General features: G+C 40.6%; 54 protein-coding genes (2 of these 54 cut by a window edge). 24 read left to right on the forward strand and 30 right to left on the reverse strand.

Annotation, left to right across the window (positions count from 1 at the left end):
• The 9 genes from L1266_RS00290 to ccoN all read right to left on the reverse strand — a co-directional run.
• Positions 1-228, reverse strand: the 5' end (the start) of a protein-coding gene (locus tag L1266_RS00290) for an FNR family transcription factor (protein WP_054553050.1). The gene continues 507 nt to the left of window position 1, outside the view; only the first 228 of its 735 coding nucleotides appear in the window; the start codon lies at positions 226-228; its stop codon lies beyond the left edge, outside the window.
• Between the two features lie 36 nt (positions 229-264).
• Positions 265-936 (reverse strand): sulfite exporter TauE/SafE family protein, encoded by a 672-nt coding sequence (locus L1266_RS00295; RefSeq protein WP_138600032.1) that lies wholly within the window; start codon positions 934-936, stop codon positions 265-267.
• Positions 929-1,096 carry a cbb3-type cytochrome oxidase assembly protein CcoS gene (ccoS, locus tag L1266_RS00300; RefSeq protein ID WP_054553052.1) on the reverse strand — a complete coding sequence of 56 codons (168 nt, stop codon included), beginning with the start codon at positions 1,094-1,096 and terminating at the stop codon, positions 929-931. Before ccoS ends, L1266_RS00295 begins: the two co-directional genes overlap by 8 nt.
• Positions 1,093-3,468 carry a heavy metal translocating P-type ATPase gene (locus L1266_RS00305; protein WP_235376543.1) on the reverse strand — a complete coding sequence of 792 codons (2,376 nt, stop codon included), beginning with the start codon at positions 3,466-3,468 and terminating at the stop codon, positions 1,093-1,095. The genes ccoS and L1266_RS00305 overlap by 4 nt, the downstream gene beginning before the upstream one ends.
• Before the next feature lie 9 nt (positions 3,469-3,477).
• Complete coding sequence (locus L1266_RS00310; protein WP_054553054.1) at positions 3,478-3,969, reverse strand: FixH family protein; 492 nt, start codon at positions 3,967-3,969, stop codon at positions 3,478-3,480.
• A 149-nt stretch (positions 3,970-4,118) separates the two neighbouring features.
• A complete protein-coding gene (ccoP, locus tag L1266_RS00315; protein ID WP_054553055.1) occupies positions 4,119-5,084 on the reverse strand; it encodes a cytochrome-c oxidase, cbb3-type subunit III in 966 nt (321 codons plus the stop codon).
• Positions 5,081-5,266, reverse strand: a complete 186-nt coding sequence (locus tag L1266_RS00320; RefSeq protein WP_010373992.1) for a cbb3-type cytochrome oxidase subunit 3 — start codon at positions 5,264-5,266, stop codon at positions 5,081-5,083. The genes ccoP and L1266_RS00320 overlap by 4 nt, the downstream gene beginning before the upstream one ends.
• A 5-nt stretch (positions 5,267-5,271) precedes the next feature.
• On the reverse strand, positions 5,272-5,946 hold the full coding sequence (gene ccoO / locus L1266_RS00325; RefSeq protein WP_235376544.1) for a cytochrome-c oxidase, cbb3-type subunit II: 675 nt from the start codon (positions 5,944-5,946) through the stop codon (positions 5,272-5,274).
• Positions 5,947-5,958: 12 nt separating this feature from the next.
• Positions 5,959-7,392, reverse strand: coding sequence for a cytochrome-c oxidase, cbb3-type subunit I (gene ccoN / locus L1266_RS00330; protein WP_036967883.1), 1,434 nt, complete (start codon positions 7,390-7,392; stop codon positions 5,959-5,961).
• 366 nt (positions 7,393-7,758) lie between these two features.
• On the opposite strand from ccoN, the gene L1266_RS00335 reads away from it, so the two are divergent.
• The 3 genes from L1266_RS00335 to L1266_RS00345 all read left to right on the forward strand — a co-directional run bounded on the left by L1266_RS00335 (position 7,759) and on the right by L1266_RS00345 (position 12,977).
• Complete coding sequence (locus tag L1266_RS00335) at positions 7,759-8,157, forward strand: hypothetical protein (RefSeq protein ID WP_235376545.1); 399 nt, start codon at positions 7,759-7,761, stop codon at positions 8,155-8,157.
• A 590-nt stretch (positions 8,158-8,747) separates the two neighbouring features.
• Positions 8,748-11,492, forward strand: a complete 2,745-nt coding sequence (locus L1266_RS00340; protein WP_235376546.1) for a TonB-dependent receptor plug domain-containing protein — start codon at positions 8,748-8,750, stop codon at positions 11,490-11,492.
• A gap of 108 nt (positions 11,493-11,600) precedes the next feature.
• Complete coding sequence (locus L1266_RS00345; RefSeq protein WP_235376547.1) at positions 11,601-12,977, forward strand: hypothetical protein; 1,377 nt, start codon at positions 11,601-11,603, stop codon at positions 12,975-12,977.
• A 70-nt stretch (positions 12,978-13,047) separates the two neighbouring features.
• Here the strand turns inward: L1266_RS00345 and L1266_RS00350 are convergent, their stop codons facing one another.
• The 10 genes from L1266_RS00350 to L1266_RS00395 form a co-directional block, all read right to left on the reverse strand.
• Complete coding sequence (locus tag L1266_RS00350) at positions 13,048-13,311, reverse strand: hypothetical protein (protein ID WP_054553091.1); 264 nt, start codon at positions 13,309-13,311, stop codon at positions 13,048-13,050.
• 11 nt (positions 13,312-13,322) lie between these two features.
• A complete protein-coding gene (locus L1266_RS00355; RefSeq protein ID WP_235376548.1) occupies positions 13,323-14,156 on the reverse strand; it encodes a peptidoglycan binding protein CsiV in 834 nt (277 codons plus the stop codon).
• On the reverse strand, positions 14,156-17,629 hold the full coding sequence (mfd, locus tag L1266_RS00360) for a transcription-repair coupling factor (protein WP_235376549.1): 3,474 nt from the start codon (positions 17,627-17,629) through the stop codon (positions 14,156-14,158). Before mfd ends, L1266_RS00355 begins: the two co-directional genes overlap by 1 nt.
• A 29-nt stretch (positions 17,630-17,658) precedes the next feature.
• Positions 17,659-18,552, reverse strand: coding sequence for a carbon-nitrogen hydrolase (locus L1266_RS00365; protein ID WP_235376550.1), 894 nt, complete (start codon positions 18,550-18,552; stop codon positions 17,659-17,661).
• Positions 18,545-19,603 (reverse strand): agmatine deiminase family protein, encoded by a 1,059-nt coding sequence (locus L1266_RS00370; RefSeq protein WP_235376551.1) that lies wholly within the window; start codon positions 19,601-19,603, stop codon positions 18,545-18,547. Before L1266_RS00370 ends, L1266_RS00365 begins: the two co-directional genes overlap by 8 nt.
• Before the next feature lie 84 nt (positions 19,604-19,687).
• Positions 19,688-20,281, reverse strand: a complete 594-nt coding sequence (locus L1266_RS00375) for a PilZ domain-containing protein (protein WP_058584935.1) — start codon at positions 20,279-20,281, stop codon at positions 19,688-19,690.
• A 104-nt stretch (positions 20,282-20,385) separates the two neighbouring features.
• Positions 20,386-23,559 carry an efflux RND transporter permease subunit gene (locus L1266_RS00380; protein WP_235376552.1) on the reverse strand — a complete coding sequence of 1,058 codons (3,174 nt, stop codon included), beginning with the start codon at positions 23,557-23,559 and terminating at the stop codon, positions 20,386-20,388.
• A 14-nt stretch (positions 23,560-23,573) separates the two neighbouring features.
• Positions 23,574-24,779, reverse strand: coding sequence for an efflux RND transporter periplasmic adaptor subunit (locus L1266_RS00385; RefSeq protein WP_166339337.1), 1,206 nt, complete (start codon positions 24,777-24,779; stop codon positions 23,574-23,576).
• Between the two features lie 202 nt (positions 24,780-24,981).
• Positions 24,982-25,674 (reverse strand): haloacid dehalogenase type II, encoded by a 693-nt coding sequence (locus tag L1266_RS00390; RefSeq protein ID WP_235376553.1) that lies wholly within the window; start codon positions 25,672-25,674, stop codon positions 24,982-24,984.
• A 55-nt stretch (positions 25,675-25,729) separates the two neighbouring features.
• Positions 25,730-26,383 carry a peroxiredoxin-like family protein gene (locus tag L1266_RS00395; protein WP_235376554.1) on the reverse strand — a complete coding sequence of 218 codons (654 nt, stop codon included), beginning with the start codon at positions 26,381-26,383 and terminating at the stop codon, positions 25,730-25,732.
• A 106-nt stretch (positions 26,384-26,489) separates the two neighbouring features.
• Between L1266_RS00395 and L1266_RS00400 the strand changes: the two genes are divergently transcribed.
• The 4 genes from L1266_RS00400 to L1266_RS00415 all read left to right on the forward strand — a co-directional run bounded on the left by L1266_RS00400 (position 26,490) and on the right by L1266_RS00415 (position 32,110).
• Positions 26,490-27,365, forward strand: a complete 876-nt coding sequence (locus L1266_RS00400; protein WP_187490448.1) for a LysR family transcriptional regulator — start codon at positions 26,490-26,492, stop codon at positions 27,363-27,365.
• Positions 27,366-27,450: 85 nt separating this feature from the next.
• Positions 27,451-28,011, forward strand: coding sequence for an RNA polymerase sigma factor (locus L1266_RS00405; protein WP_138618220.1), 561 nt, complete (start codon positions 27,451-27,453; stop codon positions 28,009-28,011).
• The gene (locus L1266_RS00410) at positions 28,008-29,078 is read left to right on the forward strand and encodes a FecR family protein (RefSeq protein ID WP_235376555.1); all 1,071 of its coding nucleotides are present in this window, start codon (positions 28,008-28,010) and stop codon (positions 29,076-29,078) included. Before L1266_RS00405 ends, L1266_RS00410 begins: the two co-directional genes overlap by 4 nt.
• Before the next feature lie 215 nt (positions 29,079-29,293).
• Positions 29,294-32,110 (forward strand): TonB-dependent receptor plug domain-containing protein, encoded by a 2,817-nt coding sequence (locus L1266_RS00415; RefSeq protein ID WP_442960591.1) that lies wholly within the window; start codon positions 29,294-29,296, stop codon positions 32,108-32,110.
• A 58-nt stretch (positions 32,111-32,168) separates the two neighbouring features.
• Here L1266_RS00415 and L1266_RS00420 read toward each other — a convergent pair whose 3' ends face one another.
• The gene (locus L1266_RS00420; protein WP_235373585.1) at positions 32,169-32,567 is read right to left on the reverse strand and encodes an ExbD/TolR family protein; all 399 of its coding nucleotides are present in this window, start codon (positions 32,565-32,567) and stop codon (positions 32,169-32,171) included.
• Positions 32,568-32,856: 289 nt separating this feature from the next.
• On the opposite strand from L1266_RS00420, the gene L1266_RS00425 reads away from it, so the two are divergent.
• Both L1266_RS00425 and L1266_RS00430 read left to right on the forward strand, forming a co-directional pair.
• Positions 32,857-33,834 (forward strand): catalase family peroxidase, encoded by a 978-nt coding sequence (locus tag L1266_RS00425; RefSeq protein WP_235376557.1) that lies wholly within the window; start codon positions 32,857-32,859, stop codon positions 33,832-33,834.
• A 186-nt stretch (positions 33,835-34,020) separates the two neighbouring features.
• Positions 34,021-34,470 (forward strand): GNAT family N-acetyltransferase, encoded by a 450-nt coding sequence (locus L1266_RS00430; protein ID WP_235376558.1) that lies wholly within the window; start codon positions 34,021-34,023, stop codon positions 34,468-34,470.
• Positions 34,471-34,719: 249 nt separating this feature from the next.
• Here L1266_RS00430 and L1266_RS00435 read toward each other — a convergent pair whose 3' ends face one another.
• Complete coding sequence (locus tag L1266_RS00435) at positions 34,720-35,691, reverse strand: hypothetical protein (protein WP_235376559.1); 972 nt, start codon at positions 35,689-35,691, stop codon at positions 34,720-34,722.
• Between the two features lie 238 nt (positions 35,692-35,929).
• Here L1266_RS00435 and L1266_RS00440 point away from each other — a divergent pair, with 238 nt between their 5' ends.
• The 4 genes from L1266_RS00440 (at position 35,930) to L1266_RS00455 (ending at position 38,095) form a co-directional block, all read left to right on the forward strand.
• The gene (locus L1266_RS00440) at positions 35,930-36,253 is read left to right on the forward strand and encodes a hypothetical protein (protein ID WP_235376560.1); all 324 of its coding nucleotides are present in this window, start codon (positions 35,930-35,932) and stop codon (positions 36,251-36,253) included.
• A gap of 215 nt (positions 36,254-36,468) precedes the next feature.
• Complete coding sequence (locus L1266_RS00445; protein ID WP_235376561.1) at positions 36,469-36,855, forward strand: hypothetical protein; 387 nt, start codon at positions 36,469-36,471, stop codon at positions 36,853-36,855.
• 250 nt (positions 36,856-37,105) lie between these two features.
• The gene (locus L1266_RS00450) at positions 37,106-37,351 is read left to right on the forward strand and encodes a hypothetical protein (RefSeq protein ID WP_235376562.1); all 246 of its coding nucleotides are present in this window, start codon (positions 37,106-37,108) and stop codon (positions 37,349-37,351) included.
• 315 nt (positions 37,352-37,666) lie between these two features.
• Positions 37,667-38,095, forward strand: coding sequence for a hypothetical protein (locus L1266_RS00455; protein WP_235376563.1), 429 nt, complete (start codon positions 37,667-37,669; stop codon positions 38,093-38,095).
• A 340-nt stretch (positions 38,096-38,435) separates the two neighbouring features.
• On the opposite strand, the gene L1266_RS00460 is transcribed toward L1266_RS00455, so the two are convergent.
• The gene (locus L1266_RS00460) at positions 38,436-39,155 is read right to left on the reverse strand and encodes an SDR family oxidoreductase (protein WP_235376564.1); all 720 of its coding nucleotides are present in this window, start codon (positions 39,153-39,155) and stop codon (positions 38,436-38,438) included.
• Positions 39,156-39,325: 170 nt separating this feature from the next.
• Here L1266_RS00460 and L1266_RS00465 point away from each other — a divergent pair, with 170 nt between their 5' ends.
• Positions 39,326-40,246, forward strand: a complete 921-nt coding sequence (locus L1266_RS00465; RefSeq protein ID WP_235376565.1) for a LysR family transcriptional regulator — start codon at positions 39,326-39,328, stop codon at positions 40,244-40,246.
• Between the two features lie 110 nt (positions 40,247-40,356).
• Positions 40,357-40,836: a zinc-ribbon domain containing protein gene (locus L1266_RS00470; RefSeq protein ID WP_235376566.1), complete on the forward strand. Its 480-nt coding sequence runs from the start codon at positions 40,357-40,359 to the stop codon at positions 40,834-40,836.
• A gap of 149 nt (positions 40,837-40,985) precedes the next feature.
• Here the strand turns inward: L1266_RS00470 and L1266_RS00475 are convergent, their stop codons facing one another.
• The 6 genes from L1266_RS00475 to L1266_RS00500 form a co-directional block, all read right to left on the reverse strand.
• Positions 40,986-41,429 carry a ferritin-like domain-containing protein gene (locus tag L1266_RS00475; RefSeq protein WP_058584881.1) on the reverse strand — a complete coding sequence of 148 codons (444 nt, stop codon included), beginning with the start codon at positions 41,427-41,429 and terminating at the stop codon, positions 40,986-40,988.
• A gap of 186 nt (positions 41,430-41,615) precedes the next feature.
• Positions 41,616-42,554: a LysR family transcriptional regulator gene (locus L1266_RS00480; protein ID WP_054554698.1), complete on the reverse strand. Its 939-nt coding sequence runs from the start codon at positions 42,552-42,554 to the stop codon at positions 41,616-41,618.
• Positions 42,555-42,570: 16 nt separating this feature from the next.
• Entirely contained in the window at positions 42,571-44,295 is a 1,725-nt protein-coding gene (gene aceK, locus L1266_RS00485) for a bifunctional isocitrate dehydrogenase kinase/phosphatase (protein ID WP_054554699.1), read from the reverse strand.
• A 91-nt stretch (positions 44,296-44,386) separates the two neighbouring features.
• Positions 44,387-44,866, reverse strand: a complete 480-nt coding sequence (locus tag L1266_RS00490) for a DUF4124 domain-containing protein (RefSeq protein ID WP_194442301.1) — start codon at positions 44,864-44,866, stop codon at positions 44,387-44,389.
• Between the two features lie 75 nt (positions 44,867-44,941).
• The gene (locus L1266_RS00495; protein ID WP_054561351.1) at positions 44,942-46,435 is read right to left on the reverse strand and encodes a DUF3413 domain-containing protein; all 1,494 of its coding nucleotides are present in this window, start codon (positions 46,433-46,435) and stop codon (positions 44,942-44,944) included.
• A 5-nt stretch (positions 46,436-46,440) separates the two neighbouring features.
• Entirely contained in the window at positions 46,441-46,653 is a 213-nt protein-coding gene (locus L1266_RS00500) for a DUF1414 domain-containing protein (RefSeq protein ID WP_036967930.1), read from the reverse strand.
• Positions 46,654-46,716: 63 nt separating this feature from the next.
• On the opposite strand from L1266_RS00500, the gene yejK reads away from it, so the two are divergent.
• The 4 genes from yejK to L1266_RS00520 all read left to right on the forward strand — a co-directional run bounded on the left by yejK (position 46,717) and on the right by L1266_RS00520 (position 49,765).
• Positions 46,717-47,733: a nucleoid-associated protein YejK gene (gene yejK / locus L1266_RS00505; protein WP_054554703.1), complete on the forward strand. Its 1,017-nt coding sequence runs from the start codon at positions 46,717-46,719 to the stop codon at positions 47,731-47,733.
• Between the two features lie 203 nt (positions 47,734-47,936).
• Positions 47,937-48,386, forward strand: a complete 450-nt coding sequence (locus L1266_RS00510) for a DUF3291 domain-containing protein (protein WP_235376567.1) — start codon at positions 47,937-47,939, stop codon at positions 48,384-48,386.
• 147 nt (positions 48,387-48,533) lie between these two features.
• Entirely contained in the window at positions 48,534-48,899 is a 366-nt protein-coding gene (locus L1266_RS00515) for a GNAT family N-acetyltransferase (protein WP_328259707.1), read from the forward strand.
• A complete protein-coding gene (locus L1266_RS00520; protein WP_235376569.1) occupies positions 48,899-49,765 on the forward strand; it encodes a PhzF family phenazine biosynthesis protein in 867 nt (288 codons plus the stop codon). Before L1266_RS00515 ends, L1266_RS00520 begins: the two co-directional genes overlap by 1 nt.
• Before the next feature lie 59 nt (positions 49,766-49,824).
• Here L1266_RS00520 and rne read toward each other — a convergent pair whose 3' ends face one another.
• Complete coding sequence (gene rne, locus L1266_RS00525) at positions 49,825-53,016, reverse strand: ribonuclease E (RefSeq protein ID WP_235376570.1); 3,192 nt, start codon at positions 53,014-53,016, stop codon at positions 49,825-49,827.
• Positions 53,017-53,634: 618 nt separating this feature from the next.
• Between rne and rluC the strand changes: the two genes are divergently transcribed.
• Both rluC and L1266_RS00535 read left to right on the forward strand, forming a co-directional pair.
• Entirely contained in the window at positions 53,635-54,603 is a 969-nt protein-coding gene (gene rluC, locus L1266_RS00530) for a 23S rRNA pseudouridine(955/2504/2580) synthase RluC (protein WP_054554708.1), read from the forward strand.
• On the forward strand, positions 54,590-55,282 hold the full coding sequence (locus L1266_RS00535; RefSeq protein WP_187490666.1) for an HAD family hydrolase: 693 nt from the start codon (positions 54,590-54,592) through the stop codon (positions 55,280-55,282). The genes rluC and L1266_RS00535 overlap by 14 nt, the downstream gene beginning before the upstream one ends.
• Here the strand turns inward: L1266_RS00535 and L1266_RS00540 are convergent.
• Positions 55,230-55,826, reverse strand: a complete 597-nt coding sequence (locus L1266_RS00540; protein WP_187490667.1) for a Maf family protein — start codon at positions 55,824-55,826, stop codon at positions 55,230-55,232. The genes L1266_RS00535 and L1266_RS00540 overlap by 53 nt on opposite strands.
• Before the next feature lie 141 nt (positions 55,827-55,967).
• Between L1266_RS00540 and yceD the strand changes: the two genes are divergently transcribed.
• The 3 genes in view from yceD to plsX are tightly spaced (at most 11 nt apart) and all read left to right on the forward strand, a layout consistent with a single transcriptional unit that may run on beyond the window.
• Entirely contained in the window at positions 55,968-56,492 is a 525-nt protein-coding gene (gene yceD / locus L1266_RS00545; RefSeq protein ID WP_054554711.1) for a 23S rRNA accumulation protein YceD, read from the forward strand.
• Between the two features lie 10 nt (positions 56,493-56,502).
• The gene (gene rpmF, locus L1266_RS00550) at positions 56,503-56,673 is read left to right on the forward strand and encodes a 50S ribosomal protein L32 (protein WP_036967969.1); all 171 of its coding nucleotides are present in this window, start codon (positions 56,503-56,505) and stop codon (positions 56,671-56,673) included.
• 11 nt (positions 56,674-56,684) lie between these two features.
• Positions 56,685-57,671 carry the 5' portion of a phosphate acyltransferase PlsX gene (plsX, locus tag L1266_RS00555; RefSeq protein WP_054554712.1) on the forward strand. Its footprint extends 42 nt past the window's final position, so the window shows 987 of its 1,029 coding nt (coding positions 1-987); its start codon is at positions 56,685-56,687; the stop codon falls past the right edge of the window.

Raw genomic sequence — 57,671 nt, forward strand, 5'->3', positions numbered from 1 at the left:
GGTATACGATTTAAATGAACCAGAGCGTACCGCATAAATAGCATTTAAGCTTTCGCCAGACTCAAATAAATAATCACCTTTGTGTAGAGGCTTTTTACGTTCGATGATTTCATCGAGACGATCCATTTCTTGACCGTTTAATGAAAATGGCAAACATAGCTGGCTGATACTGCAATTATTACAGCTAATTGTGCATAAGCCTTTTGACTTGTTTTGTGAGAAGTCCATACATCAAATCCATTCAAATAGGTTAACAACTTTAGGTTAATGAACTAACTTATCGGTTGCTATAATTAATAAGTATATACCGTACCATATTATTACGCTGCCTAGAATAACCCTTATCCAAACATGGTTAAAAAGAGTATTTATTTTTTGACTAACAAGACCAACACTGATCATTGCTGGAAAAGTTCCCAAAGCAAAAAATAACATTACGCCTGCACCGTGAAGAGCTGATGGGCTTGTGAGTGCCCAGGTTAACGCAGAATAAACTAGGCCACAGGGTAACCAACCCCACAAAGCGCCATAAAGCAAGGCTTTAGGGGTTGTATCGACCGGTAATAAAAAACGATTGAGTTTAGCTAAATGCTGCCATATTAGCGCCTTGCCTAGTTTTTCTAGCCACTGTAGGGTTGCCGCTAAGCGCATTATGTAAACCCCAACTAGTAGCATAAAAATACCACTCAAAAACGACAACGCTATCGATATAGAAGTATTTTGCGCTGCAAAGCGACTACTAATTCCTGCTACAAGAGCACCGGCCAGCATATAACTGAGTGCTCGGCCTAGGTTATAAGCAACCGAAAAGCTCACTGCACGGTTTTTGTTGGCGGCAAGTTGTAAACTACTGGCAATGCCACCACACATAGCTAGGCAGTGACCACTGCCTAACAAGCCCATTATAAATGCACTAATAAACAGCGGATCAATCATTACTTTTGTTATGCTGCTCTTTATCGTCTTCGAACAGAATACTGTGACCCTGTTTATTTAAATCAGAAAACTGCTCGCTTTTTACAGCCCAAAAGAATACCCCAATTGCAATTAGCACAAATAAAATGGCAATTGGGATAAGCATATAGATGATACTCATAGTTTTAATAACCTTAATGAGTTGGTAATAACCAAAATGGAGCTTGCAGACATACCGATGACGGCCATCCAAGGAGCTACGAGCCCGAGGGCTGCCAATGGTAAAATCGAACCATTGTAAATAAGTGATAATGCCAAGTTTTGCTTAACAATACGGCGCGTCTTTTTCGAGACAGTAAGCAAATGTTCTATAGCCGTTAGATCACTATTGAGTAATACCACATCAGCACTATTTTTGGAAATATCAGCGCCGGTTTCCATTGCGATAGATAAATGGGCACTGGCAAATACAGGGCTGTCATTCACGCCATCACCAACCATAGCAACAATGGCACCTTTAGCTGCCAATGTTTCAACATGGGCTTGTTTATCGCGAGGGCTGCATGCTGCATGCACGGTATCTAAATTTAGCTGTTTTGCAATTCGCTCACCACTGTTAGAGGCATCGCCCGTTAACATATGGCAATTAATTTGTTGCGAATGAAGTTTAGTAATCAGTTTTTCTGCGTTATCACGTAAGCTGTCTGCTAAGTAAAAGCGCGCAATGACTTGTTTATCGATATACAAGGTTGCTTGAGCATCAGCTTTTTCGGTATCAAACCAACCGCTTTTACCTATCGCAAGGTGTTGATCATTGAGTAAAGCGGTAATGCCTTTACCCGGTTCGATAGTCACATTCTCAATTGGGTTTATTGAGTCGTTGAAACCAGCAAATGCATTAGCTATAGGGTGCTCAGAGAAGCTTTCAAGTTGGGCAGATAAGCGTAATGCATCAGCTTCACTGTACTGGCTGTTTACTAGCTCAACGCGTTCAATGGTAAAGCGACCTTGCGTTAAGGTACCTGTTTTATCAAAGGCGATATCAGTTAATTGTGGTAGCGTTTCTAATACGTGGGCTTGCTTAATTAAAATCCCACGCTTTGTTAAGCTTGCAACTGCACAAGTTAGGGCAGTTGGAATCGCTAAACTAAGCGCACAAGGGCAGGTAGCAACAAGTACAGAAATAGTCACCCAAAAGGCATGCTCGGGGTCTATTTGATACCAACCAATCGCTGTTATTGAGGCAAATACTAATAAGCAGGCAACAAACCACTGTGCTACTTTATCTGTGATCTCAACTAATCGCGGGCGTTTGGTTAACGCTGTGTGTTGCAACTTAATAATTTGATTAAGCAGGGTATTTTGACCGATTTTGTTGATCTCAATACTGATCACGCCATCGTGGTTAATCGTTCCTGCGTAAACTTGATGGCTGACAAACTTATTAACGGGTTGATGCTCGCCCGTCATCATGGCTTCATCAACGGTTGTTTGACCTTTTGTAACAATACCATCAGCAGGAATAGTCTCGCCTGCTTTGATTAATACAACATCACCCAGTTTTAGTTTTTTGGCCGCAATTATCGATTCTTGGTTATTCTCATCGATAATACGAGCTGTAAGAGGCAGTAACTTTTGCAAGTTAGCGGTAAATTCACTGGCTTTTAAACGGGCTCTAAATTCTAAATATTTACCTAATAATAATAAGAAGGTAAACATACAGATAGATTCAAAATAAACTTCGCCAACCGACATTAATGTGGCATAACAGCTTGCCCCATAAGCACCAAAAATAGCTAATGAGACTGGTAAGTCCATATTCAGCTGTTTGGCTTTTAAACCATTAATGGCATTGGTTAAGAATGGTAGGGCACTGTAAAGAATAACTGGAGAAGCAAGCACTAAACTTATCCAGCGAAAATACTGCTCGAAGTTCTCTTCCATGCCAGAGAACATGCCAAAATACATGGCGAAAGCAAACATCATTACTTGCATGGTCATCAGACCGGCAACCCCTAAACGGCGGATATAAGCTTTCGCGGCTTGCTGTTTTTGGCTTGCTTCAAGGTCTGCCTGAAATGGATAGGCTTTATAGCCGATTTCGTGTAATGAGGTGATAATTTGGCTAAGCGGTGTAACCGATTTATCCCATTGGATCATGGCACGGTTGGTCGAAGTATTTACATCAACACGTTTGATTGCTTTTAAGTTAAGTAGTTGTTTTTCGATTAACCAAGCACAGGCAGCACAGGTGATGCCTTCAACCGTTAATAGTACTTCTGATAAATCATTAGTGGCTGAAATAAACTCGTCTTGAATATCTTCGTTATCGTAACTTTTAATCAACTCGAGTTGCTCTGGAACAAGCTGTTCAACTTTACCAGAGCGTACAGTTCTAAATTTATAATAATCGGTCATGCCTTGGGCGACGATATTCTCAGCAACCGTTTGGCAACCAATACAACACATAGGTTGTGCCTTACCGTCTATTTCGACAGTCGCATTAAAGCCTTTTGGCACACTTTCAAGACAATGAAAGCAATTATCGGACATTAGAGTTTACTACTTATATTCAGGGCTAATCGAAATCGTTTTATCAGTTGGCAAAATGACATCTTCTTTAAGTTTCCAACTGTTATCGATTGGTTCAATAAACACTGTGTATGCACCGTCAACATGGGTGTCGAGTAGGGCAGTAAAATCGCCATGGGCGTTTTTCATTAAGCTTACATCAAAGTCATTGGCTTTAATGGTGCGATGATAAAAAGACATTTTTAAAGAGTGAACATTGCTTGCATCACCCTTGGTGAAAGTGAATGTTACTTTGTCGTCTGCAACATTTAAATCGCCATGTAAGTAAAGTGCTTTTGCTTTATTAAATTTGCTGAGTTCAAGGTTAATTGCCTTGCCTTTTTTATAATAATCGTCAACAACCATATCTGGGCCGTTGCCAATTGCCATATAAATAAGACCAGCACAGCCGATGATAGCTGCAAGAGGAAAAGAGATTAAAAACCATGGCCAAAAGTTTTTATACCAAGGAGTGGGTTTCATAGTACTTATACCTTTAAAAACGTTGTACGCATTTTATCGGATTTAAAAGCAAAAGACTAAAAAAAAGCCTCCAGATGGAGGCTTTTTTGATCTTAATTAATCTATTGAATTAAAAGATTAATTGTTTATACATTTTATTAACCGCGTGGTTATTTATCTTGCGATAAGCTGTAAACGTACGCTGTTAATAAGTGAACTTTATCTTCACCTAAAATGTCTTTCCATGCTGGCATTACACCGGCGCGGCCATTGATTAGTGTTTCTTCAACAGCACGTTTAGAACCACCGTATAACCAGATGTTATCTGTTAGGTTAGGTGCACCAAATGGTAAATTGTGTGCAACTGAACCTTTACCGTCAGCACCGTGACACGCAGCACACATTGCAAACTTAGCAGCACCTGCAGCAGCGTCTTTTTGGTTAACAGTACGGCCAGAAAGGCTAAGTACGTGAGCAGTCATTTCTTTAATGCCTTGCTCGCCAAGCGCATCACCCCAAGGTGGCATCGCAGCAACACGACCGTAAAGAAGTGTTTCTTTGATCTTGTCTGGTGAACCGCCGTATAACCAATCGTTATCTGTTAGGTTAGGGAAGCCTTGACCACCACGTGCATCTGAACCATGACATTGTGCACAGTTTTGAGAGAATAAACGTTGACCAATCTCAAGCGCTTTTTCGTCTTTAACTAGTGTTTCAATATCTTGTTTTGCGAATGACTCAAAGATTGGGCCAAAACGCTCATCAGCAGCGATAAATTCTTGGTCTAATTGAACGTTCTCACCGTTAGCTAATGCTTGTTCAGTCGCTTCTTTAGACTCAGCTAAAGAGGTAATACCTTGGTTAGAACTTGTCCATTTACCTAAACCTTCCCAGTTACCTAAACCTGGGTAAGCAGCAAGGTAGTATACAGACCAAATAAATGTCGCGAAGAACATATAAGTCCACCATTTTGGTAGTGGGTTGTTAAGTTCTTCAATGCCGTCAAATTCGTGACCACAGCTTTCGCCTTCTTTCACACCTGCGTAGTTTTTTAAGTTCCACAGAAGTAGGCCGAAGATGATAGCAAGACACGCTAGGGTTAATACAATAACCCATATACTCCAAAAGCTAGTCATTTCTCAGACTCCTTTTCCTCATTAGAGATTGTGTTGTTGTGTTTTTTTTCATCTTCAAATATGGCATTAGCAGCATCGTCAAAACGGCGTTTGCTACGCTTGCTGTATGCCCATACAACAATCACAATAAACAGTACTAAAATTACCAGAGTCAAAATGCCTCTGTATGTTCCGTAATCCATAATAATTACTTCAAGTGTGTGCCAAGCTGTTGTAAGTAAGCGATTAGAGCTTGCATTTCAGTTGCACCTTGACCACCGTTCATGGCTTCGATTTTCGCAATGTCAGCTTGTAGCTCTTCGTCACTTCCGTAACCTTTACCGTCGTAACGGTCGCTCGTTTTATCAATTCCGAAGCTATCACGGAATATTTGAAGCTTTTTAAGTGTATGGGTCGTATCGACTCTGTTTTCGTCTAACCAAGGAAACGCTGGCATGTTTGACTCAGGAACCACTGCACGTGGATCCATTAAGTGAGCATGGTGCCAATCGTCTGAGTAACGCTCACCAACACGCGCTAAGTCAGGACCAGTACGCTTAGAACCCCATTGGAAGGGGTGATCCCATACTGACTCACCAGCTACAGAGTAGTGACCGTAACGCTCAACCTCGTCACGGAAAGGACGAATCATTTGTGAGTGACAGTTGTAACAACCTTCACGCACGTAGATATCACGGCCTTCCATTTCTAACGCTGTAAGAGGGCGTAAGCCATCAACAGGTTTAGTCGTATCGTCTTGGAACATGAGTGGAGTAATCTCAACTAATGCACCAAAGCTGATTGCAAAGACAGTCAAGATAGCCATTAGGCCAACGTTCTTTTCGACTATTTCGTGTTTGTTTTGTGAATTATTATTGCTCATCGTGCTACTCCATTATGCCAATTGTGCGTCAGCGTCTAGTTGAAGCGAATCTTTCTTCGCTGCAATAGTACGATAAACGTTGTAAGCCATAATTAGCATACCTGTTACGATGAATACACCGCCTAGGAAACGCATGATATAGAACGGATACGAAGCTTCTAATGACTGTACAAAGCTGTACATTAACGTACCGTCTGAGTTTACTGCACGCCACATTAGACCTTGCATTACACCAGAGATCCACATTGCTACGATGTATAGAACAACACCCACAGTGTGTAACCAGAAGTGCGTGTTAACTAGTTTAACACTGTACATACGGCCTTGTGAGAATAGTGCAGGGATTAGGTGATAGATAGCACCGATAGAAATCATTGCAACCCAACCTAGTGCACCTGAGTGTACGTGACCTACAGTCCAGTCAGTGTAGTGAGAAAGCGCGTTAACTGACTTAATAGCCATCATTGGGCCTTCGAACGTAGACATACCGTAGAAAGATAGAGAAACAACTAAGAAACGAAGTACTGGGTCAGTACGTAGTTTATGCCATGCACCTGATAACGTCATGATACCGTTGATCATACCACCCCAAGATGGAACGAATAGGATAACTGACATAACCATTCCTAAGCTTTGCGTCCAGTCTGGAAGCGCAGTGTAGTGTAGGTGGTGAGGACCTGCCCAGATGTATAAAGAAACAAGAGCCCAGAAGTGAACAACCGATAAACGGTAAGAATAAACAGGGCGGCCTGCTTGTTTTGGTACGAAATAGTACATCATACCTAAGAAACCAGCAGTTAATAAGAAACCAACAGCGTTGTGACCGTACCACCACTGAACCATTGCATCTACAGCACCTGCGTAAATAGAGTATGATTTAGTTAGTGAAACTGGAATTGCCATGCTGTTTACAATGTGTAAAACGGCAACAGTAATGATGAAACCAGCGTAGAACCAGTTCGCAACATAGATGTGCGATACTTTACGCTTGATTAACGTACCAAAGAATACCACTGCGTAAGTTACCCAAACAACGGCGATAAGAATATCGATTGGCCATTCAAGTTCTGCGTATTCTTTTGAGCTTGTGATACCTAATGGTAAGGTAATCGCTGCTAGTACGATAACAAGTTGCCAACCCCAGAAGGTGAAGGCTGCTAATTTATCTGAGAAAAGGCGCGTTTGACATGTACGTTGTACGACGTAATAAGACGTCGCAAAAAGTGCACTTGTACCAAATGCGAAAATTACTGCGTTCGTGTGTAACGGACGTAGTCGAGAGTAAGTTAACCATGGTGTATCAAAGTTAAGTGCTGGCCAAGCTAATTGGGCAGCAATCAGAACCCCAACACTCATGCCAACGATGCCCCAAATCACTGTCATAATAGCGAATTGGCGTACAACTTTATAATTGTACTCAGTTTGTGATGCTACTGTTTGGCTCATTTTCTGGCTTCCGCTGCAATAAATGCGTTTTAGAAATGAATTACCCACTTTTATTCAAAGTGGGGCCTACTATTACTTCACAAGCGTGTTACCTAAAGCCAACTTAGCGGTGCTAGCTTCAGAAAACAAACTCGAGAAACCCTTATTTTTGCGATGGAAATGATAAAATTTTTGACCTTAAAAAGATAGGTCAATTGCATAAAATTATGACATCAATCAAATTTTAGCGCTTTGTTGGTTATTTTTTGTCAGAGATTGTATTTTTATTGACTTATTATTAGGTGCCTGTTGTCTTTTTTGGGCATTCTAATTAGTATCTGACTTTATTTTATACAGGCAAATAGAGTGCGAATAAGCTTATTTCCCGTGTTCCTTTTTAGTCTTTTTTTAGCTGCATGTGATAGCCAAAGTATAGATAAGGGCAGCACAAGTACAAGTTGTCAGAACAATAGTCATTGCAATTACCCAAATAATGTAGAAGTTTGGCTAAGTAACCCAGATATCAGTCCAGAAACACCGTTTACGATTAACCTAATGTTACCAAAGGAGGCTAAAAACCTCTCAGCAAAACTTGAAGGTGTCACCATGTATATGGGTTTTATCCCACTGCAGTTTAAACAGACAGGGCAAGTTTGGGTTGCTGATACTATGGTTGGCGCATGCTCTGAACCTGTTATGACTTGGAAAATGATGCTCACTTATACTTCTGGCGATAATCAACCTCAAACCTTGCTTTATTATTTCGATTCACTGCAAACTCGATAACATCTTCCTTCATTATTGTTGATCGCAGTTTTTAATTATCTAAAAGCTGTGATTAGCGCAATTTCTGCTTCACCTTTTTTTACTTTGATGTTCTTTATTAGCCGTATTTTTATACGGTATTACAAACTGACGGAACAAAAACAAAAAATCATCCTCTAATACACTGTTTAACAGACTAACTTTGTCTATTTAGTTAATTTAAGTGAATAACTATGGTTAGCAGTCTTACCAAGCTTTTACGGTTTTTATAACGTTGTGTGATCAACTTGTAAAAATTTCATTTGTAGCATTAATTGGGCTCTGATTACACTTGATTACAAAGTGCGTGCAATTGATTTCAATCGTGTTTTTTTTGCTACTTAATAATGTTATTTTCCTGATATGTAAGTGTTTTTTTCTATTAACATTGATACATCGTGAAACCTTATTACCTAAAGTTGGTACGTCATTTTTGGGTTGTTTTTTATTTAGTCTTTCATTCAGTTTTCGTTCAGTTAACTACGCCTAAGTTGCCCTCCGCTGACTCGTGATTCTAATAATAACGAGCGCTACCTAACTAAAGGTAAATTTCCAACAAGTAGGGTTTTCACATGAAAAAATCAATTCTTGGTTTAGCTGTTGTTTCAGCAATCCCAATGTTCTCAAGCATGCAAGTTTTAGCTGCTGATGATGCAGCAGAGTCTATTGAAAAAATTCAAGTTACGGGTTCTCGCATTAAGCGTTCTGATATGGAAAACGCAAGCCCAGTAACATTAATTGGTGCAGATGACATCAAAGCAATGGGTGCAACAAGCATCGATAGCGTATTACAAAAAATGACCGCAACAGGCGGCGCGATGACTAACCCAGGCGTAAATAATGGTTCTGGTGGTAACGCACGTATTGATTTACGTGGTTTAGGTGCTAGCCGCACATTAGTTTTAGTAAATGGTCGTCGTATGATTGCATCTGGTACAGGTGCGGCATCTACTGTTGACTTAAATACAATTCCTGTTTCTATGATCAAATCTGTTGAGGTACTTAAAGACGGTGCTTCTGCTGTTTACGGTACTGATGCGGTAGCTGGTGTTGTTAACATCATCTTAAAAGACGATTTTGAAGGTCTTGACATGAATGTTAACTCTGCAATCACTGGTGAAGGTGATGCAACAGAGAATTCATTCGACTTCACAGTTGGTTCGTCTTTTGATAAAGGTAACATTGTTATCGGTATGCAATACACCGATCGTGGCAAAGCAAAACAATCTGACCGTGACTTTTCTGATTGCCCAATCTCTGAAGGCGCTAATGGTTTAAACTGTAACGGCGGTTCTGTTTATGCTGAAGGTGGTCACATTTGGCAAGACGGTACAATTGGTGATGTAAATAAAGCGGGTGAGTCTGTAGATGCAGATGGTAATCCAATTACTTCTGGCCTAGCCCACCAAGATAGTGGTTTGAGCGGTCTTGGTGGTTTACACCCATTTACTGATGCTGATCGTTACAACTTTGCACCTGATAGCTACCTTTACACGCCAATGGAGCGCTTAAACTTAACAGGTCTTGCTACTTATGAACTAAGCGACGAGACGCGTTTATTCACTGAGTTCACTTATACTAAGCGTTGGTCTGAGCAACAAATGGCTGCTCAACCAATTTGGTTTGGTTTTACTTATGATGAATCAATGGGTGACTCACTATTAGGTCAAACATATAACAGTAAAGTTGACCGTGATGGCGATGGTATTGCTGACCGTGATGCAGATGGTAACTACATCACTGAAACAGCTAATTACGCGTATGGCGATAAAATTTTCTACGGTCGTCGTATGTCAGACACTGGCGCACGTTATTTTGAGCAATCTGTAGATACTGTTCGTGCTGTAATTGGTGCTGATGGTTTCATCGGTGACTATTCATGGGATGTATCTGCTAACTTTGGTCGTAATGATTCAGTAGATAAATTGAGCAACCTTCACAATATTGGTTCATTAACTGATAGCATTATGTACACGAATGATGAAGGTCAAGTTGTGGGCACATTTAACCCACTAGATCAAAATGCTTGGACTTCTGAAGGTTTCCGTAGAAACGTTTACACTGAAGTAAATAATGGTGGTAGTCAACTATTTATCCTAGCGGCTTCTGTATCAGGTGAGTTATTTGAATTACCAGCAGGTTATGCAGCATTCGCAGCAGGTGTTGAGCGCCGTCAAGAAAAAGCTTGGTACACGCCTGATTCTTTAACTGCTCAAGGCCTAGCTAATGATCCGATGGTTGAGCCAACATCAGGTGGTTTTGATGTAAACGAAGCATATGTTGAATTTGCATTACCACTTCTTGCAGATGCGCCACTTGCACAAAATGTAGAATTAAGCGCTGCTATCCGTGCATTTGATTACAGCACATTTGGTTCAGATGAGACTTGGAAACTTGGTTTAACTTGGAAAGTAAACGATGAGTTAATGCTACGTAGTGTTGTATCAACAGCATTCCGTGCACCAACTGTTTCAGAGCTTTATTCTGGTAACTCACCTTCATTCGAACAAGTTGAGTACCCTGGTGCGCAAGACCAAGCAGAAGTTACTGTAGGTGGTAACTCATCTTTAACACCTGAAGAAGCTGATACTTTAACTGCTGGTATCGTCTATGAGCCTGAGTGGTTTGAAGGCTTCAGCATGACGCTAGATTACTACGATATCGAAATTGAAAATGCGATTGCGACAGTAGATAACCAATACATTGTTGATCAGTGTTTGAAGACAGATGCAAATAATGGTTCTGCGTTATGTAACTCGGCAAATGTATCAATCGATTCAACGGGTCGTATCATTTTCAATAACCAGCTACAAAACATTGGTTCTGAAAAAACATCTGGTATCGATTTAAATCTTTCTTACTCATTTGAAGCTGCTGGCCTTAACTGGAAAGCGGGCTTAGATACAACTTACTTAGACGAGTATGTTGTTCAAGTTACTGGTGAACCTGTTGACTACGCAGGTGTTATTACGTCAGGCTCTGGTGGTTATGCAGATCTTAAATCAAACCTAACAATTAATGTTGCTGGTGATAACTGGGATGCTCAGTACCAAGCTCGTTATATTGCTGGTATGGATAGTTTTGCATGTATCGGTGATGAAGATTCATGTTATGCGCCTACAACACCAACGGTTATTTACCATGATATCAGTGGTTCATACCTTATCAATGACTCAATTACACTTTCTGCAGGTGTTAACAACTTATTTGATAAACAACCACCATATTACACTGGTAACAATGACTCAAACACTGACCCGTACACATATGATGTATTAGGTCGTCGTTTCCACGCTGGTATTAACGTTAAGTTCTAATCTAGTTTGAAATGATTACTAAGGCCCCGTTTTTACTGGGCCTTTTTTATTGTCTGAAAGCCTATCAACGCGTAAACTAAGGGAGCATTATTAAAAAACGAGGTGATATTGCTTAAACAAGACGAAAACTTATCCTTCATTATTGAGCCTGAGCTTAAACCACGCACAGAGCAACGACTCGACCTGTATTTTTCCATTCCGAATGAAATGAGTGTTAACCCACAAACACTGAGCGAAGAATCTTTCTTTAACAACAATTTTAAATCGCATCTTGCGTATAACGCTAACAACATTCACTTACCCTTAGTGAGAAGCCGCTTTGTTAGTAAAAACAAAGGTGAACAACAGGATTATCGACAAAACTTAAACTTATATTGTTATCAAGTTCGACTCGCGCTGAATGCAGATATTAAAGACACCCTAAAACACCAAGAAGCCGATGAGTTTTACCCTGCAGCCATTGAGTTGTGCCAGCAAACCAAAGGCTTGTTGAAAAAGCTAAGACGCTATACCCCAGATGATGAAAAGCTGCTGCCATTTTATAAAAACGCCGATAACTACTTAAGCTGGCATGTAGAGCAGTCATTTTTGAAACTACTGGATGAAGGGCCGCGCAGTAGTGATTTTGCAAAAGAGCGCAGTGATCTATTAGAGTTTTGTAAAGCTGAAAACAGTTACCGTGAAGAGCAAGAATATAATTCGCAATCAACACTTGAAGATGCCAACCGTATCACTAATAAAATGCGCCTGTTACAACGTTTAATTGAGCATGGGGTGGTACTTAATCGCACTACACGGCATTTAAACAGTTATTTAAAGCGCATGGTAAAGGGCACAGTGACCGCAGTGATCATGGCCTTTGTGATGTTGGTTGTGTTAAATGCTCGCTCAAACTTTACCGAAGTAACAGCAACCTTGATTTTGATCTTGGGTGTTATTTATGGTCTTCGTGAAATATTTAAAGAAGACATCACACGGGTGATCTGGCGAGCTATCGTAAGAGGGCGACCAAAATGGCGGTTTCAGTTTAAAAACAGCATAACCAAAGACAAAATTGCCAGCCAATACATTTGGCTTGAATACACCAGTTTTAAACGCCTGCCTAAAGCGGTAAGAAGAATTTTTTCAAAGCGTCGTCATCAAAATAAACAAGCTGCTCAGTGGCTGCATTTTGCAAGCGAAACACAAGTTAACGCGAAAGAGTTTTTACCAGGCTACGATACCTTGCAACAAACCATGCAATTTAGCTTGGCACCGTTTGCTCGCTACTTAAAGCGGGGTGAAGGTAAGCTCTATCATCTTGATAGTAATAAAATCTCTAAGAAAGCCGTAGAGAGGCGTTATCAGTTAAATGTGGTACTAGTATTTACACAAAGCGAAGGTGAAATTTTGTATCAGCGTTACAAGATTACGCTAAATCGCAGCAAAATTGTGAATATTGAGCGCATTTACTCGCAAACTGATATTCTTAAAGATGAAAGATGAAAGATGAAAGATGAAAGATGAAAGATGAAAGATGAAAGATGAAAGGGTGGCCTCGGCCACCCTTTTCGGTTTATTTAGCGTCTAAACCTGTTTTGCTGTAAAGCGACACTTTGTCTGATACTAGGGTAATTTCGATATTTTTATCTTTGTTACCCCAAATACAGTTAGTGTGTAATGTCTTTTCTTCACACTTATCCGCTGAACCTAAGATAGCTTCAACCTCAGTTTTATCCATGCCAATTTTAATTTTTTCGTAGTTCTCTAAATTTACTTTTGAGCAACCCGCTAAAGTAAGTGTTGCAGCCGCTGCTGCAATTGCCATATATTTTTTCATAATTGTATCCATTAATGGTTGTAGCGTCTTATTTGCACGATCATACCCATACGTGGGTGATCAAAATAATGTATCTCGTTACTTATCACACGTTTAAATTGTGAAAAACGTGCTTTTTCGTAATCACCGTTTTCTAGGCGCTGACTAATATCAAAATCTGCGTTTATAAATAGGTAGTGACGAACATAAATTTTCATTAAACCATCAAATTCCCACTTTGGCACATTTTGCAGCTGGTCGGGAATATAGCGCTCAGTAGGGCCCACTAGGCTTATAAAGTCGTTATTTTCATTCTCTACTGGGGTTGAGTGTTTTGCTAAGTGTTCACCGGAAAATAAACGGATACTGGGTGCGTTTCTTTCACTCGTTTCAGGAAAACGCCAGCCAGTGTGCAAAATAGGGGTTAAGCCTTTTCTATCAAGCTGATTTTTTTGCTCAACAAATTGTAATTGTTCTGGCGCCATTAAGTAAATGTCGTCAGTGTCTTCACGGGGCTCAACAACGGGTGTAACAGGCAGTTGATTATAGCTTGCTAAAAAATCAACACTGTCGTCACATACATTAGAGTGAGGGTTGCTATTCACTAAAGAATCGGTAAACGAATTTGAGCGAAAGCGGCTATCACCCTCAATACACGCTTGCTTCGCTTGTGCTGTGTATGCAGGAGATAATAAATCTTTGCTACGCTTAGCCTTGATCTCATCGTGCTTTAAACTGAAATCTTCCTGTAAATAAGGGGCTGGGCGCTGTTTATAAATAAGAACTTCTATTTCGAACCAACGTGCTGCAAATGACGAGCTTGTATAAAAGCAACAAAGCAGTAGTAAACTATTTCTAAACAACATTAATGGCTAACCTTTTTTTCGAAATCTGCAATCATTGCAGTGACCATTTTTAAGCGTTCGCGAGCGTTGGCTTCGCTAATTGCAAAGCGCAGTTTGTTTGCGCCATCCATTTTATACACCTGCGGTGCACTTTGTATCAAACCTATAATGAAGCTAGGGTTAACCTTTGTATGCTGGCTAAACTCAAAATAACCGCCTTTCGGGTTTGCTTCAATTTTCTTAATGCCGATATTACTTGCTTGCAGTTTTAATTGCTGCAAGCTGAATAAGTTTTTCGTGGCGTCAGGTAGTAGACCAAAACGGTCAATCAGCTCTACCTGTAACTCGTCCATATCATTGAGGTTAGCACAGCTTGCAATGCGTTTATAGATTCCTAAACGTACGTTTACATCATGAATATAATCATCAGGTAATAACGCTGGCAGCTTTAAGTCAACCTCAGTTTGTTGACCTAATAAGTTCTCAAGGGTTGGCTCTTTACCTTCTTTGAGGGAGTTAACCGCTTGCTCAAGCATTTCCATATACAAACTAAAACCAATGGTTTGCATTTGACCCGATTGATCATCACCAAGCAGCTCACCAGCACCACGAATTTCTAAGTCATGAGTTGCGAGCGCAAAACCTGCACCCAAGTCTTCCAGTGATTCAATCGCTTCAAGGCGTTTAACCGCATCTTTACTAAGTGACTTTGGGTTACCAGTGAGAAGGTAGGCATACGCTTGGTGATGGCTTCGGCCTACACGACCACGCAACTGATGCAGCTGTGCCAGACCCAGCTTATCGGCTCTATCCATAATTATGGTGTTGGCAGTGGGTACATCGATACCGGTTTCGATGATGGTGGTACACACAATCACGTTATATTTTTGGTGATAAAAATCACTCATAATTTGTTCAAGCTCGCGCTCTCGCATTTGACCATGTGCCGTTGTTACGCTGGCTTCAGGTACCCATTCGCTAATTTCTTCAGCAACTCGGTCTATGGTTTCAACATTATTATGTAAGAAATACACCTGACCACCGCGTTTAATCTCACGCAGAATTGCTTCACGAATAAGTTCAGCATCTCTTTGTCTTACAAAGGTTTTAACCGCTAAACGTTTCGCAGGCGGTGTGGCTATGATTGATAAGTCACGCATACCACTCATCGCCATGTTTAATGTACGTGGGATAGGGGTCGCTGTGAGCGTTAAAATATCGACATCGGCACGTAATGCTTTGATTTTTTCTTTTTGACGCACTCCAAAACGGTGCTCTTCGTCAACAATCAATAAGCCCAAATCTTTAAATTGAATATCTTGTTGAATAAGCTTGTGAGTACCAATCACGATATCTAATTTACCCTCAGCCATTTTATCTAGGGTGTCTTTTTGCTCTTTGGTTGAGTTAAAACGCGATAAAACACCAACCTCAATTGGTAAATCGGCAAAGCGGTCTTTAAAGTTTTCATAATGCTGCTGTGCAAGCAGTGTGGTTGGTACAAGTACCGCAACTTGCTTGTTGTCATTCACTGCCACAAAGGCTGCGCGCATTGCCACTTCGGTTTTACCAAAGCCTACGTCACCACATACTAAACGGTCCATCGCTTGCTTACTTTGCATATCACCGAGCACAGACTCAATGGCGTTGCGTTGATCGTCAGTTTCTTCAAATGGGAAGCTGTCGCTAAATTGACGATAAGCACTGCCATCAAGCTTAAATTTATTGCCAGGCTTTGCTTGGCGTTTAGCGTAAATATCTAATAGCTCAGCTGCCACATCACGCACTTTTTCAGCGGCACGTTTCTTGGCTTTTTCCCACGCATCGGAGCCCAATTTATGGAGCGGGGCAGAGGCTTCTTCACCACCTGAGTAGCGGCTCAGCATATGTAACGCAGAAACGGGCACGTATAGTTTTGCCTCGTTAGCGTAGATGATCGTAACAAACTCAGTGATAACACCGGCAGCATCAATGGTTTCAAGGCCTTGGTAGCGGCCTACACCATGATCAAGGTGCACAATCGGTTGGCCTTCGCGTAGCTCAGCAAGGTTACGAATAAGCGCATCTTGGCTGGCTTCGTATTTATGTTTACGGCGTCGACGCTGCGAAACCTTAATGCCTAGTAATTCTTGCTCTGTGATAATAGTTAAACGCGGTTTACCGTCTAGCACCACACTTTGCTCAAGTGGCGAAACGATTAGGCCAACATCACTCGAACTATTGGTAAAATCGCTAAACGATTCAAATTCTTTAAGCTTTAAACCACTTGGCTTTAATAAAGTGAGTAATGATTCGCGGCGGCCATCCGATTCAACCGAGAGCAGCACGCGACCTTTTTGTTTTTTCTCACTGGCAACATAGTCAATTAAACCTTGGTACGGTTCATGTAACTTATGATCAATACGAACATTTGGCAGCTCTTTACTAGCAAGATTGGTGTGACCCGCTTTGGTGCCTAATTTTGCTTGCGATAAACGAATACGCGCATATTTACCAAATTCACCGAATAGTTCATTAACACTTTGATACAGCTTTACAGGTTCAAGTAAAGGTCTGAGCGGATCAACACGGCGGTTTTCATAGCGTACATTCACATCATGCCAAAACTGATCAGCAGCATGCTCAATATCACCAAAATGCATAAAGGTTGTATTACTTGGTAGGTAATCGAAAATAGTTGCCAATTCATCAAAAAACAGTGGCATGTAATATTCGATACCCGCAGGCCAGGTTCCTTTAGTCACCTGCATATAAATTGAGTCTTGCTCAGAGCTTGCGCCAAATTGTTCACGATAGTTGATACGAAAACGCTCAATGTCAGCGTCGTTAGTTGGGAATTCGTGAGCTGGCAGTAACTCAATTTTGTCGACCTTTTCATCTGAACGTTGGCTTTCAACATCAAATAAGCGAATGCTGTCGAGCTCATCATCAAAAAAGTCTAAACGAAATGGGTGCGGGCTACCCATAGGGTATAAGTCAACGATAGAGCCGCGAATCGCGTATTCACCATGCTCCATCACTTGTTGTACATGTAAATAGCCCGCTTGTTCTAAGTTTTCACGCAGTGTGTGGGTATCTAGGGTATCGCCCACTGTAAAGTTAAGGGTTGAACCATAAATAAACGAAGCAGGGGCAGTACGCAGCATCAAGGTCGACACTGGCACGATTAATACACTTTGTTGTTCTTTTTTTAAGGTATTTAACGTGGCTAAGCGCGCCGAAATAATATCTTGATGGGGCGAAAAATGATCGTAAGGGAGTGTTTCCCAGTCAGGGAAGACCATGACTGGGTTTTCAGGCAACAGAAATTCGAGTTCAGTTTCAAGGCGTAGGGCGCTTGGCGTATCTGGGGTGACAATCACAACCAGCTCGTTGTGTTGTTTTACACCTTCTGCGATGGCGATGCTAAGCCCGCTACCGGTAAGTTGTCCCCATTGAATTTTATCTTTTTCAGATTTTACCCAAGGCAATGCTGCCCATTGCGCAAACGCCATTTACTACTCCTTTAAACTGTTTTTACTGCTTAGTCTCGATAAATCTTGGTTAAGTCCTGATAGTGATCGATACGACGATCACGAAGGTAAGGCCAAATTCGACGTATGTTTTCACTACGTGCTTGGTCTAATTCAACAACTAATATTTGCTCATCGCTGTTGTTCGCTTCGGCTAAGATTTCACCTTGAGGGCCCGCGATAAACGAGTTCCCCCAGAACTGAATACCTTCACTTTGACCGCTTGGATCACTTTCGTGGCCAACACGGTTACAGCTGATCACCGGCACGCCGTTGGCAACTGCATGAGCGCGTTGGGAAATAACCCAAGCGTCTTTTTGACGTGTTTGCTCGTCTTTTTCATCACGCGGGTCCCAACCAATGGCTGTTGGGTAAATTAAAATTTCAGCACCGGCCATTGCCATTAAGCGTGCAGCCTCAGGGAACCATTGATCCCAACACACTAATACACCAAGTTTACCGACAGAGGTTTGAATAGGCTCAAAACCTAAATCACCTGGTGTAAAATAAAACTTCTCGTAAAAGCCTGGGTCATCAGGAATATGCATTTTACGGTATTTACCGGCAATGCTGCCGTCAGTTTCAAGTACCACAGCAGTATTGTGATAAAGTCCTGTAGCGCGCTTTTCGAATAATGATGACACGATCACCACATTAAGTTCTTTGGCAAGTGCACCTAAGGTGTCTGTGCTTGGGCCCGGGATTGTTTCTGCTAAATCAAAAACGTCTACATCTTCGGTTTGGCAAAAATACAAGCTACGGTGTAGCTCTTGAAGAACAATAAGCTTAGCGCCTTGGCTTGCTGCATCACGAATACCAGCAATTGATTTTGCCATATTGTCTTGAGCATTATCGGTGTTTGATTGCTGAACAAGAGCAACCTTTAAATGCGTTGGTTTAGTCATTGTTTGTTCCTGCTAAAAAGCCGCGCGGTAATTGCATTGTAATACAGTGTAAGCTGCCAAATTGGTGAATAATTGGCACACAATTAATACCCACTACAGTGTGATCTGGGTATGCTTTGGCAACCTGACCAAGCGCCAGTTGATCGTTTTCATCACCATAAATTGGTACTAAAACGGTTTTATTGATAATTAAATAATTAGCGTATGTGGCAGGTAATCTGTCACCATCTTCATCGAACACTGCTTTTGGCCAAGGTAAGGCAATCAGCGTGTAGTTTTCACCCTCGGCTGTTTTAAATGATTGCAGTTGCTTTTCCATTGCATCAAGGGCTGCAAAGTGCTCATCATTTTTATCGTCGCACTTAACATAAACAAGGGTGTTGTTTGGGGCAAAACGTACCAGCGTATCAATATGGCCGTCGGTATCATCACCCGCAAGGTAACCGTGATCAACCCAAAGAAACGACGTAGCGCCTAGTTGCTCAACCAGCGTTTGTTCTATATCTGCTTTTGTGAGTTCAGGATTACGATTTGGGTTTAATAAGCACTCGCTAGTTGTGAGTAACACGCCGCGTTCATTGATCTCGACGCCACCGCCTTCAAGAACCAGCTCACTTTGCTGATAGCCATTTTTAGAATTAGCGACTTGCTTTACAAGTACTTGATTAATTTGATTATCAAGATCACTTGCAAACTTATTGCCCCACCCATTAAAAATAAAATCCATTACTTTCAATTCTGTTGCGTCATCAATATTCGCACAGGTCAATGGGCCATGGTCACGTGCCCAAGTATCGTTACACGGTGTCACCACAAAGTGAATGCGTTTAGCATCGACATCTGCATTTGAAAGTAATGCCTCAATATGTGCTTTTAGGGCATTATCATGAGCTACAATCACAACATCTTGCTGTTGGCTTATTGCTTGGCAAAGTGCTACATACACAGGCTCAACAGCGGTTAAATTTGCTGCCCAATCTGTGTCTTGATGAGGCCAAGTAAGCATAACTGCATCTTGCTCAGCCCATTCAGGTAAAAGTCTAAATTTCATGAAGGTATTAAACAAACTAAGGTGGGGCTAGTTTAGCATTTTAGCCATAGATGTCAGCTTTTTGTGCGCGATAAAGCGTGATTTTTAACTGTCTTGCTGATTGTTTTCTTGCTGACGTTTTTTTAGTTGGCGTGTTTGTGCGTGCAGGGCCGCTCTTACGACTAAATCTTGGTCAGCATCGCGAATGGCAGTAAACAATAATGTGTATTGGTATTTATCATCATCACATTTTTCAATGGCCACTAATTCGGTATAGCAATAAATAGCTGATGCTTCGTGTTGTAAGAATAACTTTGTGCGAAATGTTTGCCCTAATTCATACACATCAGCTGAGGTAAGTTTTACACCACCACCGCCATAACTATCGCAATAGTTTGCGTTATCGTCAGGCTGCTCTGAGGCTAAGATGTGACTCATGATTAAATCAATTTTACGAGATTGCGCCTGTAAAAAGGCCGCCAGTTCTTGTGCAACATCACCTAGATTACGAAGTGGCCGCAAACTTGTTTGCTCGAGTTCGTTCACTTCGTTGGCAAGTTTAAACAGGGCAGGGATATCCGCTTCAAGTTCAGCATTGGTTTTTGGCACAGCACTTGGTTCAACCGCATACAAATTGACACGGTTGCTCTCGTTGATTTGAAAATACTGTTCAAATTCGGCTAATTTTTGATTATTCATGCTGTACTCCACACACCTTTCCTTAATACTAGCGTTCGAAGCAGTAAATTGCTAGTAATCAAATAATCAAAAAAAGGGCAAACTCATTGTTTGCCCTTCATTTTTTACAGGTTACCCTCTTGGGTTTTAACATGTTCTTGTTGATGATGTGCTGCTATCTCATCAGCAAGCTCTTGTCTTGAACGTTTTTCAGTTAACTTACGCGCCGTTAACCAATAAAAGAACAGCGGCACAAAGAATACAGCCAGGAATGTCGCTGCCATCATACCGCCCATTACACCGGTACCAACACTGTGACGGGCACCTGCACCTGCTCCAGAGCTAAGTACTAGAGGCACTACGCCTAAAATGAATGCAAGCGAAGTCATAATGATTGGTCGAAAACGTAAACGTGCAGCCTCAAGCGCAGCCGTACTTGCGCTCCAGCCTTGTTGATGTTTCATCAAGGCGTATTCAACAATAAGAATCGCGTTCTTACTGGCAAGACCAAGTAGTGTTACCAGACCAATTTGGAAGTACACATCGTTTGTCATGCCAACAACCCAAACTGCTATAAGCGCACCAAAGGTACCAAATGGCAGGGCAAGCATCACAGACAGTGGTAGTGACCAACGCTCATATAGCGCTGCTAGAATCAAAAATACCATGATCACAGCAAGGCCTAAGGCAATTCCTGTGGTGCCTGAACTGCGTTTCTCTTGGAATGCAGAGCCTGTCCACTCGTAGGTCATATTAGGTGGTAAAACGGCTTGTGCAATACGCTCAACTTCAGCAATAGCTTGACCCGAACTGTAACCCGGCGCTGCATTACCCATCAGTTTAACAGCAGGTAAGTTGTTATAACGATTTAGGTTTTCTGGGCCACGGCTATACTCGATAGTGGTAAAGGCTGAAAGCGGCACCATAGTACCTTGGTTGTTTTTAACATAGATACGGCCAATGTCATCAGGCTTCATTCTAAATTCAGCGTCTGCAGACATTAGTACTTGCCATGCGCGACCAAATTTATTGAAGTCGTTAACATAATAAGTCCCCAAGTTACCGGCAAGGGCAGTGAACGCATCATCAATTTCTACACCCATGGCACGAGCTTGTTCACGGTCAACATCAACACGTAGCTGTGGTGCGTCAGGGCGCCAAAGTGTTTGCAGGCCACTGATAATAGGGCTCTTTTGTGCTTCAGCTGTCATCAACTGCATTGCATGTTGAAGTTTGTCTGGGTCGCTATCACCTTTGTTTTGAATGTAAAACTCAAAACCACCTGTGTTACCTAAACCAAAAATAGCCGGAGGATTAAAGGCAAGAACGAGCGCCTCTTTAATACCTGCTGTTTTCATGAAGAGCTCTTGCACCAGCGCCTTGGTATCAACTTCGCGCTCATCCCAATGTTTTTGTGTCACGAATAAGGTTGCAGCGCTGTTTTTGTAACCACCGCCAATAAAGTCAAAACCGGTAAACGCTACCACGTTTTCGTTCGCTGGGTTTGATTGCACGGCCTCAACAACTTGCTGCGTGACTTGCTCTGTGCGTTCAAGTGATGAACCGTCAGGTAAGAAGATTGCAGAGATGTAATAACCTTGGTCTTCATCTGGCACAAGCGAACCTGGGGTGTTTTGCCAAAGGCCAATCGTTACGGCAATCATACCTGTCATTAAGATCAGACCTAACAGACCACGGCGCACCATAAATCCAACAGCACCAACGTAACGGCCGGTGATCTTGGTAAACATGTCGTTAAACCATAAGAAGAAGCGGGCAGTTTGCTTGTGTTCTTGTTTTAAAATAAGTACACAAAGCGCTGGCGTCATCGTTAAAGCAACGACACCCGATAAACTTACAGCAATCGAAATTGTAATAGCGAACTGGCGGAATAACTCACCGGTTAAGCCACCTAAAAACGCAATTGGCACAAACACTGAGCAAAGTACTAAAACAATTGCCACCACCGGGCCGCTTACTTCGCCCATCGCTTTAACAGCGGCTTCTCTAGCACCGAGCCCTTCTTCGTGCATGATACGCTCAACGTTTTCAAGCACCACGATGGCATCATCAACAACAATACCAATCGACAGCACCATACCGAATAAGGTGAGTGAGTTAATTGAGTAACCCAGCATATACATACCGGCAAATGTGCCCAGTAGTGATACTGGCACTGCAAGAGTTGGAATAAGCGTGGCGCGCCAGTTTTGTAAAAATAAGTACACCACTAAGAATACTAATACCATGGCTTCAAGCAGTGTTTTTACAACTTCACGAATCGATACTTCAACAAAGCGGGTTGTGTCGTAAGAAGTTAAATGTGCAAGTCCGGTCGGGAACTGGCTTTTCATTTCTTCAATAACACTGTTTACTTCTTCAGCTACATCAAGAGCGTTAGCACCCGGTTGCAAGAAGATACCTAACAGTACCGCTTCTTTACCGTTAATCGTCCCTTTGAAGTTATAGTCTTTTGAGCCAAGCTCAACGCGGGCAACGTCTTTTAAGCGTAAGCTACTGCCGTCAGTGTTTGAACGAATAATGATATTTTCAAACTGCTCAGGCTCAGACAAACGCCCTTGTGCAGTTACACTGTAAACCAGCTCTTGTGGAGATTGTGTAGTTGGTGTTGCACCAATTTTACCTGCCGCATATTGTGAATTTTGTACGCGAATTGCCCCTGCAATTTCTTCAACAGTAACACCTAACTGGCTCATTACATCAGGGCGCAGCCAAATACGCATTGCGTAATCTTTGGCACCAAAAATTTGTACACTGGTAGTGCCTGGAATACGTTTAACACGGTCTAGCACGTTCATAGTGACATAGTTTGATGTCCATAAACTTGAACGTGTTCCATCTGGTGAGTAGAAGGCATGAACTTGTAAAAAGCTAGAAGAACCTTTTTGAACCACCACACCTTGGCGGCGTGTTTCTTCAGGTAAACGCGCTTCAACCTGCTTAACACGGTTGTTTACGTTAACGGCTGCTTGGTCAACATCAGTACCAATTTCAAAAGTAACTTCGATGGTCGTTGAACCTGCACTGGTTGACGTTGATGACATATACATCATGCCTTCAACACCGGTAATGGCATTTTCAATCGGTGTCGCTACCGTTTGCTCAAGCACATCGGCAGATGCACCGGGGTAGGCTGCGGTTACTTGTACAACCGGTGGTGCTATTTCAGGATATTGCGCCACAGGTAAGCTGCGCATCGCAGCAAGGCCCGCAAGCACAATAACAATAGAGATAACAAACGCAAAAATGGGTCTGTCTATAAAGTAACGAGAAAACATAAGACTCCCTGTGCTTATTCTGCGTGGCTTGGGTTAGCGGCTGGTTTGCCAACATTGACTGGCATACCCGGGAAGAAAATACGTGCCATGCCATCAACAATAACTTGGTCACCTTCTTTTAACCCACTGCGAATTAACCAAAAATTTTGGTATTGCTCGTTTTCTGGTTTTTTGATCCATTCACCTACAGTAACAGGGGCAGGTAAAGCGACATCCATACCTTGCTCGTTTTTACTTACTACATAAACAAACTTACCGGTGCCGTTATCAAGCACTGCACGTTGCGGAACAATGAAAGCGTTTTTGCGTACTGCACCACTTAACTCAACGCGAACGAATTGGCCCGGGCGAAGTTGAAAATCAGGGTTAGGAATAATTGCCTGAAACTCACTGGTACCTGTGTTTGGATTAATACGCACATCAGAGAAGTTAACTTCACCGGTTTGTCCGTATAACGAGCCATCTTGCAGTTTAATTTGTGTTTTCCAATGGCCTTGCTCAGGTAACGTCAGTGAGCCATTTTTAACATCTTGACGCATTTGCAGTTGTTCACGCTCAGATAAGCCAAAACGAATACGAATAGGGTCAAACTGAGTCATTTGAGTCAGTAATAAATCTGGACCAGAAACATAAGTGCCTTCAGAAACAAACTCACGTCCCATTACACCTGCAACAGGGGCTTTCACTTGCGCATATTCAAGGTTTAGTTGCGCTTCTTTTAAGGCAACTTTTGCAGCTGCTAAATCAGTTTTAGCAATATCATTGGTTGAACTAGCGTTATCGTAGTCACGTTGTGAAACGGACTTTTCGGCACGTAGTTTAGCTAATCGTTTAACATCACGATCAGCTTGAACAAGCGCTGCTTTTGCACCATCAAGTGCTGCTTGCGCACGATCAACCGCAAGTTGATAAGGTTCAAGGTCAATTGTAAACAGTGATTGGCCTTGCTCTACACGCTGACCTTCTTCAAAGTTGCGTGATTCAAGAATACCGGTGACACGGGCACGAACTTCAACTTCTTTTGAACCAGACAGCGTAGCTGGCAGCTCAATAGTAAAAGGTGCATCGTGAGTTTCCATTGTCATAGTCGCGACAGCGGCGGGGTGCATTTGACCCTGTTGTTGCTGTGGCGCTTCAGAACAACCTTGCAGTAGCAAAGGAGCAGAAACTAATAACAACGCAGATAATGATAATTTGGCAGGTGCGAAAGGCAGACGCATGTTTACTCCACAGTCCAATTGTTAAGTAGGTATACATAAAAAGTAGTCTATCAGGGTGAAAGACGTCACTATGCATTTTCAATTAGCGTTTAGTTTATACCCAAAAAAGAGAAAGGTACACCCTGTAGTTTACTTTTTTATTAGGCACAAAAAAACGCAAAGCATTTTCGCTTTGCGTTAATTTAAGGGTTTAAATCGTTTTTTACTTTTTCGTTAGTAAAGAGGCTAACTCTTCAAGGTTTTTAACAATGTAATCTGGTTGCTTTGCCAGTGGGTAAAGCGCTTTACCGGGCCTTGCGATAAACGCTGTTTGCATACCCGCTTCTTTAGCGCCTGCTACATCCCAGCCGTGAGCAGCAACCATCAAGGCTTCGTGAGGCGCTACATTTAATTGTTCAAGCAACCACTTGTAAGCGCGAAGATCGGGTTTATACACTTTAATATCTTCAACACTGTAACGGTGAGTAAAGTAATCTGTTAAACCAGCATGTTGGAACTGTGCTTTTACACCGTTGTTTGACGAATTTGTAAAGCTGACCAGTTTGTAGTTTTGCTTTAATTTCGCTAAAGCTGGTTTAACATCGCTATGGGCAGGTAAAGATAAAAGCGGTGGCACAATCGCTTGTTTAGCTTGCTCGTTGGTTAACGAAATTTGATTATTACTTGCCACCATCATCAGTGCTGCAACGCCGATTTCACCAAAATCATGATAATCATTCGATACCGTACTTACTAAAGAGTGGTGAAGCATTGTCGAAAACCAAAGTGGCAATAGCTGGGTATTGCCATCAAGCGCTTTAGCGACTGAGGTTTGCATTTGTTCAAGATCAAGCAAGGTTTCGTTGACATCAAACACAATTACTTTTGGTTTTGCTTGGTGTTGAGACTCTGCCATTGTGCCTCCCGAGTAAGTTAGGGTTACCAATAAAACTAGACTAAAAAATACTTTTTTAAACATGATTTAGTGCCTTAACTGCGTTAAGAACATCTAAAGGCTCTGCTCTTAGAGTGTAATCTTCATGGGCAAATGCAAATTGAATTACCCCTTGGCTATCAATAACGTAGGTTGCTGGTAATGGTAATTCGTAGCTTTCGTCACCATTGACTTTTGGAATATCTAAACCAAGTTGATCGTAAACAGGGATCAAGCGTTCATCCAAAGTGAATACCAAACCACACTTTTTAGCCAATGAGTTAGACACATCAGAAAGCACCATATAAGCTAGCTCGTTTTGCTGTTGGGTAGATAGTGATTCATCAGGTAACTGAGGCGAAACAGCAACTAACTGTGCATTTTGATCAGCAAATGCTTGTTGCATATTGTTAAGTGCACGTAGCTCTAAATTACAATATGGGCACCAGCCACCACGGTAAAAACTCAGCACAAGCGGGCCTTTAGTTAGCAGTTCAGTCGAGCTGATTTGTTTGCCCTTGCTGTCGGGTAATTCAAATGCTGGAAACTTATCACCGACTTTTAAAGCATGTTCACTTAATTGTTCAGCAATTAGTTTTTCAGTCGTTACATCCATCAAATTTAAGATATCAGCTGGGACATTGGCTTTCTTTTGCACTTCAAAGGCGTCGATTTGGGTTTTTAAAGACATACATGCTCCAATCATTTTTTACAATTAGTAGCAAGTATAGAGTTTTAAATATTTATATATACAATACAAAACTGAAACCTAAATTCGAAAATATTGAATGAAAGCCATGTACAGTTTATGTGATTTAGAAACCTTTATTGCCATAGTTGAAAACCAAGGTGTAGTTGCCGCCGCTAAAGCTCAGGGCCTCTCACCAGCTACGGTAAGTCATCGCTTAAGTAAGTTAGAAAAAGCATTAAGTACTGTATTGTTGTTTCGTGATAGTCGGCGAATACGCTTATCGCCTGCAGGCGAGCTGTTTTATCAACGTGCTGGTGCCATTTTAGAGGCCTTGTATGATGCAGAGCATCAAATTGGCGCACGGGGTTCAGCAGTGACAGGGCTTTTACGAGTCACTATGCCGCCTTGGGTATTTTCAAAATTTGTGATGCCTGAGCTTGGCCACTTTGAACAGCAATTTCCCGACTTAAAACTCGATTTTATGATCACAGACCAATTTGTGAATATTGTGGATGATGCCCAAGATGTGGCTATTCGAGTTGGTCAGTTAGCAGATTCAAACCTGCTTTCTCGTAAGCTGGTTAATAATTCACGTATTTTGTGCGCAGCACCGAGCTATATTGAAAAATATGGGCAACCTAAGTCGGTGGCTGATCTTAAAGACCATTACTGGGTGTGTTTGCCATGGCAGCGACAGCTTAAATTTAGCGAAGGCGGACAAGTCATTAATTATAATGCGAGAACGCGTTTTACTGTCTCTAATTCAGATAACATGACACAGGCTGCGATTGCAGGTCATGGCATAGCGATTAAATCTTATATTGCAATTAAAGACGATTTAGCCGAAGGGCGGTTAATTGAAGTACTCCCTAATAGCCTAGTTGATGCTGATGCACCAGTGTGGTTTTTAAAACCACAAAACAGCCTAGTGACGCGCAAAACAGAGGTTTTTTATGAGTTTATGAAATCTTTGTTTACTTAAGGTACAAAAACTTAACAAATGGCTTGTAATTAAACTGAAATCTCGTACCCTAAAGCAATAAAAATATAATAAAGGTGAGTTAAGGATGACAGAACAAACTGGGGTTATCACCGCTTTTACCGAGATATCGAGCAAGCTTAGGCGCTTTGTATCGCGAATTGTCAGCCCTGATGATGTAGAAGATATTGTACAAGAAACGTTTATAAAAAGTTATGAAGCTGATCTTAAGCAAAATATCGAATATACTCACAGTTACATGCTGAAAACAGCTAAACATTTAGCGCTGAATCACATCGCTAAATGGGACAATAAATACAAAGAATCGTTAGATGAACAACAACAGGTTGAGCATCATATGCGTTCAATGGCACTTGAAGATGAAGTGACTTCTAAAGAACGTTTTTTGTTTTTTTGCCGAGTAACTAACGAATTAAGCCCTCAGGTTAAAAAATGTTTTATCTTAAAAAAAGTCTATGGCTTAAGCCAAAAGGAAATTGCAGCTAAAATGGATCTCAGCGAGAGTACTGTTGAAAAACATATAGCCAAAGGCTTATTACATGTTCACCGAGCAATGAAATCACACGATGTACAACCCCAGGCATTTACCCCTACCACAGAGTTCACTGCAAAAGAGGTGAGCAAATGAGTAATGTTCATCCATTTTCATCAAAAGACATGATTCAAGAGCAAGCGAGTCATTGGATCAGTGCAATTGATCGTGGCTTATCTAAAGATGAAGTAAGCCAATTACATATCTGGGCTCATCAAAGTATGGCTCATCAAGAGGCACTGTTTGAACTTGCGACCTTGTGGGATGAAATGAGTGTGCTTAATGAGTTAAGTAGTTTGTTTCCTTATAAAGCACCGCAAAAACAACCTGCTGTATTTGGTATGTCAACCGCAGCCAGCTTTTTAGTGGTGATGTTGCTTGGTTGTATCATGCTTATCTATTCAAGCTATTGGCAAAGTGAAGAAAATGACTACGCCAAATTTACCAAAATTTACCGCACTAAAGTGGGTGAGCAAGCTGAATTTGTGTTACCAGACAGCACTATTGTGCAGCTCAATACCAATACTAAACTTGAAGTTGCTTACACAGGCGATCGTCGTCAATTAATTTTGAGTCGCGGTGAAGGGCGCTTCAATGTTGCCAAAGATCCGAGCCGTCCGTTTACGGTTATTGCTGGTGATAAATCATTTACTGCACTTGGTACGGTGTTCAATGTTCAGCGAAATACCGCTTCAGACCTAGAGCTAGTGGTGACTGAGGGCAAGGTGATGATTGCTGATCCGAGTACGCAGGTTGATGCTAGCGACTTTAATCGTTTAAAAGACGCCTCAGATAACAGTGAAGATATAAAAGCGCTTCGCGCTAATGTTGTTGTATCTGGTGAGAAAGCACTGATAAAACAAAGTAAAACAGAACCAATTAAGCAGTTATCTGTTGATGACGTACAACGTGATTTGGCATGGCAACAAGAAATGCTGATTTTTAATGGCGAGTCTTTAGACGAAGCTCTGCAAGAGGTGAGTCGTTATACCGCCACACGTTTTGAATTAAATGATCCAGAACTTGCCTCTTTAAAAGTGGCTGGCGTGTTTAAAACTGGTGACATTAAAGGTTTGCTTGATTCTTTACAGGTCAACTTAGGTGTAGAACATCAACGTTTAGGTGAACATCGTGTTAGCTTAACTATCGCTGCAAAAGGTTAGTTCTGTCTATGAGAATACGCCAATCTAATGATGTTAATTGTGCGCCACTTTCTCGTCACGAAAAATTAATTAAAAAAAAGTTAAATTTACATAGCGGATTTTTCTTCCTCACTTGTTTGTTTAAATTGCGCAGTAAGCAATTGCCGTTGTTACCTGCCTCTTTTGTTATTTATGGCCTTACAGCAGGCCAAGTAGCAATAGCGGCTGAAAAACAAATGCTGCAATTTGACATCAAAGCGCAACGAGCTGATTTGGCGTTAATCGAATTTGCAAAGCAAACCGAACAAACAGTCATTTTTTCTTTCGAATTAGCAAAGCAATATCAAGCGCAATCAGTGTTTGGTTTTTACACCAAACTTGATGCACTGAATGCGATGCTAGAAGGCACTGAGCTCGATGCGGTTGTTGATCAACAAGGCTTGCTGAGTATAAAACTCAAACAAGTAGATAGGATAGATAATAACATGATCAAAGTATCAGGGGTCAGCGCTGCAGTCGTGCCATTACTGCTTGCCGCCAATACGCAAGCGTTAGCAGAAGATCAATCAGCAGAACAAAACATCGAAAAAATTGCCGTTGTCGGTAGCCGTGTAGCAGGACGCTCGGTTGAAGATTTACCGGTTCCGGTTGATATTTTAAGTGCCGAAGCACTCGAGAATACAGGTCAAACAGAAGTTGGCCGTATGCTTCAGGCTATTGCACCGTCTTTTAACTTTTCAAGCTCGTCTATCAGTGATGGTACTGATGCACTTCGCCCTGCAACATTACGTGGCTTAGGGCCAGATCAAACCTTAGTTCTTATCAATGGTAAACGCCGCCACCAAGCGAGCCTTATTCACATTAATACGTCAGTAGGTCGTGGTACGGCGGGTACCGACATGAATGCTATTCCTGCTGCTGCAATCAAACGTATTGAAGTATTACGTGATGGTGCTGCTGCGCAATATGGTTCAGATGCCATCGCAGGCGTTATTAATATCGTATTAAAAGACGCTGAAGAGGGCGGTAAAGCGGCTATTAATTACGGTGAGTATTCAGAAGGCGATGGCGAAACTGTAACTGTTGATTTCAACAAAGGTTTTGCTTTAGGTGATGAAGGTTATTTAAATACCACAATCAACTACCGTGACCGTGCGCCGACAAACCGTGCTGGCCTTCATGGCTCATGTCAATTTTACGGCTGTACTGAACTTGATGACGGTACGCTTTTAGCAGGCGACCCTCGTGAGTTAACGGCACCTCGTGATACGTTTAGAATTGGTGATGCAGATTCACAGCAATTTGCTCTAACCGTTAATACTGGCTATGAACTTGCTGGTGGTGAGCTATATGGCTTCATCACTTATTCAAATCGTGAAAACGAATCAGCTGCGTTTTTCCGTCACAACGCTAATGCTAATGGTAACCCTGTATTACAAGATGGTGATGCAACCATTCCTATGGGTTTCTTACCGAAAATTAATACTGTAATTGATGACGTATCTTATAACTTTGGTTATAAAAAATCGTTCGATAATGACTCAAGCATTGATTTATCGTACACCTACGGTGAAAACAGCATTGATTACACAACAAGCGACACTATCAACGGCTCTTACGCTAACTACCTTCGCTATGACCAAGGTTTAACGGCTGATGAAATTCGTGCCACTATTCCGCGTTCAGCGTATGCATATGGCCTTGAATTATCACTGCAAACTTTAAATCTTGATTACACAAAAGATTACGATAACTTCTCATTAGCACTAGGTGCTGAGCTTCGTACTGATGAGTTCCGTATTCTTGAAGGTAGCGAATACGCATACCGTGATTACGATACAGTTGATGGTGTGAGCATCTATTCTGGCTTGAATGGCGGTGTAGGTAGTGTTGACGCTGCAAGCGGTACGCAAGGGTTTGGTGGCTCAGATCCGGCATCATCTGTTGATGAGTCGCGCGATGTGATCTCATTCTATATGGATGCAGAAACCTATGTTATCGATGATGTAATTATTTCAGGTGCGGTGCGTTACGATAACTACAAAGGCTTTGGTGACACAGTTAACTTTAAGTTAGCGGGTAACTGGTCTGTGACTGAAGATGTGTCTTTACGTGGTGCATTAAGCACAGGTTTTAGAGCACCTTCTATGCAACAACTTTACTTTAATAACGTAAGTACACAGTTTGTTGTAGGCGATGATGGCAGCTTAGTGGCTGAGCAAGTAGGTACGTTTAGAAACGACAGTACCTTAGCGCAATCAATTGGTATTCCTAAGCTAAAAGAAGAGAAATCACAAAACCGTAGTTTAGGTATTGTGTATAACGTTACCGACAATATCAATTTAACCATTGATTACTACTCAATTGATATCGACGACCGTATCGTTATTTCTAACCGTTTAGGTAAAGGTTTATCAGATACGCTAGATGCTGCACTTGAAAGCTCAGGCGCAGGTGCGGGTCAGTTCTTCTTAAATGGTGCCGACACAGAAACAGAAGGTGTTGATTTAGTTGCTACATGGAACACAGAAGGCCTTGGCGGCACGCTAGATTTCACCTTTGCTGCTAACTTCACTAAAACTGATGTGGTTGATTTATTTACGCCATCAGGCAGTGGCCTTGAAACTATTCCGGTAGAAGATGTGTTTTCTGCCCAAGAAACGTCAATTATCGAAGAATGGCAACCAGAAGACCGCATTAACTTAAGTGCGCTTTACCGTTTAGAAGATTGGACAGTAAACCTATCTCTAAACCGTTACGGCGAATACACAGTTGAAGATGGTGGCCGTCAAACATACGGTGCTGAAATCTTAACTGATGTTAAAGTTAACTATTTCTTTAATGAAAACCTATCATTTAACATTGGTGCAAATAACTTATTTGATGTTTACCCAGATAAGAACACCATTGGTAATTCACGCTCGGGTACGATTGTTGATGCTAGCGGCAACACAATTGTTTCAAGCCCTGGTGTATTCACTTACTCACGTCGTTCAGCACCATTTGGTTTTAATGGTGCGTACTACTACGTAGGTGCAGAGTACAAGTTCTAAACTCCCTTTAGATTCCTTTATTATTTAACTTGCAAAGGGCCGTTAGGCCCTTTTTTAGTTATAAAGACGTGCTTATAGCAATTGGCACATCTTGATATTGTTTTATTTTATCAAGCAAGGTTACTAAGGTTTTGTGACTGCTTCGCTCACTTGCTGTTACTTGCACATTGGTCATTTCAAACTGTGCGGCAAATAAGGCAAGGTTAGCGATTATCTGCTCTGGTGTGATAAGCCTATTTGCAAAGTAAATACTGCCGTTTTCAGTGATAGTAAATTGCGCTTGTTTTTTAGGGTTTTCAAGACTTGGTTTTGCTAAAGGGCGATTGACTTCAATAGCGCGCTCTTTAACAAATGAGGTTGTGACGATAAAGAATATCAGCAAGATAAACACAATATCGAGCATAGGGGTCATATCTGCATCAGCGTTTGCAGTGGTTTTTTTATGTTGTTTCACCATAATTAGGTCCTTGTTGTTTTTGACCAAGCCACAAAATTTACGATTAAGTGGACTAGCCATAGTCGTGATTAATACCACGGATTATTTTAAAATGCTGGGCGCCACAGCAGTTTTTCGGATCCTAAATTTAAAGTTAGCAGCTTTTAAAAAAACGGTGGTTAAATAAATATTCTAAGTTTATTAAATGTTTGTAGCGTTTTTGTTGGTAAAAATATTTATTAACTTTGATGAAATCATTTCGAAGTGTATCTGGTCATTTTTGTCGGAACTAAGTTTAAAGGATGGATAAATGATAAAAATTACGTCTTTAGTTTGTGCGATGTGTCTTGTTTTACCGACAGCAAGTTTTGCTGAGCAATCAGTAAACGGGCAAGATTTTATTAATTTATTCGAAAAGCTGTCAGGTAAGCAGCCCGGTATCAGAAAAGGTCACGCCAAAGGGGTGTGCGCTGTTGGCACATTTACACCTAATCAAGCAGCAAAGCAGTATTCAATCAGCCCTTTATTTAACGCACCGTCAAAAACAAATATTCGCTTTTCTATGGGCGGGGGTAACCCTCACGCTGATGAAACATCACGTTCTCCACGCGGAATGGGGGTGCAGTTTTTACTAGAAAATGGTGATGTGCACAATATTGCAGGGCTAACAACGCCTGTATTTCCAGGCAACAGCCCAGATGCGTTTTTTGGTTTGCTTAGTACCTTAGTACCTGACGAAAAAACAGGGCAAATTGATTTTGCAAAAGTAAAAGCATACAGAGAGCAGAACCCGAGTACTTTAGGGCAATTTAATTGGCTGCAAAGCCATAACCCGCCAGCATCGTATGTGTCTTCACGTTATTTTGGTGTGCATACCTTTTACATGGTTGATGAAAAGGGCGCTAAGCATGCCTTTAGATGGACCATGGTGCCAGAAGAGCCAGAACTGGTGCTAACAGAAGAGCAAATGAAAACCTTCCCTAAATCTTTTCTAGCTAAGCGACTTGAAGTGGATTTAGCGAAAGGGAAGGTGCATTATCGTTTTCAAGCAGAGTTAGCCGAGCCGGGTGATGCGTTAACGGATCCTTCAGTACAATGGCCTGCGGATCGCAGAACAATTGAATTAGGAAAGCTAACCATAGAATCAACAGGTGAGTCAGGCTGCGATCTTACTAATTATGACCCAAACCTGTTGTCTAAAGGTTTTATGCCAAGTGATGACAAAGTACTTAAATTACGCTCAACAGCCTATGCAATTTCATTTGCTAAGCGTTTAACGGGTCAATAAATAAAACTAAATCGCTTGGCGGTGCTCCCGATTATTTGATTACCAAATAAACTTGGTGGTTTAACGACCAAGCGATTTTAATGTAAAAGTTGTCGTATATAGTTAAAGTCATATTTTTCAATTATGTATTGTTTTTATTCACTTTACCCATATCTATACATTTACTGAAAAAATAAAGGGAATTTTATGAATGTAACTTTGCGTGATGTTACGAAGGATAATTGGCTAGATGTAATTCACTTAGAAATAACTAAAGAGCAAGAGGATTACGTAGCGTTAAATTCAGAGTCTATCGCTGAATCAAGCTTTTATTCCCATTATGTTAATCGAGCAATATATCGTGAAGATGAGGTTGTCGGTTTTATTCAATACTACCAAGAGCTTGAAGAAGGGCTACCTGATGAGTTTTACATTGCTCAGTTTATGGTTGATGTAAAATATCAAGGCCAAGGTATAGGTAAAATCGCAACAGAATTAGTAATTAACGAGATGAAAAAAATTCCAGAATGTAAAAAAATAACCATACTCTATATGCCTGGCCACCATATGATGCGCAAATTTTATTCTCAGTTTGGTTTTGTGGTCACCGAAGAAGACGATGAAGACGGTGTTGTAATGGAGCTAGATGTTAAATAGTAGGAACGCTTTTTTAGGGGAGCTTAGTTATCATCAACCTTTATTATATCTTGTCACGTTAGATTGGTGGGCCTTAATAAAATATGGGAGTCTTATAAACGTGTGAAGCAGGCTGTTGGATGAACTCGTTTTTGGACAAAAACACGTTAGAGTATTTAATCAGTAACGCCGCATTAAGGTGTGAGCAACACTTGGCTATACTTGAGCCAAGCGTTGCGAATCACTATTAAATGCTTTGTTATACCATTGCTAACACCTAAGCTCTCCAGTTTCAGTTATGTACTCTAACTCTGAAACCATGGCTTCTACATCTAGTTCACCAGATACATCTAAACAAAGATTTCGACAGAAACCAAGTGCCAGCGCCTCCATGTAATCGGTTAGTAAATCATCCTCGATTTGCATATAGGAGATTAAAAAATATGCCATGATTCGACGATTTATATTTTCAACATATTCCGGTGGACTTGGGCATAATCTGGACGCTATATACTCAAATAGGAAATATGTGTAGTACAAAACGTATGGAAGCCTCGTGTACAAATATCGTTGCTGTGAATAAATTTGACTACCGCCAGAAAACACAAAATTGATGTTCAAGAGCTCTGTTTTGATAGCCTTATGTTCCGTAAACAAATGAGTCGCTTGGTTACAGATTCGGTCAAAGCTATCGAAGCTTGATTTTTGATAACGTAACTCCGCCAAATACTCTGGACTTAATAGTTCTGCCATGCCGATTTTTTGCAGAACTTTACTAATTCGCTTAGTGTGCCCCTCTGGGCCACCACCGTTCTTCGGTCTGAGGAACATAGGGTCTTCAGATAATTTTTGAACAAAATCGACTTCACTTATTGCCATTGCTTCTAGTAGATATAAGCTTTCTTGGATAGGTTTGCGAAGCAACATGAACGATACTGCCATCTTTCCCTTTTTTGCCGATTCAAGCGCTTCAAAGAAGCAATGCAACATATCAGATAGAACAGCAGGTAAAACGACGGTCCGGATAACTAAGTTACGATGTGCAAATTTTCCATTTTGCTCTAACCAGTCCAAGATATTTTGATCGTCGATATTTTCCAGAGAAGATATTTCATGCTCTTCAAACGTAAACTTTTGATTAAAGGCACCTTGTTCTTCACCAGAGCGTAAAAATTCAACCATTACATCATGCATGTACATGCACGTTGTATGAGCATCTTGGAACTCATCAGGTAACTTCATGTTTCTCCTTACTTATTCAAATGGTATAACATGTTTATAGCGAACTAATCGCGCGTTTTTCTACCACAGCGTAGCTCGTTTTTTTTATTAGATTATCTCTAACAAACTTGTTAACTAATTGCCAGTGTTATTAAAATTTAGGAGTTCTCGCTTTTACCTCAAGATAAAAACGTGCGACAGGGTCGTTTTCTTGACAATGCGAGTAATATACTGTGACGAAATAGACTATTTTGTCTCGATGCTAGCCGATGATTTCATTGATGAACACGTCAAATTTAAATTTGTTAATTCAGAAAAATCAAAACTCCGCGAGGATATGATAAGTAAGCTAAATGATGAAGTTATCTATAGTTCAATCGAAATAAATGAGATTATGGTTGGCGCTAACGTAGTTTTTGTAAAAATGACTGAATCCGGTAAAGTTAAACCAGCTCATTTAGAAAAAACTATAGAGTACAATAAAACCAATATTGTTTCACTTGAATTTAACCAATTAGGTTTAATCAAACATATCCGGCGTCATCACGGGAAATTGGAAACTAGCAAAGTGAAAAAGAATTAGGGCGTCTAAATATTGGCTAGATGTCCGTCCCTCAGTGATTTTAGCTAACATTAATACATTTTCTATGATGTAGTTATGTCTTAAGTGATTAGTATAGAAATCTCTAAAATAAGTTTTTTACATAGCTTTTAATGAGTATTACAGCACTGTGTATAGGCTAACGGAGCAAGGTTTGGCTAAAGTCAAAGCATAAAAATTTATTTAAAGGTAATAAAGTGAACATCAAGTATATGTTATTGCTCGTTATAGTTTTCTTTAGCTTAGGCTGTACTACTTCTAGTCAGCTTTATTATGTTGATACTGAAGGCAATGAAAAGCTTGCTTGTGACGTAGAGTTTATTGGTATGCCAAGTGTCGATAAATTTGCTGTTGAATATGCTTTAAGCCTTTGTGCCAAAAGTATTGTGAAAAAAGGCGGAGTGATAAAAGAAGAGCATCTTTTATCGATTGATACAGCTATTCCCTTAGCTCCGTGTGAAAAGGCTTGGACTCATGAACTAGTTAAGCAGCAATATCAGTCTAATAATTTAACGAAGAAAGAGTATGGGTATATTGTTGCTAATATAGACCTAGGTTTGGCTACAGTGAATAAGTGCACATAAGTGTTACTTAAAAGGACGTGAAATGCTTGGCTTTACTCATTGTGTTCATTATTTTAGCCAACTATTAAATGCTGGCGTCATGTTTTCATGGAGTAGTGGTGAATTAAGGAAACTGGGATGGCGCAATTTTTAAAGCTTGCCATTGGTAGGCTTTGGAGTGAGTGTTATAACTCTGGTGATGGGTCGCTCAGCTTCACATATAAGCCAAACATCAAGCAGTCGCTGAATAGAGTATTATGAAGAAATTGTTATGGATTATATTGTTCTTTTAGGCTTTGGAATTGGCGGATTGTGTATTTACTTTGCTCCAACAAAGAAGTTGTTAAAAATTGATTTTGGTTTAGCCAAAATATATTACAGGAGAGCCAAGGACAAAGGTGTTGGTTTAAATAAAGCACGCGCGTATTACAACAAGCTAGGTGAAGCTTTTGTTTTTGTGTCGATAACGGGGATTTTAATAAAGCTATTCTTTGTTTTATTATCGTCAGTAACATAACAAGCTACCTAAAGAGGTAGTAAAACTTTGCCTACGCTCCTTTATTGAGTATTTTAGCGAAGCATTTTTTGCCCCATTTAGGTGAGAATTATAAATCATGGAAGGTTTTGTGAAATTAAAAAGTTTTGACGTTTTCTTAATAATTCTTTCTTCTAACGTCTTGGCCTGAATCTCGATGGAGAGTTTAAGTTTTTATTAAAGTAAGCTTATAGCTATATGTAATCTAAAGAAATTTATGTTGATATCCCCAACAAATTGAATGATAAATAGTGTTTACCAAATTATTGCAATGGCTTTTTACTTTCAGGAGATACAGTGAGATTTCTAGTATTTTTACTTTCATTAACTCCCTTGTTTAGTCTTGCTTGTTCGACTGAAAATACGAGTGGGTTATCAGCTTTTAAAACTCAAAGTATTTACGGTGAGATATCGCATATAGAAGTTTACTACCCTTTGGATTACGGCGACGCTCAAGCTTTTCGAGCTGAAATTTCGTTTGAAAGCAATTTTGATCAACCTGTATTAACTGTTCCCACATTTGTTAATGAACCATTAGATCTAGAACACAGTCTAGAATTGAGACCTTATAGAGTTTCAACTTTCCAGCTTGCTACTAATATGCTAGATAAAGCTTCTATAGCCATTTATTATAAGTTTCCGAAAAGAGATGATGGTTTAATAACATTTTGTATGGGACCAAGAGTGATATACAAAATAAGTGACTTACCTGAAAAGTCTCTATAACAAACACATTAATAAATGAATGTTTATAGGCTAGCTTATGTTTACAGAACGTTAACTTTAGCCAGTCATAGAGCATAAAGTGTTTTATAATTTTGATGGCATTAAATGATCTAACAGTAATTTTTTCTCACCTTGAGCGAGATTATTTTTCTGATTAGGGCTAGTTATAGGTTTTCGAACACTCACCGATTTTACTTTTAGTTTAGTTGATTGATTCGTTTAAAATGAAAATTACGCAATGATGAACACCCCATCAACTTGAGCCCTTGTCGATGGGATGTTTAGTTTTATTACTCAATGAGTGAATTGGCGTACATTAAACTTTTAGGTTATTGCTAGATTAAGGTTGTTGACGGGTAGGAGCAATCTGTAATTCACGAACACACACATGTTGTGGTTGCTCTTGAATAAATAGCGCAGCACGAGCGATATCATCAGCAATTAGTACTCCACCCATAGTTTTTTTCCATTCGTTGTAACCTGCTTTAATATCATCAGATGTTGTGTGGCCAAGCAATTCTGTCTCAACGGCACCAGGGCAAATACTTGTTACGCGTACCTCAAAGTCGGCCACTTCTTCTCGAACATTTTCTGTAATTGCTGATACGGCGAACTTTGAGCCGCAATAAGCTGCATGATTAGCAAATGTCTTTTTACCAGCTATTGAACTAACGTTAATTATGGTGCCACTATTACGTTTTTTCATAGCAGGTAAAACAGCTTGCATACCATTTAGTAATGCTAAAACATTAACATCGAACATTTTTTGCCATTCAGTAGACTCTTGTGTATCTATTTGGCCTAATAACATGACACCTGCATTATTAATTAAGCACTCAACAGGGCCGTATTGTGCCTCAGCTTTTTCTATAGAATTAGAAAACGCTTCTTTATCAGTAACATCTACCTGTTCACAGATGCAATTTTGAAGATTCAAAGCCTTTAATTTTTCAACTCGTCTTGCAACAAGTAAGAGTGGGTAACCGGCTTCGCTAAAGTGCTTAGCAATAGCTTCACCAATGCCTGAACTTGCTCCAGTAATCACTACTAACTTTTTCATTTATTACTCCTCTAGGTGAATTTAAGTTTTAACTATCTATTTCTAATGATGTTTTTCTGAAGCTTATTTTATTTATTAAAGATTTGATGATATATAGTCATTAATTCACAATACTGTTTACAAATTTGAGCGAATCTATGTGGTTAAGTTGATTTTAATGGGTATAAAACATGAAAAAAGACATCAATTATGCTGATATCAATAGCTTTCTTATTTTGGTCGAAGAGGGAAGCTTTACAAAAGCAGCCAATAAATTAATGTGCTCTCGCTCACAAATTTCTAAACAACTATCTCAATTAGAGGCTGGTCTAGGTGTCAGTTTGTTAGTTAGGACGACGCGTACGCAACATTTAACACCATCTGGTGAGCTTTTTTACGATAAATGTAAAAAAGCTTTTGAGCGCATTGAATATGCTATAGATATAACATCAGATACTGCGTCACATACATCAGGTGAAATTAGAATAAATTGTGTCGGGGGGTACATTGGTGAAAATGTTATTGGCCCAATGGTTACTGATTTTATGCAGAAGTACCCACAAATTAATGTTGTGTTAGATTTTAGTAGTCGAAGAGTCGACTTAGTAGCAGGCGAATTTGATTTTGTATTCAGAATGGGAGACTTAACAGATTCATCATTAATCGCAAGAAAGTTAACTGAGCTTACAATAGGCATTTATGCGAGCCCAGAGTACATTAAAAAGCATGGAGAACCATTAAACCCAAAAGATTTAATTAATCACAAGTGTATAGCAGGTTCATTGAATACATGGACTCTATTAAGTGAGCATACAAATGAGAAGCAAGAGGTCATCGTCCAAGGTGATCTTGAGTGCAAAAATGGCAAAGTAATGGTGTACTCTGCATTGCGTGGTAATGGCATAATCCGAGTTCCAGAAGTTTACTGTAATTCGGAGTTAAATGACGGCACCTTGATCCCTGTTTTTAAGCATTGGCACCCTAAGGCAACGCCATTCTATTTGGTCTTTTTACGAGATAAACATCAACCAATGAGAATAAAAGTATTTAAAGAGTTTGTTTATAAAAACTTTATGCATTATCTAAATGGTGGCTCTGGCTCAAATTGCTAGCTCAGCTATTTTTAAGTGACATATTTTACTGAATTTAGCAAAAGGGCTAATTGACAAGAAACTTTGGGCAACAAGACTGGTAGCTGTCAAGAATAAGGAAAGAGTTGTTTATGTCACCTTATGTAAATCATCCCCGTTATGGGTGTAAGCCGATTCGATCTGGATACCAATACTCTGTAACAGAAATAAAAAATTCTTATTGGCGATATAAACACGTTAAGTTTCTCGTTGGGACAGCTATACCTGCTAATACAGAGAAACAGAATTATGGGGTTTATCCGAGGGAGAAATACATTGATATAGAAGAGTTGTGTGAGGTATGTAATAGACCTTTTATTTTCTTTGCCTTGGAGCAAAAGTATTGGTTTGAGGTACTCAGATTTTATATTGATGCGCACTGCACAAAGTGTATTGATTGCCGTAAAAATGAACAAAAAATAAAGAGGTTACAAAAGTCTTATTGTGATTTAGTTACAAATAAAAACAGGACTTCAAAACAAAATGAAACATTAAAAAAATTGTTTGTAGAGTTAACAAGGCTGGGAATAATCAAACATAAAAATAACCCTAGTTTTCGAGATAAACTTTAACAATCAATTACGGAAACATTGCTACCTGGTAGATTAGACTTACGCTTAATATGGCAATTATAGGGATTTAGTTACAGAGTCTAGGGATGATATTTAACTATTCTAACAATATAAAAGCCCAGCTTAACGGGGCTTTGCACTCTCACAATTTAATGCTTTTTCATTTTACTCATTTCAGCATGACAACTTTGAATTGTCAGCAGGGTTTTAGATAACGCGGCTTCACAATCATGGGGTTGTGGCTTTTTAAGCGCATGTTTGATTTCGGCTAGCGTTTTATCTTCAACTTCTTCAAGCTCGCTAACGTAGGTAGCGTTTTTGTCGGCACCGAGTTTGGTGATTACTGATGTATAAGCTTTACGCGCTTCTACAGCAAAATCAGAGCCATTTTCGCGCTCGCCATTTTCGTTAATAGCATAAGGTTGTAAGCGCTCAACACTTACTTTACGCGCATCTATCATGCGTTGAAATAAGGCAATTATGCTTGGGTCGGTTACTTTTTCCTGTGCTTTTTCATAAAAATCGATACCGCTATTCATAACTTGGATGATATCTGCAATATGATGAACGTCTTGTCCTTGATGAGTATTCATAATGACCTCTTTTTGAATATTAAAAACAATGCAATTAGGTACTTGCAAAGCATATTCCAGTTCATTACTTAAATATAAAGTTATTGTATTTCAAGTGGTTATTGGTTTTTAAAAGAAGGGGGACTGCTGATAAGCTAAGCTAACATCTTGCTTATCAGCAATAATTACAATCTGGTTGGTAAAATCTTACTTAAGCTCGTCGGCTACTTCTGCAACCTTTTGGCGTAACCAAATATGGCTTGCATCACGGTGTAATAGCGGGCTCCAAATCATATCGAGCTCAAATGGCGGAATAGGAAATGGCGGCTCAAGAATTTTAAGGCCCGGATCATCTAAATAAATATTTGCGGCTTTTGAAGGCAACGTTGCAACCAAGTTTTGTTCTTTCGCTAAGTGAATGGCTACGTGGTAGTTACGGGTAAAGGTGGCAATATTACGGTGTTTACCAAAGTGAGCGAGTGCCTCATCTACCCAACCTAGCTTTTGCACATCTTTAGGGTCCATACCCACACCTACACCAAAGCCTGTTTTACTTACCCAGATGTGGCGCGCTTTTAAATAGCTGTCTAGGCTGAAGTCTTTGATAATCGGGTTATCTGCTTTTACTAAGCAGCAAAAGCTGTCTTTCCATATTTGTTTATAGTGAAACGATTGCGGTAAGTTTTCAAAGCGGTTGATAGCCATATCTACCTTACCGTTTTCAACATCGTGGAAGGTGACATCACTTGGGGTCAAAATATCGAGTGTAGTATCGGGCGCTTCTTCGTGTAATTTACTTAATAAGCGTGGGGCAAGAGTGCTAGCTGCATAGTCACTGGCCATGATACGAAAAACACGTTTACTTTGTGATGCTTCAAATTCGCGATTTGGTGCAAGTGTTTCTTCAAGGGTCATTAAAATGCCGCGGATCACCGGCTGCAACTCTTTTGCGCGCTCTGTCGGTACCATACCTTCGCTGGTACGCACTAAAATAGGGTCGTTGAATAAATTACGGAGTCTTTTTAGGCCATTACTCATGGCAGGTTGGGTAATGCTTAGCTGGTTAGCAGCTTTAGTTACATTACATTCCCTTAGTAAAGTATCTAGGTAAACAAGTAAGTTTAAATCTATTTTACTTATATTCATTGTGTGTCCTTGGTGTTTACCAATAATGGATAAATCGTTGTGCAGCAGGGTATGGATAAATGTGGCTAACTACACCTTGCTTATAATTGTATTGTGCTTGTCGCCAATAGGCTGGATCTTCAAGCTCTGGGTGTGTACTCAATAAATATTGCTTATACACCGGATTTGCTGTCACAAAGGTACATAATTGCTCTGGAAACACATCTTGCGGTGCCACAGAGTAACTTTGCTCATTGGTTAAGTAATCATCGTACGACTTTGCTTTTGGTAAGGCGCGAAAGTTCATGTCTGTTAGGTACTGAACTTCATCATAGTCGTAAAAAATAATGCGATTATGTTTACTTACCCCAAAGTTTTTCAACAGCATGTCGCCTGGGAAAATATTTACGGCGATCATTTCTTTTAAAGCTTGGCCATACTCTTCTATTGCTTCAAACGCTTGTTGTTCACTGGCATTTTCAAGATACAGATTTAACGGTGTCATGCGTCTTTCTATATACAAATGCTTGATGATTAACCATTCGCCTTCAATAATCATCGAAGAGCCAATCGTTTTATGTAACTCTGCAAGTAATTTACTATCAAATCGAGCCAGTGGAAATACGACGTTCGAATACTCTATGGTATCGGCCATGCGGCCAACACGGTCATGACTTTTTACTAATTGGTAGCGTTTTAATACGGTATCGCGGCCAAAGGGTTTGCTTTCTCCAAAGGTGTCTTTAATGACTTTAAACACATATCCAAACGACGGCAGGGTAAATACCATCATCACCATACCCGGTGTACCAGGGGCAATTACAAGCTGATCGTTTGAATGATCTAAATGACTTAAAAACTCTCGGTAAAACTCGGTCTTACCTTGTTTATGAAAACCTATTGCATTGTAAAGCTCTGCCAGGGTCTTGTTTGGCATAAGTTGATTTAAAAAGCGCACTAACGCTGATGGCGCATGGGTTTCAACCATGAAATAAGCGCGCGCAAAACCAAAGATAACCCGCATTTGCGATGATTTGGTGAGTAGGGCATCGAGGTATAACCCTTTGTCTTCATGGTGTAACACCGCAATAATAAATGGCTGTACGCCACTTTCTGATACAACGCGGCCAACAATATAAGCCGCTTTGTTTCGGTAAAACGGGGCTTGTAATATATCAAAGCGCATTTGCCATGCTTGATGATGTGTGTCGGGCGCTTGTTTATAAAAGGCTTTTACCAGCAAGCGAATATCGCGTTCTAAATCAACAAAGGGCGCTTTAAAATCAAACTGATTAATAATTTTGCGTATTGTGGGTCTTAAGCCATCAACAACAGGGTGGTAACTGCGGTATTCAACTTCCATTGGTAGTGCGGGGGCATCTGCAAGCGTTGCTTTTACAAAGATAAAGTCATTATTAAAATAACGACGATGAAATAAACGACAAAAAACAGAGTTGTAAAAGGTTTCGGCAAGTTCTGCCTGAGGGTGAAAGCGCAAAAATTGCTGATAAAGCTGTTTGGTTTCGAGCCAGCAGGTTTGATCTAAGGTAATAATTTGCTGTTCGTTGAGCGACTTGAGCTTAGCAATGGTTTCGTTAACCCGATCATCGTAATGGCTAATTCTGAGTTTGCTAATCTCATTTATTTTTTGCCAATCACGATGTGCAAACGCAAGTGGTGCTTTGGCTGTAATTGCTTGAAAGAGTTTATAGTGATTGCGAAACCCAGATAAAATTAACTCTGCAATGTGTTGTGGCTGCATATAAACTCCTTACTAATACCAACATAGAGCAATAACTCTATTGGTGTTAAGAATATGTTATTTATTCTTCAAACCCAATAGTAAAGTGTATTTAATTATAGCGAGCGAGTTTTTTCTCTAGATTTGCGAGTTTTTTATTAACACTTTTTACGTCGCGCCCGTATTGTTTGTTAATTGCTTTTAGCTGTTTGTTGATGTCTTTACTAATTTGCTTTGCTTCTTTGTCAGACAAAATTCGGTTTAAGCGCTGCTCTTGCTGGTACTGAGCTCGGTCTCGATCACGGCTTAAAATATCTAACCGGTGTTTATAGCTGCGAATTTCAGCTTCGAGGTTTCTGATAATTTGCTGGCGCTCAAGCTCGTTGAGCTCTTTAACAAAGTTTTGCGGTGCTTTTAAGTCTGGATCGGTTACTTGAATTTTATGCTTGGTTGCACGGCTACCACAGGGGAACTCACTGAATACCGTGCCTCTGTCTGTGACACATTTATAGTATTCTGTGGTGGCAGCAAGTGATGTGTTGGTAAAACAAAGTAGTGTAAGTGATATTAGATAAATGATTATGGCTTTCATGACGTCCGTGTCTCCTAATCAATTAAGGTATCTAATATCTAAAGCTAGCTCGAAATAATGATTTATCAATAAGCGCTAGGGCGTATATCGCTTCAGCTTTTTAATGCTTTGCACTAAGAACGGAATATCGAGCCCTTGTTCAATGGCAAAGCCTTGTGCTGCTGAAATGTTTTTAAAGTTACCGTCTGAATCAATCAGGGTAATTCTGTCTTTTTTAAATGCGATAAATACATTTTGCGAGTAGTTAACACCGGTGTCGTCGTGGCGTTTGTATAAGTTGCTACCCAACATGCTTTGTTTTGCGAGTGTTTTACAACCAAGGTAATGCCCCACGCTGGTGGCGATAATATCACTTGGTTGAATAAGGCCTTCGGTTTGTACAACTTTTTTATCTGAGCTGTATAAACGAGAGGCTGTAACAATACCATTGCTCTGCTGTGCAAGACTAAAGGCAAACACGGCATTAGCAGATTCACGCGCTTGTGTTGTAGCGTCTGCGCGTACAAGGCGAACCGCTGGGTTTTGGTCGTCGTTATTAATAAACTCGAATTGCTCAAAACCATTAATTTGAATTGAGCGATTATCAGCAAGCCACACAGGCAGTTGCTGTTTGTCTAGAATAGGGGCTTTGTAAAATGCTGGCAGGCCATACACTAAACTAAATAACGTATCTTCTGTTTCTACAGGTTGTAAGAACAAGTCTGTTTTACGTAGTGCTGGCTCAGTGGCAACAAATTGCTCTAGGTCAGCATTATTTTCAAATACTAAAATATCGATAGTCGCACTCGACTCAGCTTTACACTCGGCAAGTGGAGTAGGTGCTAAGTAATCGATATTATGTGGGTCAAGCCTCACATCGTGTGCTTCTTTGTAGCTTTCTAGATCTAGCAAATCGTTTTTAGCTAATAAGCTTTTTGCTGTAGTAGGGTAAGACAACGGTAATACATTATCTTGTTTAGTGATATCAAATTTTAAATTGGCATCTGCCCAAATATGAATACTGTGGCTAAGTGCAAAACACACTAAAATTGTGCTGGTTGCATAGCGCGGGAACTTATATTGTTTTAAGCGTGCCAAATGGTGCCAGGTGTAGTTACTGACTAATAATTGGAACGCTAAAATTAGCAGCACAATACCGCCTGCAAGAATCGTTGTTAATGCCGGTGAGCTTGTTAAACGGTGCCACAACAAAGAAACGATTTCAGGTAGAGCAGACGTATTTAAGTGATAACCCAAGTTAAAATAAACATAGGCATCAAGTGTTAAGAATGACGCGCCGAGGGTTGCAATAATGGCTGCCATCCCTCGGATATGCCGAGGGTATGGAAACACTAAGCTTAATGGAAATATCGTTAAAACAAAGGCAATAAAAGTAATAAAGCTGGTGTGGCTTAACCAGGTCACGAGCATGTATAAATAGCCCATGAAGGTTGTCGGTGCACTGTCTGCAACCAAGTAGCTTAAGCTAATAAATAGCACTAACCCTATGTTTGCAAAGGTGAACCAATGGCCCCAACTTAAAAGCTGACTTACTTTTGAAGAAAACTGACTTTGTTGCGATAAATTCATAAGTCTTATTTAACCGACTGTGCTAATGCTTTTGCAAAGTTGTCGGCAACAGCTTGTCTTTTCTCTGATGGTACATGCTCTTTTAAAATATGCGTGATAGAATTTCCTAAACACATAAGGCTTAAATCAACAGGCGCTTTGTGCTCTGTTAGTACATCAATCAGCTGATCAACGATTTGTTCTACTTGCTCATTAGAATATTTTGATATGATAGGCATCAGTTGGTTCGATAAAAAGAGTTATATTCCCGTATTTTAACACCAGAGGCGTGAAAAACAAAGATGACAATAGATGTTAAAAAATTAGTCGTTCATTATGTAGACAAAAAAGATGACGATACAGATATTCATTTACGCAATGATGAGATGGTTGTTAACGATAAAGTAGCCGTTTTTATAGAGCAGCTACACCATGCATATAATGGTAAGCCAGGTAAAGGCTACTGTGCATTCAGCGGCGAGAAAAACAGCATTGTTGCTTCGGCAATGCAAAGTTACCGTAACGACGAACTTGGCTTTTGGCACATGACAGAGCAAGCAACGAATGTGCTAAAAGAAGAGTTAAATAAGTATGCGTTTAACGAAACGGGTTATTTAGTTTTTTGCCATTATCAATATGTTGCAAGTGACTTCTTGTTAATTGCGATGATCAATATTAAAGAGCATTACTCAATTACTTCTGAGCTTGATTTAGCGTCATCTCGTCACTTAGATATTTCGCGTATGCAACTAGCTGCACGTGTCGATTTAACTGCGTGGGATACGCAACCAGAAGATAATCGCTATGTGTCGTTTATTAAAGGTCGTGCAGGTCGTAAAGTAGCTGATTTCTTTTTAGACTTTTTAGGCTGCGAAGAGGGCATTGATCCTAAACAGCAAAGCCAAGTTATGCTTAGTGCTGTAGAAGATTATTTATCTGAGCAACAATACGACAAGTCAGAAAAAGACGAGCTACGTAAGCAAGTTTTTGATTACTGTAATGATTGCGTAACCACAGGTGAAGATGCCAACGTTAAAGAGCTTTCTGCTACATTATCGAAAAATGACGACAGTCCATTTGAAAGCTTCTGCCAAGAGCAAAGTTATGACTTAGAAGAGTCGTTCCCTGTCGATAAGAAAACGGTTACCAGCATGGTGAAATTCTCCGGCATGGGCGGCGGTGTTAGCGTGAGCTTTGAACGTAAACACTTAGGTGAGCGCGTCATGTATAACGAAGCAACCGATACACTGGTGATTAAAGGTATTCCACCTAATCTTAAAGACCAACTTCAGCGCTTTATGGAGCAAGACGAAAGTTAATTTGGCTCAAGCTTAAAGCTCTAAGTTTTAAGCGATAAGATTATAAATACTCGTTTTATAGCCCAGCACTTGCTGGGCTTTTTTATTTATAAGCAATTGTGCAAGGTGAATTTAACTAATATCAATGACGTTGCTATTGCTATATCGCTTAGTTTTAATACACTCAAGGTACACACTTCCCCGATGGCTAAGGAGAGTCATTAATGAAACTTGCCCAACTAAATATTGCTCTTGCTAAATACCCATTGGATGCCCCAGAAATAAAAGATTTTGTAGATAATCTTGATTTAATAAATGGGGTGGCTGAAAACAGTGTTGGTTTTGTATGGCGATTAAAAGACGAATCAGGCGATGCCACCAATATTAAATTGTTTGATGATCCAAATATGATAATCAATATGTCTGTGTGGGAAAGCGTTGAAGATCTAAAAAATTTTATGTTTCGCACTCACCACAGAGATTTCATGCGCAGAAAAGGTGAATGGTTTCACCGCTTAGCAGAAGATAGCTATGTTTTATGGTGGATTGAAGATAACCATATTCCAACCCCTCAAGAGGCATTAGAAAGGTTGCAAAATCTTCGTGAAAACGGCGACACACTACATGCTTTTACATTTAAAAGTAATTTTACGGCTGAAGATCTAAGAGGTTAAATCGCTATTTCATTTAATACACCGAGACTAAACGTCATTGAAATAAACTCTAATACCGCTAAATTAGAGCAAACTACTTTAGTTAACGCTTTACCTTCGATATTAACACCTGCTGTAGTTGCAAACTTACCTGGTTATTTTCAGGGGATAGATTCTATAGCTGCTGCTGAAAAGTGGCTGGCTAACATGCTTGACGAGTGCCGTTTACTAATGCTGCAATCTCAACAGCAAGAAGTTGTTGGCCTTTTATTTATCTATACCGAAAAGCATGATGCTCATATAGGTTATTTGTTAGCTGAGCAATATTGGGGGCAGGGTCTTGCATTTGAATTATTGCAGGGATTTATAAACCTCGCTGGTACTCAGTCACAATGGCATAAGCTCATCGCAGGTGTTGATGAGTCAAATACACCATCAATTAAGCTTTTAAAAAAGTTGGCTTTTGAAGAGCAAGCATCTAAGGAAAATGGCATGTTGTTTTTTGAATTTAATTTAAAACAAGGCACACAATAATGACAATAACCGCATTTTTAGTTAACTCTTTTAGTGCAAATAATTCAGGTGGCAACCCAGCAGGTGTCGTGTTGAATGCAGATAAACTCACAAACGCAGAAAAACTGACGATTGCAAAAGAAATTGGCTATTCAGAAACCGCATTTGTGGCGCAAGATCATGAAGTTGATTTTGCTGTGTCATTTTTTACGACAACTGAAGAAGTTGATTTTTGTGGCCACGCAACCCTAGCTGTGTTTGCTACGCTCTTCGAACAAGGGTTATTAAAACCTGGCTATTACACTCAACGAACAAAAGCGGGCTTGTTAGGTGTAACAATTGCCGAAGATGGGCAAATTACCATGGAGCAAGCCTTGCCAAAATACCTAGGCAACTTTGCTTATGACGACCTTGCAGGCTTATTAGGGCTTGATGAAACGACTCTTGCAGAAACTGGCTTGCCGATCGATGTAATAACTACAGGATTGCCGGATATTATAGTCGCTGTGCCGAATGGCTACTTAGATAAAATTGTTATTGATGAGGCAGCGCTTAGCGAGTTCTGCCAACAGCATAATGTGATTGGTGTGCATGCCTTTGAATTATGTGAAGAGCAAAGTGAGCTGACCGCAAGTTGTCGTAACTTTGCGCCTTTGGTTGGTATACCTGAAGAGTCAGCAACCGGTAGCGCCAGTGGCGCGCTTGCATGCTACTTATCAAAACACGTATTTGTACAGCAAGAAAACCATTTCAAGTTTGAACAAGGCCGAGCAATGGGGTGCAGTTCACATATTTCTGCCAGTGTTTATTCGGATGAGCAGGGGGTTTATAAGGTTCTTGTAGGTGGCTATGCAAATCACCTAGGTATACAAAATATTGCTTTATAAGAAGAATACATACAAAAAAGCCGCGTTATAAACGCGGCTTTTTTACTTAAGCGACTAAATTAATCAGCCGCTAAGGTTTTTGCCATATCAGCACGGGCTCTGCCAGCAGGTTTAATTGAACCTGCACGAAGGCCGCTATCTGGAATAGCTGTACGCTTGTCATGCGCCATAGCCGCTGGTGTTGGCTCTGGCTCACTATCTGCAACTGGCGTAGGTTTTGCCATTGCAGCACTTGCTGAACCTTTTACTAAAATAGTTTTTTCATTTTTAGCAGGTTCTACAGCTTTCACTGACTCTTCAGCTTGTGCTGGCTCTTCAGCTTTCACTGGTTCTTCAGCTTTTACTGGCTCTTCAGCTTGTACTGGCTCTTCAGTTTTAACTGGTTCTTCAGCTTTCACTGGTTCTTCAGCTTGCACTGGTTCTTCAGCTTTAACAGGTTCTTCAGCTTTAACAGGTTCTTCAGCTTTAACTGGCTCTTCAGCTTTCACTGGTTCTTCAGTTTTAACTGGCTCTTCAGCTTGCGCAGGTTTTTCAGTTTTAACTGGCTCTTCAGCTTTAACTGGTTCTTCAGTTTTCACTGGTTCTTCAGCTTTAACTGGTTCTTCAGTTTTCACTGGTTCTTCAGCTTTAACTGGTTCTTCAGTTTTAACTGGTTCTTCAGTTTTAACTGGTTCTTCAGTTTTAACTGGCTCTTCAGTTTTAACAGGCTCTTCAGCTTTTACAGGTTCTTCAGTTTCAGCCTGAGCCTGTTTTGCCTTTAGCTCAGCTTCATATTCAGCAGCAGCTTGATCTGCTACAGGAATAAATGCTGGCGCATCAGCTTTGTCATCACTCGACTTTTCATCATGCTCAGGGCGACGGCGACGGCGACGTTGACCAGCAGCACGTAAGTGGCGAGGTGAACGACGAGATCGTGTACGAGGTTGAGCTTGTTCTTCATCAGTTGATGTTTCAACTACCGATTCAGTTTGCTCTGCTTGTTTAGGTTCAGCCTCAGCTTTTACTGGTTCTGCAGGTACTTGCTTTTCAGCAACTGGCTGTTCTGCTTGTTCAGTTTCAACTGCTACTTTTTCTTTTGCAGGCTTAGCTGGTTTTTCAGCTTTAGGTGCTTGCTCAGTTGTTTCAGTTGTTTGTACTGCTTTTGCTTCATCTGCGCTTTCATCTGTTACGCGAACTTTTTTGCGTAAGTTGCGACGTTGACGACGAACCTTAGGTTTAGTTTCCTTTGGCTGCTCAGATTTCGTCTCTGGTGCAGTGTCTTTATTCGTTTGTTCTACATCATCATTACGTTTTTCATTACGTTTTCTGTTGTTAGAATTACGACGACGTTTGTTGCGATTCTCGTTACCTTCTTTTTGCTCAGGCTTATTTGAAGTATTTGTGTTTTCTTCTTTAGCTTGTGCATCGTCAGGGCGTTTATTACGAGAGTTGCGACGGCGTTGGTTGTTGCTACGACGACGGTTGTCGTTGTTGCGACGATTATTGCTACGTCTTTGTGCTGCTTTTTTCTCTTCTTGCTCTTTTTCAGCTTCTTCTTCGGCATTGCTGAATAACGACTTGAAGAACTTACCAATTGCAGCAAATAATCCACCTTCAGACTTTTTAGCCGCAGGAGTCGTTTGCTCAGCTTTTGGTGCAGCTTGAGGTGCAGGTGTAGTAGGCATAACAACACCTTTAAGAACCGGCTCTTCACGAACTGGTGCTGAAGGCGCTTTAGCCATTTCAAATGCTTCTGGCTCAGGAGCAACAACTTGCTCGTAGCTTACTGTTTCGATTGTTTCGTCTTTACGTAAGCGAACTACTTCGTAATGTGGTGTTTCCATGTGTTGATTAGGAATGATCACAACATCAACGTTATGGCGTTTTTCGATGCGTTGAACACTACGACGTTTTTCGTTTAATAGGTAAGCGGCAACAGCCACAGGCACCTGTGCATTTACTTGTGATGTGTTGTCTTTAATTGCTTCTTCTTCGATTAAACGAAGGATAGACAAAGCAATTGATTCGTTAGAACGAATCGTACCTTGACCATTACAACGAGGACATGGACCTTGGCTTGCTTCACCTAATGAAGGGCGTAAGCGCTGACGCGACATTTCAAGCAGACCAAAGCGTGAGATCTTACCAATCTGTACACGGGCACGGTCAGGACGAGCAGCGTCTTTTAAACGATTCTCTACTTCGCGTTGGTGGCGTGGTGGTGTCATATCGATGAAGTCGATAACAATAAGACCACCTAAGTCACGTAAACGTAATTGACGGGCAATCTCGTCTGCTGCTTCTAAGTTAGTATTAAGTGCTGTTTCTTCGATATCACCGCCTTTAGTGGCTTTAGATGAGTTGATATCGATAGACGTAAGTGCTTCAGTTGGGTCAATTACAATTGAACCACCTGATGGTAAGCGAACTTCACGTTGGAAAGCAGACTCAATTTGGCTTTCAATTTGGTAGTGGGTGAATAGTGGTACATCGCCCTGATAAAGCTTAACGCGGCTCATGAAATCTGGACGGAAACGCTCAATATGCGCTTTCGCTTCTTCAAATACACGTGCTTTATCAATTAAAATTTCACCAATATCACGACGTAAATAGTCACGGATTGCGCGGAAAATTACGTTACTTTCTTGGTGAATTAAGAACGGAGCCGGGCCGCTATCAGCAGCTTGCTGAATCGCTTGCCAATGCACTAATAGTGCTTTTAAGTCGTACTCTAGTTCTTCAAATGATTTACCAACACCTGCTGTACGAACAATTAAGCCCATGCCTTTAGGTAGTTCTAAACGGCTTAGTGCTTCTTTAAGTTCAGTACGCTCATCACCTTCGATACGGCGAGAAATACCACCGGCACGAGGGTTGTTAGGCATAAGTACTAAATAGCTACCTGCAACGCTGATAAAAGTCGTTAACGCAGCGCCTTTTTGGCCACGCTCTTCTTTATCAACTTGCACAATGACTTCTTGGCCTTCTTTGATCACGTCACGGATATTTGGACGACCTTGGAATGTATAGCCTTGTGGGAAGTAGGTGCGAGCTATTTCTTTAAGAGGAAGGAAACCGTGTCTTTCAGCGCCATAATCAACAAAGGCAGCTTCTAGTGACGGTTCGATACGGGTAATTTTACCCTTGTAAATATTTGCTTTTTTTTGTTCGTGACCTGGGCTCTCTATGTCTAAATCATACAGGCGCTGGCCATCAACCAGTGCAACGCGCATTTCTTCTTGCTGCGTCGCATTGATTAGCATACGTTTCATATTGTTACTCTACTAATTCTGTCGCTGACATGACGATATAAACTCGTCTGTTCAATGGTTTCTGACGGTTGTTTTTGTGCAGTCTCACGACTGGGTAAAGTCAAAACCTGAAGTTGTTTGCTTACATTGAGCATCACTAAGTGTGGCTGACAATAACATGTTCTCACGTTATTAAATTCTTATAGGTGTCAAAACTGCCGCCAATTCTGCGGTTTTAATTTACGAGTTTTGTCCCGAAGTCGACCATGTTCAAATTTTTATTCAATGTCTTGCTACAACAGCTGCTTATGAATGACGTTGCTACGTCGTCACTATCAGTCAATTTATCTTGTTCAATTGCTTTTTATGTTCATTAATCAACATTCGTGCTCAAATTATTCAGGCAATATATTACGCGCATCGCCGATAATTGAACGCTCGTGTTGGCTGGGTAATTATAAAAGCTTTGGAAAACTTAGCGCGGATCTGTATGATCGGCAACCCAGAATATGCTTCACGAATGTATTAATGTGATAAAAGCACCGTTGTTACTTGCAAACTTATGTTCGCGACGGTGATTATCCCACTATTACAGTCGCGTTAGCAACTAAATTATTTACTTAAATCAGTGATTAGGCAATGTCAGAAAAAACCGGCTTACAAGTTTCGTTTGTTACCATAGGTGAAGACCATCTAGGTCAACGTATTGATAACTTTCTTATTACTCACCTAAAAGGTGTGCCTAAAAGTGCAGTTTATAAAATCCTTCGTAAAGGCGAAGTGCGAGTAAATAAAAAACGCATAAAACCTGTCTACAAACTACAACTAAACGATGTGATTCGTATTCCACCTATCAAAGTGGCCGAAAAAGAAGAGTTTGTGCCAAAGAAACTCGATAAAGTAAAACAACTTGAAGACGCCATTTTGTTTGAAGACAAGTATTTAATGGTGATCAACAAGCCTTCGGGTATGGCTGTGCATGGTGGCAGTGGCCTAAGTTATGGCTTAATCGAAGCACTTCGCGTACTTCGTCCTGAAGAGCGTAGTTTAGAGCTTGTACACAGACTAGACCGTGATACATCAGGTTGCTTGCTTATTTCTAAACGTCGTTCAGTGTTAACTGATTTACATAAACAGTTACGTGAAAAAACCATGGAGAAAAACTATTGGGCATTAGTTGATGGTCAATGGGATTCTAAAACGAAAAACGTTACCGAAGGACTTCGTAAAAACACCTTAAAGTCTGGTGAGCGTGTGGTGCGTGTTGATAATACTGAAGGTAAACCATCGCACACGCGTTTTCGTGTGCTTGAGCGATATGCTGAGTGCTCATTAGTACAAGCGTCGCCGGTAACGGGGCGTACTCACCAAATTCGTGTGCATACGCAATGTAAAGGTCATCCAATTGCTTGTGATGATAAATATGGCGTTGCAGAGTTCGATCAATACGTGAATAAACTGACTGGTTTAAATCGTTTGTTTTTACATGCCCACGATTTACGTTTTATGCACCCTAAAAATGAAACAACCATGCATGTTGAAGCGCCACTCGATAATGCACTTCAAAATTGTATCAAAAAGCTACGTGCAGATAATGAACAAGTTTAAGCTGGTTATTTTTGATTGGGATGGCACAGTGATGGACTCTGTGCCAAAAATTGTCACCTGCTTGCGAAATACTGCGCGAGACTTAGGTATTCCTGTTCCAACAGAGCAACAAGCGAAAGACGTTATTGGTTTATCGCTGGCAAAAGCCACTGAAGTTCTTTTTCCGGCGCATTTACATTTAAGCGACGAACTCGTTGCAGGTTACAAAGCACAGTACCGTGAGTTAGATGTTACACCTACACCTTTATTTAAAGATGTAGAATCCGTTTTAAAGCAGTTAAGTGATGCAGGCATGCAATTGGCAGTGGCTACCGGTAAAGGACGTGAAGGCATCGATAGGCTTCTTAATGAGTCAGGCCTTGTGAAGTATTTTGTGAATGTAAAATGCTCTGACGATGCTGAGTCGAAGCCATCTCCAGATATGCTTGAGCAAATTTTACTTGAGCAGGGCATCGCAAAAGGTGATGCTGTGATGATTGGCGATAGCCAATTGGATATGGCAATGGCTAATGCCGCAGGTATTACTTGTATTGGAGTGAGTTTTGGTGCCCATAGTCCGGCGCAGTTACAACAACATACGCCGTTATGTGTTGTTGATTCATACCAACAACTTTTGCAGGTTTTAACTACGCCCCTTGCAGCGCTAACACGTCAACACCAAACTCAGCCAGCACTTTAGTTAATGTGATCAGTGGCAGGCCTATCAATGTATTAGGGTCATCGCCACTGAGCTTTTCAAATAAACAGATGCCTAATCCTTCACTTTTAAAGCTACCTGCACAGTTGTATGGCTGCTCTGCATCGCAATAAGCATTGATCTGTTCAAGTGTGAGTGCTTTAAATGTCACATCAAATGGTACTACTGTGGTAATTGCTTTATCGCTTTGTATATCAAATACACTTAAACCCGTTAAAAAGGTCACTGTATGGCCACTAAACGATAAAAGCTGCTTAATGGCATTCTCTTTAGTATGAGGTTTACCTAAAATTGTATCGTTGAATACCGCAACTTGATCAGAGCCAATTACCAAACCTTCACTATAATGTTGTTTGGCAACTCGGGCTTTTTGTTCGCTTAAACGAGCAACTAATTGCTCTGGCGTTTCAGCTGCGATAGGGGACTCATCAATATCTGGAGAAAAACTTTGAAAAGGTAAGTTAAACTTAGTTAATAATTGCTGTCTAAATGGTGAGCTTGACGCTAATATAAGTGTTGGTTTCATAATAAATTCTGGATGAAAATTGTATTTTGCCAAGGATAAGCCACAATGAATCCGAAAACAAAGCAGAAGATCGTTAAAAACCTACCAAAATTGGTTTTTTACTTTGACTAACTTACTAACTATCTATATGATGCAGCCCCTATGCAAAAGGTGAAAATTCCCATCACTCTTCATCCCAGCAAAGCAGCTCAACATCGTTTAACGTATGACGGTATTGTCCCGCTTGAAAAACTTTCTCGTTTAGAGCAAGTTGTGCAGGAGGAAGCAGGTGAAATAGCGGTAAAGATTCATTGCAAAATTGACGAGCAAGGTTTAGTGGTAATAAGTGGTAACTTATCAACACATGTAACTGTAACTTGCCAACGCTGTAATGGAGAATTAGGGTTGGATTTGGAACAAGACTTTGTGTATTCGCCAATTGGTTTGGATGCAGAGTCAGATCATCTACCTGAAGGTTACGATGAAGTAGAGCTGGACGAAAACGGTGAAATCAACGTATTTGAGTTAATCGAAGACGAATTGATTTTAGCTATTCCAATAGTGCCTACTCACAACGAAGCTTCATGCAGTTATTCATCAGAGCCTACTAGCTTTGGTAAATTAGCAGCAAAAGATGACAAACCAAATCCATTTGATATTTTGAAACAACTTAAGAAAGATTCTTAGGAGAAGACTAATGGCTGTACAAAAAAGCAAAAAGTCTCGTGCAAGACGCGGCATGCGCCGTTCACACGATGCGATCAGTGGTCCAACTTTAACTGTAGATCAAGTTTCTGGTGAGACTCACCGTCGTCACCACGTAACTGCTGACGGTTACTACAAAGGCGTTAAAGTAATTTCTAACTAAGAGATTGCTATATGCTGACCAATCTAACCATAGCGTTAGATATGATGGGGGGCGATTACGGCCCCCGTTCATCTATCCCCGCTGCCGTGCAAGCGGTAAATGCTAATACCAACTTAAGACTCATCTTATGTGGTAATCAGCAAGTTATTCTAAAAGAACTCGAAGCACTCGATTCTGTTTCACACCCTCGTTTAATTATTCGCCATTGTAGCGAAGTCGTCACAAATGCGTGTGAACCTGCTTCAGCGGTTCGTTCTAAAAAAGATTCATCAATGCGAGTTGCCCTCGATTTAGTTAAATCGGGTGAAGCGCAAGCGTGTGTAAGCTCTGGTAATACAGGCGCGTTATTTTTTATGGCGCATTATGTATTAAAGATGCTTCCAGGCGTAAAACGTCCTGCATTAATCTCTGCTGTTCCAACCGAACGTAAAAACCCTGTTTATTTACTTGATTTAGGCGCTAATGTGCATTGTGACGCACAAACCCTTTATCAATTTGGCATTATGGGTTCTGTGGTAGCAGGGCAGGCACTTGGGTGTGATAACCCAAGAGTTAGTTTATTGAATATTGGCTCTGAAGACATCAAAGGGCATGAAGGAATAAAACAAGCTGCACAGTTAATGCAGCAGTGTGAATATCTCAACTACACAGGTTACAGTGAAGGTAGTGATATTTTCAGCGGAAAAGCCGATGTTATTGTGTGCGAAGGATTTGTAGGTAATGTGGCATTAAAAACCTGTGAAGGTATTGCCAAACTGATCATGCATAAACTCACCAAAGCCTTACACAAACATTTCTTATACAAAAGTTTAGCGTTTTTATTGCGTCCAGTGATAAAAAAACTCTACAAGCGGGTGAACCCCGACCAGTATAACGGCGCAAGTCTGGTAGGATTGCGCGGTATTGTTGTTAAAAGCCATGGCAATGCCTCACCAAAGGCGTTTCATGCTGCTATTGATGAAGCCGCGCGGGAAGTCGAACGCCAACTCCCTGAAAAA

It is taken from the genome of Pseudoalteromonas sp. Cn5-37, from assembly GCF_021532495.1.
GTDB classification, from domain to species: Bacteria; Pseudomonadota; Gammaproteobacteria; order Enterobacterales; family Alteromonadaceae; genus Pseudoalteromonas; species Pseudoalteromonas simplex.

Coding starts and splice junctions, on each gene's coding strand:
- L1266_RS00430 (WP_235376558.1), top strand. CDS start 34,021: ATGAATGTAACTTTGCGTGATGTTACGAAGGATAATTGGCTAGATGTA.
- L1266_RS00340 (WP_235376546.1), top strand. CDS start 8,748: ATGAAAAAATCAATTCTTGGTTTAGCTGTTGTTTCAGCAATCCCAATG.
- L1266_RS00475 (WP_058584881.1), bottom strand. CDS start 41,429: ATGAATACTCATCAAGGACAAGACGTTCATCATATTGCAGATATCATC.
- L1266_RS00490 (WP_194442301.1), bottom strand. CDS start 44,866: ATGAAAGCCATAATCATTTATCTAATATCACTTACACTACTTTGTTTT.
- L1266_RS00500 (WP_036967930.1), bottom strand. CDS start 46,653: ATGCCTATCATATCAAAATATTCTAATGAGCAAGTAGAACAAATCGTT.
- yejK (WP_054554703.1), top strand. CDS start 46,717: ATGACAATAGATGTTAAAAAATTAGTCGTTCATTATGTAGACAAAAAA.
- L1266_RS00370 (WP_235376551.1), bottom strand. CDS start 19,603: ATGAAATTTAGACTTTTACCTGAATGGGCTGAGCAAGATGCAGTTATG.
- L1266_RS00435 (WP_235376559.1), bottom strand. CDS start 35,691: ATGAAGTTACCTGATGAGTTCCAAGATGCTCATACAACGTGCATGTAC.
- L1266_RS00520 (WP_235376569.1), top strand. CDS start 48,899: ATGACAATAACCGCATTTTTAGTTAACTCTTTTAGTGCAAATAATTCA.
- L1266_RS00420 (WP_235373585.1), bottom strand. CDS start 32,567: ATGGTGAAACAACATAAAAAAACCACTGCAAACGCTGATGCAGATATG.
- L1266_RS00355 (WP_235376548.1), bottom strand. CDS start 14,156: ATGTTGTTTAGAAATAGTTTACTACTGCTTTGTTGCTTTTATACAAGC.
- ccoO (WP_235376544.1), bottom strand. CDS start 5,946: ATGAGCAATAATAATTCACAAAACAAACACGAAATAGTCGAAAAGAAC.
- L1266_RS00425 (WP_235376557.1), top strand. CDS start 32,857: ATGATAAAAATTACGTCTTTAGTTTGTGCGATGTGTCTTGTTTTACCG.
- L1266_RS00365 (WP_235376550.1), bottom strand. CDS start 18,552: ATGACTAAACCAACGCATTTAAAGGTTGCTCTTGTTCAGCAATCAAAC.
- L1266_RS00450 (WP_235376562.1), top strand. CDS start 37,106: ATGGATTATATTGTTCTTTTAGGCTTTGGAATTGGCGGATTGTGTATT.
- L1266_RS00410 (WP_235376555.1), top strand. CDS start 28,008: ATGAGTAATGTTCATCCATTTTCATCAAAAGACATGATTCAAGAGCAA.
- L1266_RS00460 (WP_235376564.1), bottom strand. CDS start 39,155: ATGAAAAAGTTAGTAGTGATTACTGGAGCAAGTTCAGGCATTGGTGAA.
- L1266_RS00405 (WP_138618220.1), top strand. CDS start 27,451: ATGACAGAACAAACTGGGGTTATCACCGCTTTTACCGAGATATCGAGC.
- ccoN (WP_036967883.1), bottom strand. CDS start 7,392: ATGAGCCAAACAGTAGCATCACAAACTGAGTACAATTATAAAGTTGTA.
- L1266_RS00350 (WP_054553091.1), bottom strand. CDS start 13,311: ATGAAAAAATATATGGCAATTGCAGCAGCGGCTGCAACACTTACTTTA.
- L1266_RS00510 (WP_235376567.1), top strand. CDS start 47,937: ATGAAACTTGCCCAACTAAATATTGCTCTTGCTAAATACCCATTGGAT.
- rpmF (WP_036967969.1), top strand. CDS start 56,503: ATGGCTGTACAAAAAAGCAAAAAGTCTCGTGCAAGACGCGGCATGCGC.
- L1266_RS00390 (WP_235376553.1), bottom strand. CDS start 25,674: ATGGCAGAGTCTCAACACCAAGCAAAACCAAAAGTAATTGTGTTTGAT.
- L1266_RS00380 (WP_235376552.1), bottom strand. CDS start 23,559: ATGTTTTCTCGTTACTTTATAGACAGACCCATTTTTGCGTTTGTTATC.
- L1266_RS00400 (WP_187490448.1), top strand. CDS start 26,490: ATGTACAGTTTATGTGATTTAGAAACCTTTATTGCCATAGTTGAAAAC.
- aceK (WP_054554699.1), bottom strand. CDS start 44,295: ATGCAGCCACAACACATTGCAGAGTTAATTTTATCTGGGTTTCGCAAT.
- L1266_RS00535 (WP_187490666.1), top strand. CDS start 54,590: ATGAACAAGTTTAAGCTGGTTATTTTTGATTGGGATGGCACAGTGATG.
- L1266_RS00415 (WP_442960591.1), top strand. CDS start 29,294: ATGCTGCAATTTGACATCAAAGCGCAACGAGCTGATTTGGCGTTAATC.
- L1266_RS00310 (WP_054553054.1), bottom strand. CDS start 3,969: ATGAAACCCACTCCTTGGTATAAAAACTTTTGGCCATGGTTTTTAATC.
- L1266_RS00440 (WP_235376560.1), top strand. CDS start 35,930: ATGCTAGCCGATGATTTCATTGATGAACACGTCAAATTTAAATTTGTT.
- L1266_RS00495 (WP_054561351.1), bottom strand. CDS start 46,435: ATGAATTTATCGCAACAAAGTCAGTTTTCTTCAAAAGTAAGTCAGCTT.
- ccoP (WP_054553055.1), bottom strand. CDS start 5,084: ATGACTAGCTTTTGGAGTATATGGGTTATTGTATTAACCCTAGCGTGT.
- L1266_RS00465 (WP_235376565.1), top strand. CDS start 39,326: ATGAAAAAAGACATCAATTATGCTGATATCAATAGCTTTCTTATTTTG.
- L1266_RS00385 (WP_166339337.1), bottom strand. CDS start 24,779: ATGCGTCTGCCTTTCGCACCTGCCAAATTATCATTATCTGCGTTGTTA.
- rluC (WP_054554708.1), top strand. CDS start 53,635: ATGTCAGAAAAAACCGGCTTACAAGTTTCGTTTGTTACCATAGGTGAA.
- L1266_RS00295 (WP_138600032.1), bottom strand. CDS start 936: ATGATTGATCCGCTGTTTATTAGTGCATTTATAATGGGCTTGTTAGGC.
- L1266_RS00320 (WP_010373992.1), bottom strand. CDS start 5,266: ATGGATTACGGAACATACAGAGGCATTTTGACTCTGGTAATTTTAGTA.
- L1266_RS00470 (WP_235376566.1), top strand. CDS start 40,357: ATGTCACCTTATGTAAATCATCCCCGTTATGGGTGTAAGCCGATTCGA.
- L1266_RS00395 (WP_235376554.1), bottom strand. CDS start 26,383: ATGTCTTTAAAAACCCAAATCGACGCCTTTGAAGTGCAAAAGAAAGCC.
- yceD (WP_054554711.1), top strand. CDS start 55,968: ATGCAAAAGGTGAAAATTCCCATCACTCTTCATCCCAGCAAAGCAGCT.
- ccoS (WP_054553052.1), bottom strand. CDS start 1,096: ATGAGTATCATCTATATGCTTATCCCAATTGCCATTTTATTTGTGCTA.
- L1266_RS00375 (WP_058584935.1), bottom strand. CDS start 20,281: ATGAATAATCAAAAATTAGCCGAATTTGAACAGTATTTTCAAATCAAC.
- L1266_RS00480 (WP_054554698.1), bottom strand. CDS start 42,554: ATGAATATAAGTAAAATAGATTTAAACTTACTTGTTTACCTAGATACT.
- mfd (WP_235376549.1), bottom strand. CDS start 17,629: ATGGCGTTTGCGCAATGGGCAGCATTGCCTTGGGTAAAATCTGAAAAA.
- L1266_RS00305 (WP_235376543.1), bottom strand. CDS start 3,468: ATGTCCGATAATTGCTTTCATTGTCTTGAAAGTGTGCCAAAAGGCTTT.
- L1266_RS00540 (WP_187490667.1), bottom strand. CDS start 55,826: ATGAAACCAACACTTATATTAGCGTCAAGCTCACCATTTAGACAGCAA.
- rne (WP_235376570.1), bottom strand. CDS start 53,016: ATGAAACGTATGCTAATCAATGCGACGCAGCAAGAAGAAATGCGCGTT.